Annotated in this window: 52 protein-coding genes (2 of these 52 only partly in view); 29 read left to right on the plus strand and 23 right to left on the minus strand. The window is 63.5% G+C overall.

The genetic code is table 11. The features are described 5' to 3' along the window. The 6 genes from BTM36_RS16075 to BTM36_RS16100 form a co-directional block, all read right to left on the minus strand. Positions 1–289, minus strand: the 5' portion of a protein-coding gene (locus BTM36_RS16075) for a formyltransferase (protein ID WP_077237064.1). 629 nt of this gene lie to the left of the window's left edge; 289 of the gene's 918 nt are visible here — the first part of the coding sequence; the start codon lies at positions 287–289; its stop codon lies off the left edge, out of view. After that, the gene (locus tag BTM36_RS16080) at positions 286–1,242 is read right to left on the minus strand and encodes a glycosyltransferase (protein ID WP_006462632.1); all 957 of its coding nucleotides are present in this window, start codon (positions 1,240–1,242) and stop codon (positions 286–288) included. Before BTM36_RS16080 ends, BTM36_RS16075 begins: the two co-directional genes overlap by 4 nt. A gap of 180 nt (positions 1,243–1,422) precedes the next feature. Then, the gene (locus BTM36_RS16085) at positions 1,423–2,553 is read right to left on the minus strand and encodes a DegT/DnrJ/EryC1/StrS aminotransferase family protein (protein ID WP_077237065.1); all 1,131 of its coding nucleotides are present in this window, start codon (positions 2,551–2,553) and stop codon (positions 1,423–1,425) included. A gap of 83 nt (positions 2,554–2,636) precedes the next feature. Continuing rightward, the gene (locus tag BTM36_RS16090) at positions 2,637–3,008 is read right to left on the minus strand and encodes an EamA family transporter (protein WP_006462630.1); all 372 of its coding nucleotides are present in this window, start codon (positions 3,006–3,008) and stop codon (positions 2,637–2,639) included. Then, positions 3,005–4,765, minus strand: a complete 1,761-nt coding sequence (locus BTM36_RS16095; protein ID WP_077237066.1) for a glycosyltransferase family 39 protein — start codon at positions 4,763–4,765, stop codon at positions 3,005–3,007. The genes BTM36_RS16090 and BTM36_RS16095 overlap by 4 nt, the downstream gene beginning before the upstream one ends. A gap of 55 nt (positions 4,766–4,820) precedes the next feature. Beyond that, positions 4,821–5,201 (minus strand): Mth938-like domain-containing protein, encoded by a 381-nt coding sequence (locus tag BTM36_RS16100; protein WP_077237067.1) that lies wholly within the window; start codon positions 5,199–5,201, stop codon positions 4,821–4,823. A gap of 383 nt (positions 5,202–5,584) precedes the next feature. Between BTM36_RS16100 and BTM36_RS16105 the strand changes: the two genes are divergently transcribed. Together BTM36_RS16105 and BTM36_RS16110 are read left to right on the plus strand one after the other, a co-directional pair. After that, positions 5,585–6,814, plus strand: a complete 1,230-nt coding sequence (locus BTM36_RS16105; RefSeq protein WP_006462627.1) for a pyridoxal phosphate-dependent aminotransferase — start codon at positions 5,585–5,587, stop codon at positions 6,812–6,814. Positions 6,815–6,886: 72 nt separating this feature from the next. Continuing rightward, entirely contained in the window at positions 6,887–8,197 is a 1,311-nt protein-coding gene (locus BTM36_RS16110; protein WP_006462626.1) for a homoserine dehydrogenase, read from the plus strand. A 111-nt stretch (positions 8,198–8,308) separates the two neighbouring features. Here the strand turns inward: BTM36_RS16110 and BTM36_RS16115 are convergent, their stop codons facing one another. Beyond that, a complete protein-coding gene (locus BTM36_RS16115) occupies positions 8,309–8,746 on the minus strand; it encodes a surface-adhesin E family protein (RefSeq protein WP_077237068.1) in 438 nt (145 codons plus the stop codon). A 314-nt stretch (positions 8,747–9,060) separates the two neighbouring features. Here BTM36_RS16115 and thrC point away from each other — a divergent pair, with 314 nt between their 5' ends. The 9 genes from thrC to BTM36_RS16160 all read left to right on the plus strand — a co-directional run bounded on the left by thrC (position 9,061) and on the right by BTM36_RS16160 (position 17,996). Further along, entirely contained in the window at positions 9,061–10,521 is a 1,461-nt protein-coding gene (gene thrC / locus BTM36_RS16120; protein ID WP_077237069.1) for a threonine synthase, read from the plus strand. A gap of 220 nt (positions 10,522–10,741) precedes the next feature. Further along, a complete protein-coding gene (glp, locus tag BTM36_RS16125) occupies positions 10,742–11,962 on the plus strand; it encodes a gephyrin-like molybdotransferase Glp (protein ID WP_254427023.1) in 1,221 nt (406 codons plus the stop codon). Between the two features lie 21 nt (positions 11,963–11,983). After that, the gene (gene moaD, locus BTM36_RS16130) at positions 11,984–12,241 is read left to right on the plus strand and encodes a molybdopterin converting factor subunit 1 (RefSeq protein WP_006462622.1); all 258 of its coding nucleotides are present in this window, start codon (positions 11,984–11,986) and stop codon (positions 12,239–12,241) included. 1 nt (position 12,242) lies between these two features. Next, entirely contained in the window at positions 12,243–12,887 is a 645-nt protein-coding gene (locus BTM36_RS16135; protein WP_077237071.1) for a bifunctional 2-polyprenyl-6-hydroxyphenol methylase/3-demethylubiquinol 3-O-methyltransferase UbiG, read from the plus strand. Positions 12,888–13,021: 134 nt separating this feature from the next. Beyond that, positions 13,022–14,392: a gluconate:H+ symporter gene (locus BTM36_RS16140; protein WP_077237072.1), complete on the plus strand. Its 1,371-nt coding sequence runs from the start codon at positions 13,022–13,024 to the stop codon at positions 14,390–14,392. 77 nt (positions 14,393–14,469) lie between these two features. Then, positions 14,470–14,922, plus strand: a complete 453-nt coding sequence (gene moaE, locus BTM36_RS16145; RefSeq protein ID WP_006462619.1) for a molybdopterin synthase catalytic subunit MoaE — start codon at positions 14,470–14,472, stop codon at positions 14,920–14,922. Between the two features lie 93 nt (positions 14,923–15,015). Beyond that, a complete protein-coding gene (locus BTM36_RS16150; protein WP_077237073.1) occupies positions 15,016–16,344 on the plus strand; it encodes an Nramp family divalent metal transporter in 1,329 nt (442 codons plus the stop codon). 74 nt (positions 16,345–16,418) lie between these two features. Next, on the plus strand, positions 16,419–17,708 hold the full coding sequence (locus BTM36_RS16155; protein WP_077237074.1) for a type II toxin-antitoxin system HipA family toxin: 1,290 nt from the start codon (positions 16,419–16,421) through the stop codon (positions 17,706–17,708). Next, the gene (locus BTM36_RS16160; RefSeq protein ID WP_077237075.1) at positions 17,709–17,996 is read left to right on the plus strand and encodes a helix-turn-helix transcriptional regulator; all 288 of its coding nucleotides are present in this window, start codon (positions 17,709–17,711) and stop codon (positions 17,994–17,996) included. Positions 17,997–18,050: 54 nt separating this feature from the next. Here BTM36_RS16160 and BTM36_RS16165 read toward each other — a convergent pair whose 3' ends face one another. From BTM36_RS16165 to BTM36_RS16180, 4 genes are all read right to left on the minus strand, one after another. Then, on the minus strand, positions 18,051–19,025 hold the full coding sequence (locus BTM36_RS16165; RefSeq protein ID WP_077237076.1) for an HlyD family secretion protein: 975 nt from the start codon (positions 19,023–19,025) through the stop codon (positions 18,051–18,053). A 78-nt stretch (positions 19,026–19,103) separates the two neighbouring features. Continuing rightward, a complete protein-coding gene (locus BTM36_RS16170) occupies positions 19,104–19,304 on the minus strand; it encodes a DUF1656 domain-containing protein (protein ID WP_077237077.1) in 201 nt (66 codons plus the stop codon). Then, the gene (locus BTM36_RS16175; RefSeq protein WP_077237078.1) at positions 19,294–21,504 is read right to left on the minus strand and encodes an FUSC family protein; all 2,211 of its coding nucleotides are present in this window, start codon (positions 21,502–21,504) and stop codon (positions 19,294–19,296) included. The genes BTM36_RS16170 and BTM36_RS16175 overlap by 11 nt, the downstream gene beginning before the upstream one ends. Further along, complete coding sequence (locus tag BTM36_RS16180) at positions 21,501–22,982, minus strand: efflux transporter outer membrane subunit (protein WP_077237079.1); 1,482 nt, start codon at positions 22,980–22,982, stop codon at positions 21,501–21,503. The genes BTM36_RS16175 and BTM36_RS16180 overlap by 4 nt, the downstream gene beginning before the upstream one ends. A gap of 188 nt (positions 22,983–23,170) precedes the next feature. Here BTM36_RS16180 and BTM36_RS16185 point away from each other — a divergent pair, with 188 nt between their 5' ends. The 3 genes from BTM36_RS16185 to clpB all read left to right on the plus strand — a co-directional run bounded on the left by BTM36_RS16185 (position 23,171) and on the right by clpB (position 27,246). Then, positions 23,171–24,136: a LysR family transcriptional regulator gene (locus BTM36_RS16185; protein ID WP_077237080.1), complete on the plus strand. Its 966-nt coding sequence runs from the start codon at positions 23,171–23,173 to the stop codon at positions 24,134–24,136. 45 nt (positions 24,137–24,181) lie between these two features. Next, positions 24,182–24,556: a fluoride efflux transporter CrcB gene (gene crcB, locus BTM36_RS16190; RefSeq protein WP_077237255.1), complete on the plus strand. Its 375-nt coding sequence runs from the start codon at positions 24,182–24,184 to the stop codon at positions 24,554–24,556. A gap of 104 nt (positions 24,557–24,660) precedes the next feature. After that, positions 24,661–27,246 carry an ATP-dependent chaperone ClpB gene (gene clpB / locus BTM36_RS16195; protein WP_077237081.1) on the plus strand — a complete coding sequence of 862 codons (2,586 nt, stop codon included), beginning with the start codon at positions 24,661–24,663 and terminating at the stop codon, positions 27,244–27,246. Positions 27,247–27,371: 125 nt separating this feature from the next. On the opposite strand, the gene BTM36_RS27855 is transcribed toward clpB, so the two are convergent. Further along, positions 27,372–27,632, minus strand: a complete 261-nt coding sequence (locus BTM36_RS27855) for a hypothetical protein (RefSeq protein ID WP_139347171.1) — start codon at positions 27,630–27,632, stop codon at positions 27,372–27,374. Positions 27,633–27,727: 95 nt separating this feature from the next. Here BTM36_RS27855 and BTM36_RS16200 point away from each other — a divergent pair, with 95 nt between their 5' ends. Then, positions 27,728–29,476, plus strand: a complete 1,749-nt coding sequence (locus tag BTM36_RS16200) for a sensor domain-containing diguanylate cyclase (protein WP_077237082.1) — start codon at positions 27,728–27,730, stop codon at positions 29,474–29,476. A gap of 54 nt (positions 29,477–29,530) precedes the next feature. Further along, a complete protein-coding gene (gene rraA, locus BTM36_RS16205) occupies positions 29,531–30,022 on the plus strand; it encodes a ribonuclease E activity regulator RraA (protein WP_077237083.1) in 492 nt (163 codons plus the stop codon). 112 nt (positions 30,023–30,134) lie between these two features. On the opposite strand, the gene BTM36_RS16210 is transcribed toward rraA, so the two are convergent. Next, positions 30,135–32,366, minus strand: coding sequence for an FUSC family membrane protein (locus tag BTM36_RS16210; RefSeq protein ID WP_077237084.1), 2,232 nt, complete (start codon positions 32,364–32,366; stop codon positions 30,135–30,137). A gap of 400 nt (positions 32,367–32,766) precedes the next feature. Between BTM36_RS16210 and aceA the strand changes: the two genes are divergently transcribed. After that, positions 32,767–34,071 (plus strand): isocitrate lyase, encoded by a 1,305-nt coding sequence (aceA, locus tag BTM36_RS16215; protein ID WP_077237085.1) that lies wholly within the window; start codon positions 32,767–32,769, stop codon positions 34,069–34,071. Between the two features lie 150 nt (positions 34,072–34,221). Here the strand turns inward: aceA and BTM36_RS16220 are convergent, their stop codons facing one another. The 3 genes from BTM36_RS16220 to modA are packed head-to-tail and all read right to left on the minus strand — an operon-like array spanning position 34,222 to position 36,391. Next, positions 34,222–34,890 (minus strand): sulfate/molybdate ABC transporter ATP-binding protein, encoded by a 669-nt coding sequence (locus BTM36_RS16220; protein WP_077237256.1) that lies wholly within the window; start codon positions 34,888–34,890, stop codon positions 34,222–34,224. Positions 34,891–34,929: 39 nt separating this feature from the next. Then, complete coding sequence (gene modB / locus BTM36_RS16225; protein ID WP_006462603.1) at positions 34,930–35,604, minus strand: molybdate ABC transporter permease subunit; 675 nt, start codon at positions 35,602–35,604, stop codon at positions 34,930–34,932. A 16-nt stretch (positions 35,605–35,620) separates the two neighbouring features. Next, positions 35,621–36,391, minus strand: coding sequence for a molybdate ABC transporter substrate-binding protein (gene modA / locus BTM36_RS16230; protein WP_077237086.1), 771 nt, complete (start codon positions 36,389–36,391; stop codon positions 35,621–35,623). Between the two features lie 128 nt (positions 36,392–36,519). Here modA and BTM36_RS16235 point away from each other — a divergent pair, with 128 nt between their 5' ends. The 4 genes from BTM36_RS16235 to BTM36_RS16250 all read left to right on the plus strand — a co-directional run bounded on the left by BTM36_RS16235 (position 36,520) and on the right by BTM36_RS16250 (position 41,301). Beyond that, entirely contained in the window at positions 36,520–36,927 is a 408-nt protein-coding gene (locus BTM36_RS16235; protein ID WP_077237087.1) for a winged helix-turn-helix domain-containing protein, read from the plus strand. Continuing rightward, complete coding sequence (locus tag BTM36_RS16240; RefSeq protein WP_006462600.1) at positions 36,920–38,656, plus strand: ClcB-like voltage-gated chloride channel protein; 1,737 nt, start codon at positions 36,920–36,922, stop codon at positions 38,654–38,656. Before BTM36_RS16235 ends, BTM36_RS16240 begins: the two co-directional genes overlap by 8 nt. A 245-nt stretch (positions 38,657–38,901) precedes the next feature. Next, positions 38,902–39,789, plus strand: a complete 888-nt coding sequence (locus BTM36_RS16245) for a 23S rRNA (adenine(2030)-N(6))-methyltransferase RlmJ (protein WP_006462599.1) — start codon at positions 38,902–38,904, stop codon at positions 39,787–39,789. 147 nt (positions 39,790–39,936) lie between these two features. Then, positions 39,937–41,301: an EAL and HDOD domain-containing protein gene (locus tag BTM36_RS16250; protein ID WP_006462598.1), complete on the plus strand. Its 1,365-nt coding sequence runs from the start codon at positions 39,937–39,939 to the stop codon at positions 41,299–41,301. Positions 41,302–41,407: 106 nt separating this feature from the next. Here the strand turns inward: BTM36_RS16250 and BTM36_RS16255 are convergent, their stop codons facing one another. After that, a complete protein-coding gene (locus BTM36_RS16255; RefSeq protein WP_077237088.1) occupies positions 41,408–42,037 on the minus strand; it encodes a hypothetical protein in 630 nt (209 codons plus the stop codon). Positions 42,038–42,044: 7 nt separating this feature from the next. Further along, positions 42,045–42,932: a methylglyoxal synthase gene (locus tag BTM36_RS16260; RefSeq protein WP_077237089.1), complete on the minus strand. Its 888-nt coding sequence runs from the start codon at positions 42,930–42,932 to the stop codon at positions 42,045–42,047. A gap of 221 nt (positions 42,933–43,153) precedes the next feature. On the opposite strand from BTM36_RS16260, the gene greB reads away from it, so the two are divergent. Together greB and BTM36_RS16270 are read left to right on the plus strand one after the other, a co-directional pair. Next, positions 43,154–43,717 (plus strand): transcription elongation factor GreB, encoded by a 564-nt coding sequence (greB, locus tag BTM36_RS16265; protein ID WP_006462595.1) that lies wholly within the window; start codon positions 43,154–43,156, stop codon positions 43,715–43,717. 123 nt (positions 43,718–43,840) lie between these two features. Continuing rightward, positions 43,841–45,181: a DUF3422 family protein gene (locus BTM36_RS16270; protein WP_077237090.1), complete on the plus strand. Its 1,341-nt coding sequence runs from the start codon at positions 43,841–43,843 to the stop codon at positions 45,179–45,181. Between the two features lie 90 nt (positions 45,182–45,271). On the opposite strand, the gene BTM36_RS16275 is transcribed toward BTM36_RS16270, so the two are convergent. Continuing rightward, a complete protein-coding gene (locus BTM36_RS16275; protein ID WP_077237091.1) occupies positions 45,272–45,880 on the minus strand; it encodes an FMN-dependent NADH-azoreductase in 609 nt (202 codons plus the stop codon). A 171-nt stretch (positions 45,881–46,051) separates the two neighbouring features. Here BTM36_RS16275 and BTM36_RS16280 point away from each other — a divergent pair, with 171 nt between their 5' ends. Continuing rightward, a complete protein-coding gene (locus BTM36_RS16280) occupies positions 46,052–47,023 on the plus strand; it encodes a LysR family transcriptional regulator (protein ID WP_077237092.1) in 972 nt (323 codons plus the stop codon). Positions 47,024–47,114: 91 nt separating this feature from the next. Here the strand turns inward: BTM36_RS16280 and BTM36_RS16285 are convergent, their stop codons facing one another. From BTM36_RS16285 to BTM36_RS16300, 4 genes are all read right to left on the minus strand, one after another. Further along, positions 47,115–49,379, minus strand: a complete 2,265-nt coding sequence (locus tag BTM36_RS16285; protein ID WP_006462591.1) for a bifunctional (p)ppGpp synthetase/guanosine-3',5'-bis(diphosphate) 3'-pyrophosphohydrolase — start codon at positions 49,377–49,379, stop codon at positions 47,115–47,117. A gap of 35 nt (positions 49,380–49,414) precedes the next feature. Continuing rightward, positions 49,415–49,618, minus strand: coding sequence for a DNA-directed RNA polymerase subunit omega (gene rpoZ, locus BTM36_RS16290; protein ID WP_006462590.1), 204 nt, complete (start codon positions 49,616–49,618; stop codon positions 49,415–49,417). Positions 49,619–49,677: 59 nt separating this feature from the next. After that, positions 49,678–50,316 carry a guanylate kinase gene (gmk, locus tag BTM36_RS16295; RefSeq protein WP_006462589.1) on the minus strand — a complete coding sequence of 213 codons (639 nt, stop codon included), beginning with the start codon at positions 50,314–50,316 and terminating at the stop codon, positions 49,678–49,680. An 81-nt stretch (positions 50,317–50,397) separates the two neighbouring features. After that, positions 50,398–51,312, minus strand: a complete 915-nt coding sequence (locus BTM36_RS16300) for a YicC/YloC family endoribonuclease (RefSeq protein WP_077237093.1) — start codon at positions 51,310–51,312, stop codon at positions 50,398–50,400. Positions 51,313–51,667: 355 nt separating this feature from the next. On the opposite strand from BTM36_RS16300, the gene rph reads away from it, so the two are divergent. From rph to BTM36_RS16325, 5 genes are all read left to right on the plus strand, one after another. After that, a complete protein-coding gene (gene rph, locus BTM36_RS16305) occupies positions 51,668–52,396 on the plus strand; it encodes a ribonuclease PH (protein ID WP_077237094.1) in 729 nt (242 codons plus the stop codon). Positions 52,397–52,552: 156 nt separating this feature from the next. Then, on the plus strand, positions 52,553–53,143 hold the full coding sequence (gene rdgB / locus BTM36_RS16310) for an RdgB/HAM1 family non-canonical purine NTP pyrophosphatase (RefSeq protein WP_006462586.1): 591 nt from the start codon (positions 52,553–52,555) through the stop codon (positions 53,141–53,143). Then, the gene (gene hemW / locus BTM36_RS16315; protein ID WP_077237095.1) at positions 53,140–54,384 is read left to right on the plus strand and encodes a radical SAM family heme chaperone HemW; all 1,245 of its coding nucleotides are present in this window, start codon (positions 53,140–53,142) and stop codon (positions 54,382–54,384) included. The genes rdgB and hemW overlap by 4 nt, the downstream gene beginning before the upstream one ends. 140 nt (positions 54,385–54,524) lie before the next feature. Then, positions 54,525–55,724 carry an EAL and HDOD domain-containing protein gene (locus BTM36_RS16320; RefSeq protein WP_039874801.1) on the plus strand — a complete coding sequence of 400 codons (1,200 nt, stop codon included), beginning with the start codon at positions 54,525–54,527 and terminating at the stop codon, positions 55,722–55,724. 5 nt (positions 55,725–55,729) lie between these two features. After that, positions 55,730–57,081, plus strand: the 5' portion of a protein-coding gene (locus BTM36_RS16325; RefSeq protein WP_077237096.1) for a bifunctional diguanylate cyclase/phosphodiesterase. 736 nt of this gene lie beyond the right edge of the window; 1,352 of the gene's 2,088 nt are visible here — the first part of the coding sequence; the start codon lies at positions 55,730–55,732; the stop codon falls past the right edge of the window.

Genomic DNA, 57,081 nt, shown 5'->3' on the forward strand with positions numbered 1-57,081 from the left:
GGGCGGTCGCCAGCACTTCCACAGGCAACATGTGGCGGTAGTAGAAACTGAAGATAAAGTCAGGCTGCGCCGCCTGCACCTGGGCCAGCAATTGCGGCGACTTCGGGTCGGTCGGAGTGATGCAGGTGATGCCGTGCTCACGGCAGACCCCGGCCACGGAGCCGAACCAGATGTTCTCGGCGGCATTGTCTTCGTGCGTGACCACCAGCGGAACCTGCACGCCACGGGCGAGCAAGACTTTCAGGCAGCGCACCCCCACGTCATGGTAGGCGAATACGACGGCGTTCATAGGGCTTGCTTGTCTTCCGAAGAGGATTGCTCGAGGATGGCCTGCACCACATAGCGGGGGCGCGCGCGCACCTGCATGTAGATGCGGCCGATGTATTCACCCAGCAGGCCGATCGAGAACAGGATCACGCCCATCAGGAAGAAGGTGATGGCGAACAGCGTGAAGACGCCGCCCACTTCCGCGCCGATCAGCAGGCGGCGCAGTACGATCAGGATGAACAGCGCCGCCGAGGCGAAGGACAGCCCGATACCCAGCAGCGAGAAGAACTGCAGCGGCACCAGCGAAAAACCGGTCACCAGGTCGAAATTGAGGCGGATCAGGCTGTAGAAGGAGTATTTCGACTCCCCGGCCGAGCGCTCTTCATGCTCCACCACGATCTCGGTCGGATTGCGCGAAAAGGTGTAGGCCAGGGCCGGCACGAAGGTATTTACCTCCCGGCAGCGGTTGACCAGGTCGATGACGTTGCGGCCATAGGCGCGCAGCATGTTGCCCTGGTCGGTCATCTTGATGCGGGTGATCTTCTCGCGCAGGCGGTTCATGGCCTTGGAGGCATAGGTGCGCCAGGCCGAATCCTGGCGCTTGCGGCGGATCGAGCCCACGTAGTCGTAGCCCTCGCGCATCTTGGCGACCAGGTTGCCGATTTCCTCGGGTGGATTCTGCAGGTCGGCGTCCAGCGTCACCACGACTTCGCCCCGGGTCGCCTCGAAGCCTGCCATGATGGCCATGTGCTGACCGTAGTTGCCATTGAAGAGCACCACCCGCGTGACATCCGGGCGCAGCCGATACTGTTCGGCCAGGATGCCGGCCGAGCGGTCGCGGCTGCCATCGTTGACGAAGATGACTTCATAGCTGTAGCCCAGCGCGTCCAGCGCCGGGTAGAGGCGCTCGAACAGTTTGGAGAGCCCGGATTCCTCGTTGTAAACCGGGATGACGACGGACAGTTCTGGTTTCATCAAATATCGAATGCTGGAAATACAGGTGCTGAAATAAATCAAAGGCCCGATGCGCTGCGACAGTAGCGGTCGCGGCGTTCAGGCCAGCGTGTTGCAAAGATGACGAATTGCGTTGGCTGCAAATTGCGAAAGTGCAAATAAATCGAATTATGCCGAAATTTTCGAACAATTCCGCAAAAATCAGCCAAGCACCGATTTTACCGTTTCAACCGCGCGCACAACGTCCTCTTTACGCATGACATTGAACATCGGCAGGGAAACGATGCGCTGGCCGACGCGTTCGGCCACCGGGAACATGCCTTCCTTGAAGCCGCGTTCACGGTAGAGCTTGAGCAGGTGAATGGCCGGGTAGTGGTAGCCGATGCCGACCTGCTTTTCCATCATCTTTTCCATGAAGGCAGCACGGGTAATGCGTTCCGGCAGCACCAGCTGGAACATGTGCCAGTTCGAGTTCTCGAAGTCGGCCACCGGCAGCTGGGCGCCGTAGTTGGCTTCGAAGTCGCTGCCGAAGCAGGCGAAGTAATGGCGTGCCAGTTCCTTGCGGTGGGCGGTCACTGCGTCGATATGGGCAAACTGGCCCAGGCCGATGGCGGCATTCACATCGGTCAGGTTGTACTTGCCGCCCAGCACGTCCACTTCCAGGCCGTCGAAGCCGCTGCGGGTGACGCCCTGCAGGCGGTATTTCTCGGCCAGGCGCGCTTCGTCGGCATTGTTGAGCACCAGGAAGCCACCTTCGGCGCTGGTGATGTTCTTGTTGGCCTGCAGGCTGAAGGAGACAAAGTCGCCGAACGAGCCGATGCGCTTGCCATTCCAGGTCGAACCCAGTGCCTGGGCGGCGTCTTCCACCACGCGCAGCTTGTGCTTGGCGGCGATCGCATACAGGCGGTCCATGTCCACCGGCAGGCCGGACAGATAGACCGGGATGATCGCCTTGGTGCGCGGGGTGATGGCTGCTTCCAGGCGATCCAGGTCGATATTGCGGGTGATCGGATCGATGTCGGCGAATACCGGCGTGGCACCGGTTTCCAGGATCACGTTGGCCGTCGCCACCCAGGAAATGGGAGTGGTGATGACTTCGTCACCGGGGCCGATGCCGGCGATGCGCAGCGCGATTTCCATCGTGCAGGTGCCGGAATTGAAGGTGCGCACGATGCGCCCGCCCAGGTATTCCGACAGCGCCTTTTCGAACGCCTGGACCTTGGGGCCGCTGGTGATCCAGCCCGAGCGCAGCACTTCGCCGACGGCGGCGATGGTGGCTTCATCGATGGTGGGTTTGGCGAAAGGCAGGAATGGCAGCGAAGGCAGGCTCATGGTGGAATCCGGTCAGACGATATTCAGGATGGGAGGGCCGGCGCGGCACTGGCGGGCGCCGCGCGGCGACCCGGTATTGTAAATCAGCTTCGGGTCAGCAAGACCACGCCGACAATGATCACGCCGATGGCCAGCAGGCGCTGCATGGAAATGGCCTCGCCAAGGAAATACCACGCGCCGATGGCATTGATGATGTAACCCAGGGACAGCAGCGGATAGGCGATGGTTACGTCCACCCGCGACAGGCCGATGATCCACACGCCCACCGAGATCACATAGCAGGACAGGCCGCCAATGATGGGCAGCTGGGTGGCCAGCTTGAGACCGGTGGAAAACCAGTTGTCCGCGGTCAGGTGGATCGCACCCACGGCATTGGTACCGGCCTTGAGCAGGAGTTGCGCTACTGCGTTCAGGCAGATGCCGACAAAAATGAAGCCAAATGTCGCCAGGTTCATTTGCCGGCCTTTTTCTCGCCGTTGGCATGGGCAGAGCCATGGGCGGCAGGCGCGGCAGGAGTGGACGCAGGCGGCGGATCATTGGCCACGATGACGCGGCGCGGATCCTGGCCGATCAGGCGCATCGGCAGCTTGCGTTCAACCAGTTGCTTGTAGATGGTCGGGTCGATGATGGCGATGTCCTTCTTGCCGGCCGCATTGTCGGCCACCCATTGGGCCACGAAGGCGTCCACCGTCGGCAGCCACAGCTGCGGTTCCTGTTTCAGGCCAAACTCCATTTCGTCGGCGTGCTGCACCAGGGTCATGGTGCGACGCAGGTAGAAGGGCAGGGCCTGTTCGTAGCGGCCGACCAGGTAGATCGGGGTTTCCGGCTTGAGCTCTGCCTGCAGCGCCGGGACATAGTCGACGCCGGCCGAATAGCGGCCTTGCGGGTCATGCCCCAGCAGCAGCAACTGTCCGGCCACGAAGGCGGTCGCCGCCAGCGAGGTGACGGCCCAGTCCTTGTGCTGGCGGGCCAGGCGAATGGCGGCAATGCCGCCGACGAAGAAGATCAGCGCCGCGGCGTAGAGGTAGGGCACGTGGGCTTCCACCAGCGGCAGCGAGTAGGCATCCTTGGCCATTGACGGCACACGCGGGATGAAGGCCAGCGCCACCGCGGCGGGCAAGGCCACCAGCGAACCGGCCCAGGCCAGGGCCTTGTAATCGGCTTCTTCCAGGTAGCAGGCGATCAGCAGGGCCAGCGCCGGGAAGATCGGCAGCACGTAGGAAGGCAGCTTGGAGTCCGAAATGCTGAAGAACACGAAGATGAACACCGCCCACACCAGCAACAGCCGCTTGGGCTGGAAGCGACCGCCGTTGAGGCTGTTGTAGCCCGCCGTATCGCGTTGTTCGCGGGTGCCTTTCCACAGACTCTGGAAGAACACGCCCAGCCACGGGATGATGCCCAGCACCAGGATGGGGATGAAGTAATACCACGGGCCGGTGCGGCTATGGATCTTGCTGGTGAAGCGCTGGAAGTGCTCGTGGATGAAGAAGAACTGCGGGAATTCCGGGTTGCGCAGCGACACCGCCACGAACCAGGGCGTGCAGATGGCAAAGAACAGGATCAGGCCCTTGACCAGATGCAAGCGCTTCCAGATCGCCCAGTCGCGGGCGAAGAAGGTATAGAGCACCAGCACCGCGCCCGGCAGCACGATGCCGATCAGCCCCTTGGACAGCACCGCCAGGGCCATGCCGGCCCAGCACAGCAGCATCCAGTTGCGCTGGCCCTCGCGGGAGGCACCGTCGCGCTGGGCCATCAGCAGCGCACACAGGGCGATGGTCATCATGCCCGACAGGCCCATGTCCAGCGTATTGATGTGGCCCATGCCGGCCCAGAAGAAGCTCGATGCCAGCACCAGCGCGGCATAGAAGCCCACGCGGCCGTTGAAGACGCGGCTGCCGGTGTAGCCGGCCAGACCGATGCCGAGCAGGCCGCACAGGCCCGTCCACAGGCGTGCCTGCCATTCACCCAGGCCGAACAGCTCGAAGGTGATGGCATTCATCCAGGTCTGCAGCGGCGGCTTTTCGAAATACTTGATGCCGTTCAGGCGGGTGGTGATCCAGTCTTGCGTGGCCACCATTTCGCGTGCCATCTCGGCATAGCGGCCTTCATCGGTGGGCACCAGGACGCGAGCGCCCAGCATCCAGAACCAGACCAGCAGGAAGAGAATAAGCAGCGTCCAGACGAACGCCTTGGATTTGTACAGTTCGCGCATTGACAGCGGTTCCTTGTTGCGTGTTCTTGGGTTTCTTGTCGCGGCAAGTGCCGGTTCAGGCCTGCGGCGCGATGATCAGCGCCAGTGCCACCTTGCGCCCCTCGGCCATGAGGATGTTGTAGGTGCGGCAGGCGGCCTGGTTGTCCATGCATTCCACACCGATACGGCGCGCCGTGAGCACGGTGGTTAGCTTGGGGTGGACGAAGCGCTGGCGCTCGCCGGTACCCAGGATGACCACGTCGGGCGCGGTGGCGTCGATCTGGTCGAAATGCTGCGGGGTGAGCGCCTCGAAGCTGTCCACCGGCCAGGGCACCGGCTCGGTTTCGGGCAGCACCAGCAAGCTGTTGGTGAAACGGATGGCATTGAGCTCGACACCGTCCTCATCGTAGGCGGTGACGGTCTGGTATTGCTTGGTCTCGGTCGTGTGGAGCTTCATCGCAGGATGGGCAGGATGGGTTGCAGGCGCCCGGTCCGGGCAGACGGCCGGGCCGGGATGTCATGGCGACATGCATCGCGGCAACGTGGTCGTAAAGTGCGCCATTGTAGCCGTTTCCGACCCCGGCGCACGCCTATTTGATTGATAAAATGCTTAGCTTTGGGCAAAATGGCCGGTTCCCGGCGGGCCCTTGGGGCGCCGTCACCGGCCTCTTTGCAGGTGCTTTACATTGCACTGCAGCGGGCAGGAACATGCAGGAAAATGACGGCAAGCGTGGTAATGGAGAGGACTGCGAGGCAAAGGTTCCGGTCCCGCCATGTCCGCCGATGAGATCCGATGGGGCCAGGCTGGCCGAACCCTGCGAAACGATTAGAGGAAGAGCTGTGCGACCGATTCAGAAATCCAAGAAGCTGGCAGATGTGTGTTACGACATTCGGGGTCCCGTGCTGGAAAAGGCGCGTCAGATGGAGGAAGAGGGCCACAAGATCATCAAGCTCAACATCGGCAACCTGGCCGCCTTCGGCTTCGATGCCCCCGACGAGATCGTGCAGGACATGATCCGCAACATGGGCAATGCCTCCGGCTATACCGACTCCAAGGGCCTGTTCGCCCCGCGCAAGTCGGTCATGCACTACACCCAGCAAAAGAAGATCGAAGGCGTCACCATCGATGACATCTACCTCGGCAATGGCGCCTCCGAGCTGATCGTCATGAGCGTGAACGCGCTGCTCAACACCGGCGACGAAGTGCTGGTGCCGTCGCCCGACTATCCGCTGTGGACCGCGGCCGTGAGCCTGTCCGGCGGCACCCCCGTGCATTACGTCTGCGACGAGCAGCAAGGCTGGCAGCCCGATATCGCCGACATCAAGAAGAAGATCACCCCCAACACCAAGGCCATCGTCGTCATCAACCCCAACAACCCGACCGGCGCGCTCTATTCGGTCGAGGTGCTCAAGGAAATCATCGAACTGGCACGTCAGCACCAGCTGATCATCCTGGCCGACGAGATCTACGACAAGGTGCTCTACGACGGCAACACCCATACCTCGCTGGCGTCGCTGGCCGATGATGTGCTGTTCATCACCTTCAATGGCCTGTCCAAGAACTATCGTTCCTGCGGCTATCGTGCCGGCTGGATGGTGGTCTCGGGCGAGAAGAAGCACGCCCGCGACTATATCGAAGGCCTCAACATGCTGGCCTCGATGCGCCTGTGCGCCAATGCGCCGGGCCAGTTCGCGATCCAGACCGCGCTGGGCGGCTACCAGAGCATCAATGACCTGGTCGGCCCCAACGGCCGCCTGACCAAGCAGCGCGACCTGGCGCACAAGCTCCTGACCGACATCCCGGGCGTGACCTGCGTGAAGCCCAAGTCGGCGCTGTACATGTTCCCGCGCCTGGACCCGGAGATCTACCCGATCAAGGATGACCAGGAGTTCGCCTACGAACTGCTGGCCGAGGAAAAGGTGTTGATCGTGCAAGGCACCGGCTTCAACTGTCCCACGCCGGACCACTTCCGCGTGGTGTTCCTGCCCAATACCGACGACCTGACCGAATCCATGGGCCGCATCGCCCATTTCCTGGAGGGCTATCGTCGCCGCCACGGCACCGCCTGACCGTTTCTGCAGTAACCCGTCCTGCCCGCTGATGCGGACCAGGCGGTCTTTTTCATCAACCACGAAGACAATATGAAATCCATCAAAGTAGGTTTGCTCGGCATCGGCACCGTGGGTTCCGGTACTTTCAATGTTCTCAAGCGCAACCAGGAAGAGATTGCGCGCCGTGCAGGCCGGGGCATTGAAATTACCATGGTCGCCGCTCGCAACACTGCCCGCGCGACCGAACTGACCCGTGGCGAAGTCAAGGTCGTCAACGACGGCAACCTGGTGGTGAACGATCCCGAGATCGATATCGTCGTCGAACTGATCGGCGGCTACGACACCGCCCGCGATCTGGTGCTCAAGGCGATCGCCAACGGCAAGCACGTGGTCACGGCCAACAAGGCCCTGATCGCCACCCATGGCAACGAGATCTTCAAGGCCGCGCAGGAAAAGGGCGTCATGGTAGCCTTCGAGGCGGCCGTGGCCGGTGGCATCCCCATCATCAAGGCACTGCGTGAAGGCCTCACCGCCAATCGCATCCAGTGGGTGGCCGGCATCATCAACGGCACCACCAACTTCATCCTCTCCGAGATGCGCGACAAGGGGCTGGACTTCGACGTGGTCCTGAAGGAAGCGCAGCGCCTGGGCTATGCCGAGGCCGATCCGACCTTCGACATCGAAGGCGTGGACGCAGCCCACAAGCTGACCATCATGGCCTCGATCGCCTTCGGCATCCCGGTGCAGTTCGACAAGGCCCACGTGGAAGGCATCACCAAGCTGCAGGCCAGCGACATCACCTATGCCGAAAAGCTGGGCTACCGCATCAAGCTGCTGGGCATCACGCGCCAGACCGAGAAGGGCATCGAACTGCGCGTGCACCCGACGCTGATCCCGGCCTCGCGCCTGATCGCCAATGTCGAGGGGGCCATGAACGCCGTGGTGGTGCGGGGCGACGCCGTCGGCGAAGCCCTGTACTACGGCAAGGGTGCCGGTTCCGAGCCGACCGCCTCGGCCGTGATCGCCGACCTGGTCGACATCACCCGGCTGGCCACGGCCGATCCAGAACACCATGTGCCTTCGCTGGCCTTCCAGCTCAATGCCATGGCCGATACCCCGGTGCTGCCCATGAGCGAAGTGGTGACCAGCTACTACCTGCGTATCCGTGTGGCCGACCAGGCTGGCGTGCTGGCCGATGTCACCCGCATCCTGGCCGACTCGACCATCTCCATTGACGCCATGCTGCAGAAGGAGCCGGGCGAAGGTGAACAGCAGACCGACATCATCATGCTGACCCACCAGACCCAGGAAAAGAACATCGAGGCCGCCATCGCCAAGATCGAAGCCCTGTCCACCGTCGTGGGCAAGGTCACCAAGATCCGCCTGGAAGAGCTGAGCTGATCTCTCGCCGGTCAAGTCTGGCCGCCAACGAAAATCGGAGCCCGCGGGCTCCGATTTTTTTATTCCGGCAGGGCGGACCGCCGTGCCGGGCAATGGCGGTCCTGCTGCGTCCTACTTCTTCAGTTCGAAGCTGCACACCGCCTGCAGCATGGCGTCACCCACCGACATCGGCTTGGGCTTGACGAAGTCCATGCCCTTGAGTGCGTCGGAATGGTCGCGCTTGTCGCCCTTGCCATCGTTCTCGGCAAAGATGATCTCGCGCACCAGCTTCATGGTGCCGGCCTTGCAGTTGTACTGGTGCAGGTCCTTGTAGGACTTCAGCGATGGAAAGCTCTTGTCGCCATTGTTGGGGCGCGCTTCCTTGAAGTTCCACAGCGACCAGGCCTCGCGCACGCCGCCGGACTCGACGATGGAGTCGGTATCGACCAGCAGTTCGGACTGGTCGGTGCCGCCCAGCGATTGCCAGTTCTCGGCGTGGGCCGGCAGACTCGCCAGGAGGGCCGCGAACAGGCCGGTCGTTGCGAGCAGGGTCTTGGTCTTGTGATTCATGCCGTTTTCCATCCTTGTTGAGTTTGAATAGGTCTTTGACGTCGCCAGCGTGCAAACATTCCGCCAATCCGGCGCTGCACACGAAGTGGCGCAGCATAGCCCGGCCATGGCCGGCTTTCAAGGGTGGTAACGTTTTATTTCAGGTCAGTGATGTTCCGGGGCAATAGTCCTTCCCGTGATCACCTTGCCCCGGATGCCACAAGGATTTCATGGCCGGCCCCTTGCTGCGCTTTTGTCGTAGCCCGTCTGGCCTTATAATCCAAGGCTTTCCTGCCAATTCACCCTCCAGCCGCCTGCCGGCGCTTCCTATCGACATGCAATACGTCTCCACTCGCGGTCACGCTGCAACTCCTTCTTTCTCCGAAATCCTGCTGGGCGGCCTGGCCCCGGACGGTGGCCTGTACCTCCCGGCGCAGTATCCGCAGGTGAGCGGCGCCGAGCTCGACCAGTGGCGCAAGCTGTCCTACGCCGACCTGGCCTTCGAGGTGCTGCGCAAGTTCGCCACCGATATCCCCGAAGCCGATCTCAAGGCGCTGGCGCACAAGACCTATACCGCCGACGTCTATCGCAACACCCGCGCCGGCGAGGACGCCGCCCAGATCACCCCGCTGCGCACGCTGGAAGAGCGCGACGGCAACAAGCTGGTACTGCAAAGCCTGTCCAACGGTCCTACCCTGGCCTTCAAGGACATGGCCATGCAACTGCTGGGTAACCTGTTCGAGTATGCCCTGGCCAAGCAGGGGGCCGAACTCAATATCGTCGGCGCCACCTCCGGTGACACCGGCAGCGCCGCCGAATACGCCATGCGTGGCAAGAAGGGCATCCGCGTCTTCATGCTGTCCCCGCACAAGAAGATGAGCGCCTTCCAGACCGCACAGATGTTCAGCCTGCAAGACCCCAACATCTTCAACCTGGCCGTCGAAGGCGTCTTCGACGACTGCCAGGACATCGTCAAGGCCATCTCCAATGATCTGGAATACAAGGCCGCCAAGAAGATCGGCACCGTCAATTCGATCAACTGGGCGCGCGTGGTGGCACAGGTGGTGTACTACTTCCGTGGCTACTTGGCCGCGACCACCAGCAACGAACAGAAGGTCTCCTTCACCGTCCCCTCGGGCAACTTCGGCAATATCTGCGCCGGCCACATCGCCCGCATGATGGGCTTGCCCATCGACAAGCTGGTGGTGGCCACCAACGAGAACGACGTGCTCGACGAGTTCTTCCGCACCGGCGTGTACCGCGTGCGCAAGTCGGCCGAGACCTATCACACCAGCAGCCCCAGCATGGACATCAGCAAGGCCTCCAACTTCGAGCGCTTCGTCTATGACCTGCTGGGGCGCGACAGCGCCCGCGTGAAGGCCCTGTTCCACAAGGTCGAGACCGCCGGCGGCTTCGACCTGACCGGCAAGCCCGGCAGCGACGGCGATGAATTCGCCGGCGTGATCAAGTACGGTTTCGCCTCCGGCAAGTCGTCCCACGCCGACCGCCTGGACACCATCCGCTTTGTCGAAAAGACCTACGGCATCACGGTCGATACCCACACTGCCGACGGCATCAAGGTGGCGCGCGAAAACCTCACCCCGGGCGTGACCATGATCGTGCTGGAGACCGCCTTGCCGGCCAAGTTCAACGAGACCATCCGCGAAGCCCTGGGTCGCGACGCCGACCGTCCGGCCGGTTTCGAGAACATCGAGGCGCTGGCGCAGCGCTTCGAGGTCATGCCGGCCGATGCCGCCCGTGTGAAGGCCTTCGTGGCCGAGCACACCGGCCTGTAGCATCGTCGGTTCTGCCTGATCACGCCGTCCGCGCCATCGGCCCGGGCGGCGTTTTTCATGGGCCGCATAGGGGCAGTGATTGCATTAGAATGTCGGGTCGCTGTGTTGACCGGAATTGACCAGAAAACAACGCACTTCCCGCATTCCATCCCTCAGGCCCGCCATGCAATCCACGCCCGCTCCCATTCCAGACTCCCCGGCCAAGCCCGCCCGCGCGCCCATGCAAAGCGTCGCCCAGGCACTCGACACCCTGCTCGATGCGGCCGTGCCGGTCACCGGCAGCCAGACCATCGCCACCCTGGACGCCTGCGACCGCGTGCTGGCCACTCCCGTGCAGGCCCACATCAACGTGCCAGGCATGGACAATTCACAGATGGACGGCTATGCCGTGCGCGCCGCCGATTGCGCCTCCGGCCAGGCGCGCCTGCGAGTGTCGCAGCGTATTCCCGCCGGTCACGTCGGCCAGCCGCTGGAAGCCGGCACGGCCGCCCGCATCTTCACCGGCGCCATGCTGCCCGAGGGCGCAGACGCCGTCGTCATGCAGGAAGCCTGCGAGGTGGACGGTGACCACGTCGTGATCCGCCATGTGCCGACCAGCGGCGAATGGGTGCGCTATATCGGCGAAGACATCCGCCAGGGCAGCACCATCCTCGACGCCGGCACCCGTCTGCGCCCGCAGGAACTGGGGCTGGCGGCTTCAGTCGGCCAGGCCGAGCTGGAGGTACTGCGCCGGGTACGGGTGGCGGTGTTCTTCACCGGCGACGAACTGACCATGCCCGGCGAGCCCCTCAAGCCCGGTGCCATCTACAACTCCAACCGCTTCCTCCTGCGTGGCCTGCTGCAAAAACTGGGTTGCGCCGTCAGCGACTACGGCATCGTTCCCGACAACCTGGCCGCCACCCGCCAGACCCTGCGCGAAGCCGCCCGCGAGCATGACCTCATCATCACCAGCGGTGGCGTTTCCGTGGGCGAGGAAGACCACGTCAAGCCGGCCGTGGAAGCGGAAGGGCGCATCAACATGTGGCAGATCGCCATGAAACCCGGCAAGCCCCTGGCCTTCGGTCAGGTGCGGCGCGGAGAAGAGGGCGCGGGTGAAGCTTTCTTCATGGGCTTGCCCGGTAATCCTGTCTCTTCCTTCGTCACCTTCCTGCTGTTCGTACGACCTTTCCTGCTGCGTCTGCAGGGGCTGCCACGCGCTGCCGTGCTGCCGCAGCCAGTGAGCATGCGTGCTGACTTCGACTGGCCCCGCGCCGACCGCCGCCAGGAATTCCTGCGCGTGCGTCGCAATGCCCAGGGCGGCCTGGATCTCTTCCCCAGTCAGGGCTCGGCCGTGCTGACCTCGACCGCCTGGGCCGACGGCCTGATCGACAACCCGCCCGGACAGACCATCGCCGCCGGCGACATGGTGCAGTTCCTGGCCTTCGATCATCTGCTCAACTGAACCACCAAGGAATTTCCCTTCATGAAAATCGAACTCCGTTTCTTCGCCAGCGTGCGCGAAGCCCTGCAGACCTCGCAGGAAATCATCGAGCTGCCGGACAGCGTCAAGACCGTCGGCGACGTGCGCGCCTTCCTGATGGGGCGGGGCGGCATCTGGGCCGAGGTGCTGGGGCCGGAAAAGAATCTGCGCATGGCCTATGACCATGACATGACCGAGGCCGATACCGAGATTGCCGAGGGCGGCGAAGTGGCCTTCTTCCCGCCGGTCACCGGTGGCTGACATGGGCACCCGTCGGGATCCCTCGGTCGGCACGATTGCGCACTACAGCAGCAATGCTCAGAGCTTTCGCGAAGGCACCTGGGATCATGATGTCAGCCAGAACATGGCGGCCTTGCTGGATGCCTTGCACGCCAGAGCCGGCCAGGCCGGACAAGGGCCCTTCACGATTCTGGACTTCGGCTGTGGCCCGGGACGCGACCTGATCGAATTCACCCGGCGTGGCCATGTCGCCGTCGGGCTGGACGGCACGGCCGAGTTCGTCGAGATGGCGCGTGCGGCCAGTGGCTGCGAGGTCTGGCACCAGGACTTCCTGCAGCTGGCCCTGCCGCCGCAACGCTTCGACGGCATCTTCGCCAATGCCTCGCTGTTCCATGTGCCTTCGGCTGCACTGCCGAGCGTGCTCTCCCGGTTACACGCCAGCCTCAAGCCGGGCGGCATCCTCTTCAGTTCCAATCCCCGCGGGGAAGACCTGGAAGGCTGGAGCGGTCCGCGCTATGGCGTCTGGCACAGCCTGGAGGGCTGGCGTCGCTACCTGCTGCCAGCAGGATTCGTTGAATTGCGGCATTATTACCGCCCTGACGGTTTGCCGCGTGAGCAGCAGCCGTGGTTGGCCAGCGTCTGGCAAAAAACAGAAGACCGGAGCTAAGCAAACCACCAGGACATTCGACATCCGGATTCTTTAGGAGGAGACCAAGCCTGCGCCAAACAGGTTTGCGGAGGGGGTGCACAAAAGACATCGTCCATCGATGCGCATTCATCCACACCTAAGAAGGAACCATCTTGATTTCGACCCAACTGGCCGCCTGGGCGGCCCAGGACACGCAGTTGCTGCTGGTCACGCTGGCGGCATTGATCGCCATCGTGGTGCTGATCAGCTTCCTGTCCATCGCACCCTTCCTGTCCATCCTCATCGGCACCTTCATCGCCGGTATCGGCGCCGGCCTGCCGCTGGAAGACATCGCCAAGGCCTTCAGCAAGGGCGCCGGCAGCCTGTTGGGCGAGGCCGGCATCATCATCGCCCTGGGCGCCATGCTGGGCGCGCTCATGGCCGAGTCCGGCGCGGCCGACCGCATCGTCAATACCCTGCTGCGCTATGCGCGTGGCAGCATCATTCCCTGGATGATGGCCCTGGTGGCCCTGGTGGTCGGCCTGCCGCTGTTCTTCGAGGTCGGGCTGGTGATGATGGCGCCGATCATCTTCGTCATGGCACGCCGTTCGCAGTTGCCCATCATGCGCGTGGCCATTCCCGCGCTGGCCGGCATGACCACGCTGCATGCGCTCTTGCCGCCGCACCCCGGTCCCTTGATTGCCGTGTCGGCCCTGCATGCCGATCTCGGTACTACCATGCTGCTGGGCTTCATCGTCGCCATCCCGGCAGTCATCATTGCTGGCCCGCTGTATGGCAACTTCCTGGCACCGCGCCTGAACCTGGCCGAACCGGACCAGATCGGCAAGCTCTTCAGTGCCCGTGAAGGGCAGTCGCAGCCGGGCTTCGTCGCCTCGCTGGTGACCATCCTGCTGCCGGTGGCGTTGATGCTGGGCCGTACCGTGGCGCGCATCTGGGTCACGCCCAAGACCGAGCTGTTCGAGATGCTCAACTTCTTCGGCGAACCCATCATCGCCCTGACCGTCACGGTGCTCTTCGCCGTGGTGGTGCTGGGCTGGGGCCAGGGCAGCAGCCGCTTCGAGGTGGGTGCCACGCTGCGCCGCGCCTTGCCGCCCATCGCCGGCCTGCTGCTGACCATCGGCGCCGGCGGCGGCCTCAAGCAGACCCTGCTGGCCGCCGGCATCAGCGACACCATCACCAAGATCGCCACCGGCACCCACATGCCGCTGATCCTCCTGGCCTGGATCATCGCCGTGGCACTGCGCCAGGCCACCGGTTCGGCCACCGTCGCCACGACCGCCACCGCCGGTATCGTCGCGCCGCTGGTGGCGGGTCTGTCGGCGACCCACAATTCGCTGATGGCCCTGGCCATCGGTGCCGGCTCGGTGTTCTTCTGCCACGTCAATGACGCCGGCTTCTGGATGGTCAAGGAATACTTTGGCCTGAACCTCAAGCAGACCCTGGCGACCTGGTCGGTAATCCAGACCCTGGTCTCGGTGATCGGCCTGGGCATGACGCTGCTGCTGTGGGGGCTGATCGTCTGATCGTCTGATCCACGTGTGCTCGCGGGCAGGGCTGCGCTGGTAGAATCGCAGCCCTGCCTTTCACTTTCCGTCCAGCCATGCCTGTCCGCGTCCAGACCGCCGATTTCGATCTCTCCACCGAAGTGGCGCAACTGCGCCTGTCCAATCCCCGCGTAGGGGCGGTGGTGAGTTTCGTGGGCACGGTGCGCGATCTCAACGAGGGCGCGGCCGTCTCGGCCATGGAGCTGGAACACTATCCGGTCATGACCGAGCGCGCCCTGGAGCAGATCGTGGAACAGGCCAAGGCGCGTTGGCCCATCTTCGATGCGCTGGTGATCCATCGCATCGGGCCCATGCAGCCGCTGGAGCAGATCGTGCTGGTGGCAGTCACCTCGCCCCATCGCGGCGAAGCCTTCGCGGCCTGCGAATTCATCATGGATTACCTCAAGACCCAGGCGCCGTTCTGGAAGAAGGAACAGACGCCGGACGGCGCCCGCTGGGTCGATGCCCGCGAGAGTGACGACACGGCACTGAGCAAGTGGAAACAATAAGGCGTCCTGCCTCGGGAGCTTGATCCCGGCGCCGGCCGCCAAGGGCGATCACAGGGGGAAACCGTCTTGCCACTGAAGTTTCAAATTCCACGCATGCCGCGCATTCCCGGTCTGCCGACCACGGCCACCGCGCCATTCTGCCCGTCCGAAGTGGCGGGCTCGGTCGCTGTGCCGGCCGGTGCCTCGGTCTGGCAAAAGCTGCGCATCTACGTCGGCCCCGGCCTGCTGGTGTCGATCGGCTACATGGACCCGGGCAACTGGGCCACGTCCATCCAGGCCGGTTCGCAGTTCGGCTACCAGCTGCTATTCGTGGTGATGCTCTCCAGCCTGGCCGCCATCGTGCTGCAATGCCTGTGCGCACGCCTGGGCATCGCCACCGGCAAGGATCTGGCGGTGCATTCACGCGAACATTACCCGCCCGCCGTGGGCAAAGGCATGTGGGTGCTGGCCGAACTCTCCATCATCGCCTGCGACCTGGCCGAAGTGCTGGGCTGCGCACTGGCCTTCAACCTGCTGCTGGGCGTATCGCTGCCGGTGGGCGTGCTGCTGACCGCGCTCGATACCCTGATCGTGCTGGGACTGAAGGGCAGGGGCTTCCGCCAGGTGGAGGCCATCATCCTCGGACTGGTCATCACGATCGCCGCCTGCCTGCTGGCACAACTGGCCTTCGTCAAGGCCGACTGGCATGAGGTGATGCAAGGCTTCGTTCCCTCGCTGCAGGCCATCTCCAGCCGCGAGCCGCTGTATCTGGCCATCGGCATCATCGGCGCCACCGTGATGCCGCACAATCTCTACCTGCATTCTTCCATCGTGCAGACCCGCAGCGTGCGGCGCGATCCGGCCTCCCTGCTGGAGGCGGTGCGCTACACCCGGGTCGATACCACGATTTCGCTGCTGATCGCCATGGTCATCAACGCCACCATCCTGATCCTGGCCGCCACCGCCTTCCACAAGAGCGGCAATACCCAGGTCGCCGAGCTGGATGAGGCCTACCATCTGCTGGACCCCATCACCGGCTCGGCCATGGCGGCCATCCTGTTCGGCGTGGGCCTGTTCGCGTCCGGCCAGAGCTCGACCTTCACCGGCACCATCGCCGGCCAGGTCATCATGGAAGGCTTCCTGAAGCTGAAGATTCCCTGTTGGCAGCGCCGCGTCATCACCCGCGCCCTGGCGCTGGTGCCGGCGCTGATCGGCGTGCTTACCCTGGGGCCGCATTCGGTGGGCAAGCTGCTGGTGGCCAGCCAGGTGGTGCTGTCGCTGCAATTGCCCTTTGCCATGTATCCGCTGATCCGCCTGACCAGCCGAGCCGACCTGATGGGCGAGCTGGTCAACCGCTGGTGGGTCAGTGCCACGGCGTGGCTGCTGTTCGTGGCGATCTCGGCGGCCAACGTGTGGTTGGTGTGGCAGGTGTTTGCCACCTGAATACGGCTTTTTGCACATCAAACTATCATGTTTGTCTTGGATTTTATGGGTATTGATGATAGTATGATGTGTATATGAAGACTTCCTGCACCCTGCAACTACATATCGACGGCACCTGGCGCGACGCGGCCGCCCTGTCGCTGACTGGCCCGCTCGAGCAGGGTATGGGTGCGCCGTCTTTCCTGGTCTATGAAGCCGCGCACGTGGTGGACTACCAGGATAGGCGCGATGCGGCTGCGGTGTCGGTCAATGTGCCGGTGAGCTTCGACGCTTTGCAAGAAAGCCGGTGGCCGGCTTTTCTGATCGATCTGTTGCCGCAGGGCTATGGCCGTGGCGAATTGCTACGCCAGCTTGGCCTGGACGAGCGCGCCGAGGCCAGTGCCGACTGGCCGCTGCTCTGCGCCGGGGCTGGCAATCCCATCGGGAACATGCGCGTGCTCGAAGCCTGGCAATGGGCCCAGCAACGCAGCGGGCCGCTGTTGCGCGGATTCGGCATCGATGAAATCGCCGCGCGTTCGGAAGACTTCAGCGAATACCTGGCCCAACACGGATTGTTCCTGGCCGGTTCCTCAGGGGTGCAGGGGGAATGGCCGAAGATTCTGTTGACGCGCGCGCGCGACGGCCTGTTCTACCTTGACCACGCCTTGCCCGATGAACTGGCCGAACGCCACTACATCGTCAAGTTCGGGCGTGGCCCCGATCCTGATCTGGCCAACATCCTGCGACTGGAAGCCCCTTACATGCAGTTGGCCGCCAGCCTCGGCCTGAAGGTCCACGATGCGCTGGAACTGCATGGCAAGGCCTTGTTCATCCCGCGTTTCGACCGGGAGCTGCGCCACGGCCGGGTGGTGCGTCATGCGCAGGAAAGCATCGCCTCGCTATGCGGGGTCACCGGCTTTGCCGCGACCCCGTCGCACAATGCCGCCTGTGCCCGGCTGGGCCAGGTCGCCACCGATCCAATGGGGGAGGTCATCGAATACCTCAAGCGCGACATCGCCAACATCGTCTTGCGCAACCGCGACAACCATGCCCGCAACACTGCCATCCGGCGCGACGCGCAGGGGCAGATCGGGCTCACGCCGCTGTTCGACTTCGCGCCCATGTGGTTGCATCCCGACGGCATCGCCCGGCGCATGCGCTGGGAGCACGATGACGGCGGTTCGCCGCAGTGGGCCAGCGCGATCGCGCAGGCCTGCGACGCGGCCCGACTGGAGGAAGCACCGGTGCGGGCGGCTGTGCGCGAGATGGCACAGCCGCTGGCAGGACTGCTGGAGCGCGCCCGCGATCTGCGCATCGACGCACAATTCCTCGACCCGTTGGCCGTCACGCTGGCCCAGGTCCGTACCCAGCTGGAGGCGCTTTGAATGGACAAGCGCTTCAAGCCGCTCACTGCCATCGAGCAATTGGAAGAACGGCGTGCGCTGTTCGATGAACTGGCCGCCGATCCGACCCTGCCCATTCCCGCCGTGATCCGCAAGATCCGCACCACCCTGCGCCTGACCATTGCCGAATACGCCAAGCTGTGCGGCGTATCTGCCCGCACCTTGCAGGATATCGAACGCGGTGAGTCCAGCCCCACGCTGGCCACCGCCGACAAGCTGCTCAAGCCGGTCGGCATGAGCGTGGGTGCGGTGGCGCGCAAGCGCACATGAAAAAGGCGGCCCTGATGCTGCATCAGGGCCGCCTTTCCACTACCTCAGGCTGGTTCAGTTGCGCGCTGCCGGCTGCGACTTGCCGCTCCCCGGCTCCAAGACCACCGTGCAGGTCAGCCCCGAGGCCAGCAGGACATGTTCCGGCACCTTGTCGAGCTGGATGCGCACCGGGATGCGCTGGGCCAGCCGCACCCAGTTGAAGGTCGGGTTCACATCGGCGGTCAGTTCGCGGCTTTGCGGATTGTCACGGTCATAGATGCCGCGGGCGATGCTGTCGACGTGGCCTTCCAGGGTGGCGCCGTTGATCAGCTGGATCTTGGCGCGGTCACCGATGGACAGCAGCGGCAGCTTGGTTTCCTCGAAATAGGCATAGACCCAGAAGGAGTGGCTGTCGATCAGCGCGATCTTGGCCGCGCCGGCAGCCGCATAGTCGCCGCGACGCACGGCCAGGTTGGTCACATAGCCATCCACCGGGGAGAACACCTTGGTGCGCTCCAGGTTCAGCCTGGCCGTATCGCGCTGCGACAGGGCCGCCTGGTATTGCGCCTGGGCGCCTTGCAGCTGGGCCTGGGCGGCTTCCAACTGGGCTTGCGAGGCGGTAACCTGGCTGCCGGCATCTTCGCGGGCTTCCCGCGACACCACCAGCGCATCCACGTCGGCCCGGCGGCGGGCCTGGGCACGGCGCATGGCCAGGTCGGCGCGGCGTGCCTCGACCTCGGCACGGCGCACATCCAGATCTGCCTTGCGCGCGGTGACGGCGGCCTCGGCCTGTTGCAGCGCCAGCGTATAGCGGGCCGGGTCGATTTCCATCAGCAGGTCGCCCTTCTTGACCAGCTGGTTGTCACGTACCGGCAGCGCCACTACCTGGCCGGAGACATCCGGCGCGACGTTGACCACTTCGGCGCGCACCCGGCCGTCGCGGGTCCAGGGGGAATGCATGTAGTGCTGCCACAGGCTCCAGGCGAGCAGGATGGCCAAGAGGAAAATGGCCGAGGTGATGAGGACGCGGAAAATCGATTTGACCGACATGGTGAACTACTCCTGATTGTTTCTTTATCTTTTCTGAAGTGATGGGTTTGGCGCAGAAGGCGGTAGAGCCGATGTCCGCTAGCGATACACGAACAGCCCCAGCAAGGCCGCCAGGCAGACGAACAGGCTCACGCGGAACAGCGCCGGGTGCCAGGTCAGTTCGTAGAAGCCCAGCCGCACCAGGACGCGGTCCGCGGCCATGGCCAGGACGGCGGCCAGCACGGCCAGCAGCAGTACCGTTGGAATGTAGGCGTCGAAGAAGGAAATCTCACGTGGCATGGCGCTCTCCGGAAGCGGGGTTGGCACCGGCGCGCATGGTATGCAGCGGCGATTGCTGATCGAGCAGGGCGGTGCGGATGAAGTGCAGGTAACTCAGGGTGCGTTGCAGGCGATGACGTTCGTTGCGTTCGCGGTAATGCGGACCGATGGCGGTCTGGACTTCGACGATGGTGGCGTCATTGGCGTCCAGCGCCGCCTGCAGGGTTGCCGCCGACGGCCGGGCGAACAAGGCCGGGACGGCTTCACGCAGGCGGTTCAGTGCGGCGTAGGCGGAGGGCGGCAGCAGGTCCGGGGTTTCGGTGCGGATGCCGTGCAGTTCGGTACGCAGTTCGATGATGGCGTGACCCACTTCCAGCGTGGCGAACATCCAGCCCAGCGCCTTTTGGCGCAGGACCGGGCGACTGCTGGTGAGGATCGTGATCTGGTGCATCAGGTCGCGGGTGCCGCTTTCGAACTTCAGCGCCAGGCGGCCCAGCTTGCCGAAACAGGCATCCACCACCTGCTTGCGCAATTGCTTTTCCAGCACGCGCACGGTCCAGTCGGTGGTCGGCGGCAGCAGCAGCATGAAGGCCACGGCCGTCACCAGCAAGGACACCACCAGCGCCACCGATTCGTTCAGGTAGCCGGCCGCGTTGAAGTGGGCGAAGTTGTCCGGTACCGCCAGGAAGGGAAAGAAGATGCAGATCCCCAGGCCGTAACCTGCCCATTTGGGTTTGGTGGTCAGCCAGACGGCCAGCATCAGCACCGGCATGAGCGCGCTGGCCAGCATCCAGTAGCCATCCAGGCGCGGCAGGATATGGAAGGTGTAGACATAGCCGGCCACAGCGGCGAAGAGCACGCCGATGGCGACCGTGCGCGTGGCCTTGGCCGGGTCGGGGGCGGCCGAGGTGATGGCGCAGAAAGCCGCCGCGTTGAGCACGGCCACGTCGCCGCTGGGCCAGCCACTGGCAATCCAGAACCCGGCCAGGCACAGCATCACGATGGCGGCGCGGGCACCGGCGATCAACGCCGTGGTCATGCTGGTCTTGGGGGCGTAGGAGTGCTCCCATTGTTCGCGCTCGTGGTGGCGCTGGTTCAGCGAGGCATAGGTCAGGGTGTAGGCATGCAGTTCTTCGACCACGCGGTACAGAAGTTCAGATGCCGTATCGAAATCCAGCATGGCGCTGTCGCTGTCGCACTGTTCGGCCAGCGTGCCACGGGTGGCGCGCACGCGGCGCGGCAGCTCGCGCTTGAAGGCATCCAGCTTGAGGGCGGCGTCGGCGGCATCCACTGCACTCATCACCGGTTCGCCGCTGGCGCGGGTCAGCAAGGGCTGCACCTCGCGGAAATACGGCGAAATGGCGGCGATGACCACTTGCGCGCCGGGCGCGGGATTGGCGTGCAGCCGGTTCATCAGCTGGTGCAGCGCGTGGACGCGGGTGGACAGCGCCATGAATTCACTGTTCATGCGGCTCAGGCGGCCGCTGCGCAGGCGCACTTCCGGGTCTTCGAAGATGGCCGAGCTGCGCATGGCTTCCAGGCCGATGATGTCGCCCACGAAGCGGGCATTGGTGGCTTCCAGTTGCTTGCGGTCGTTGCTGCCGCCCAGGGTAGCGCTGATCAGGTCAACGAAGGCGGTAAAGCGGCCACGGATGATGCGCACCAGGCCCGGTGCGCTGGCCTGCGGAAACACCAGCGCACTGACCAGGCCCACGCAGACGATGCCGACCATGATCTCGGACACCCGTGTCATCACAGAATCGAAGGTAATGGCCGGATGCAGCGCGGCCGGCAGCCCGATCAGCGCCACCGTATAGCCGGACAGCACGAAGCCATACGAGCGGAAGTTGCGATTGTGCGCCGAGCCCACCGTGCACAGGCCGATCCACAGGGCCGAGGCCAGCAGGAACAGTTCCGGCGTCTGCGCGAACAGGCCCACGAAGACCACCACGGCGGCGGAGCCGACCAGGGTACCGATGACCCGGTAGAAGCTCTTGGCCAGGATCATCCCGCTTTGCGGCTGCATGACGATGAAGACCGTGATCAGCGCCGAGCGCGGCGACTCCAGGTCCAGGCCGTAGCCGATGCCCAGCGCCAGCAGGCCAGCGAAGACCATCTTGAACACATAGACCCAGGTCGGTGCGTCACTGCGCCACCAGTCGCGGGCAGCCTCGTGCAGTTGCGCCTTGAGCGACAGGGCGGGTGTGGCGGGAGCATTCATCGCGTGGCCACCTGCTCTTCAGGCGCGGTGCCATTGTCCATGCCACCGCCCAGGGCGGTCTGCAGTGCGGCATAGGCCGCCAGGCGCTGGGCCTGCAATTGCTGCACGATCTGCTGCTGGCGCAGCCATTGGGTCTGGGCGTGCAGGATGTTGAGGTAATCGGTCAGGCCGCGCTGGTAGGCACGGGTGGCGATATCCACGTTCTTTTGCGCGGCTTGCACCGATTGCTGTGCCTGCTCCTGCTGGCGGGCGACCGATTGCAACGTCACCACCTGGTCGGAAATACCCTTCAGGGCTAGCGAGAGCAGGGCGTTGTAGTGCTCCACCTCGATGTCATAGCCGGCGCTGGCCGCACCCAGTTGGCCACGCAGGCGGCCACCCTCGAAGATGGGCAGGGAGATGGCCGGGCCGTAGGTGGTCTGGATGTTGGGCGCAGACAGGAAGGAGAATAGCCCGCCACCGGCGGCGGCCGGGCCGATGCCGGCCAGCAGGTTGATGTTGGGGTAGAAGGCGGCCTTGGCCACGGCGATGCCCTTGCCGGCGGCCTCCACGCGCCAGCGGGCGGCGCTGATGTCCGGGCGGCGGCCCACCAGGTCGGCCGGCAGTGCGCTGGGCAGGCCGATGGCGGCCTGCAGCTGCAGGGTGGGGCGGGTGATGCCGTCGGCGGCACCGGGGCCGGCGCCCAGCAGCGCGGCCAGCTGGTTGCGGATCAGGGCGATGCTCTCTTGCAGGGCTTCGATCTGGCGCCGGGTTTCCGGCAGCGGGGCTTGGGCCTGGGTGATCTCAAGCTGCGTGCCGAGGCCACCCTTGAAACGACGATGGGCCAGGTCGAGGATCTTCTGTTCTTCCTTCAACATGGCTTCGGTGTTGTCCAGCAGGCCGTATTGCAGCGCCAACTGCACATAGGTGCGCACCACATTGCCTTCCAGGTCGAGCTGGGCGGCGCGGGCGTCGGCCGCTACGGCGTGCATCTCGTCCTCGGCACGCAGGGTGGCGTTCTTGTTGCGATCCCAGAGGTCGACGTTGTAGGACAGGCCCAGGGTGGCGGTGTTGTTCCAGGTCAGCTTGTCGCGGAAGGAGGCACCGTAGTAGACGTTATCGGACCAGTCCTTGCGGCCGACCGCCACATCCAGCTGGGCGCTGGGCAGCTCGCCGGCATGGGTGGCCACGGCCAGCGAGCGCGCCTGGCGCACGCGGGCGGCGGCCACCGCCATGCTGGGGTTGCCGGCCACGGCGCGGCTGACCAGTTGGTCCAGCTGCGCATCGTCATAGACCTGCCACCAGGCGCGTTGCGGCCAGCCGGCCTCGCTGCCGGCCTGGCGGATGGCCTGGCCGGCGTCCAGCACGGCGACGTCGCGCAGGTGTGCTTGCGGCTGGATGCCGCCCTGATCGGCGCAACCGGCCAGGGCCGCTGCGATTGTCAGCGCCAGCGCAACGACCTTCAGGTCTGGCAGCTTGGGGATGGCGATATGTGTCATGGGATTGCCCGAAATTATGCAAATATCAGAAGTTATGTATTCTATTTTGTAATTATTTCCAAAAAAATCCGCTATTCAGCAATTCTTTATCTCGTATTTGGCAATAATAATTGCTCCGTTTTGGGTAACAATGCTGTCATCCGGTGTTGCGCCTGCTGGCGCCTCACCTGCTTATCGATAGGAACAAGATGGATACCCTGCAAAACATGCGCGTCTTCGCGCGCGTGGTCGAGGCCGGCAGCTTTACGCAGGCGGCCCATCAGATGGCCCTGACCACCGCCCATGTCTCCCGCGCCGTGGCCGATCTGGAGCGCCATCTGCGTACCCGCCTGTTGAACCGCACCACGCGCCGCATTGCCCTGACCGAGGCGGGCGAGCGCTACCTGCTGCGTTGTCAGCAGATCATGGCATACGTTGACGAAGCTGAGGCAGAAGCCGGCGCGGCCTATGTCCGCCCCTCGGGCCGGCTGCGCATCCACGCCATGACCAGTTTCGGCCAGCGCTACGTGATTCCCTCCATCTCCGGTTACCAGAAGCGCTATCCGGACGTGGCGGTGGAGCTGACGCTGGCCCAACGTATTCCGGACATGCTGGAAGAGGGTTATGACGTCTCCCTGGTGCTGGCGCGGGAGTTGCCAGATTCCGGTCTGATCTACCGACAGCTGGGGACCACCTTCAGCATGCTGTGTGCCTCGCCGGCCTACATCGACAAGTACGGCGCGCCCCAGCAGCCGGCGGACCTGCTCAATCACGTCTGCCTGCAACTGGTGAGCCCGATCTCGCCGCTGGACGAATGGGTCCTGGAAGGACCGGACGGCGGCGCCGTCATTGCGATCAAGAGCAATTTCCAGGTCAATGTGGCCGAAGCCATGCTTACCGCGATTCGCGAAGGCATGGGCATCGGCGTGCTGCCCATCTATTCGGCCGTGGATGCCTTGCGTACCGGCAGCATCGTGCGCGTGCTGCCGCAGCATCGCTTGCAGAACATGGGCGTGTATGCGTTGTATCCTTCGCGCCAGTACCTGGATGCCAAGATCAGCACCTGGGTAGACTGGATGCATGTGACCGTGGACAAGACCCTGGAAGAAGACCATCAGGCGCTGGAGCGCCTGGGCAGCCTGCGGGAAGAAATGCAGGGGCTGGGGACGCGCTGACACCGGAAACGACAAGGCCCGATGGGGCAGGCAAGGGGGATGATGATGGGATGGCTGGCAGTGGGACTCGGAGCGACGCTGGGCGCCTGGCTGCGCTGGCGCATCTCGGTGGTGTGGAATATCTCCGGCCACTTCGTGCCGCTGGGCACGCTGGCGGCCAACTGGATCGGCGCCTACGTGATCGGTTTCCTGGTGGCCTATTTCGAGCAGCATCCCGGCTTGTCGCCCGAATGGCGCCTGTTCGCGGTGACCGGCTTCCTGGGTGGCCTGACCACTTTTTCCACGTTTTCCGCCGAGGCCATGATCCTCTTGCAGCGGGGCGATTACCTGTGGGCCATCGGCCATTCGGCACTGCACCTGCTGGGCTCCATCGTGCTGTGTGTTGCCGGCTTTGCAAGCTATCGTGCATTGGCGGGATGACGTTTATCAGCGAACTGATGCAGATCAAAACAGGCGGCATGATCATTGCTTGAAAATCAAAGCGCAGGCCCAACTTTCATCTCATTGAAAAATTGGAGCGAACCATGCGTCTCGACAAACTCACCACAAAATTGCAGGAAGCGCTGGCCGATGCGCAATCCCAGGCAGTCGGCCACGACAATCAATACATTGAACCCGTTCACCTGATCCTGGCCTTGCTGAGCCAGGATGACGGCGGCGCACGCTCGCTGCTGCAGCGTGCCGGCGTGAACGTGAACGGCCTGAATACCGCCTTGCAGGCGGCCCTCAAGCGCCTGCCGCAAGTCTCCGGCAACGGCGGCGAAGTGCAGGTCGGGCGCGAACTGGTGGCCCTGCTGAACCTGGCCGACAAGGAAGCGCAAAAGCATGGCGACCAGTTCGTCGCCAGCGAAATGGTGCTGCTGGGCCTGGCCGACGACAAGTCCGATGCCGGCCGTGCTGCCCGTGACAACGGCCTCACCCGCAAGTCGCTGGAAGCGGCCATCCAGGCCGTGCGCGGCGGCGCTTCGGTGTCCTCGCAGCAGGACGAAGGCCAGCGTGAAGCCCTCAAGAAATACACCCTGGACCTGACCGAGCGTGCCCGTGCCGGCAAGCTTGATCCGGTGATCGGCCGCGACGACGAAATCCGCCGCGCCATCCAGGTGCTGCAACGGCGCAGCAAGAACAACCCCGTGCTCATCGGCGAACCGGGCGTGGGCAAGACCGCCATCGTCGAAGGCCTGGCCCAGCGCATCGTCAACGGCGAAGTGCCGGACAGCCTGAAGTCCAAGCGCGTACTGTCGCTGGACATGGCGGCCCTGCTGGCTGGTGCCAAGTATCGCGGTGAATTCGAGGAGCGCCTGAAGGCGGTCTTGAAGGAAATCGCCCAGGATGAAGGCCAGACCATCGTCTTCATCGATGAGCTGCACACCATGGTGGGCGCCGGCAAGGCCGAGGGCGCCATGGATGCCGGCAACATGTTGAAGCCGGCCCTGGCGCGTGGCGAGCTGCATTGCGTGGGTGCCACCACGCTGGATGAGTACCGCCAGTACATCGAGAAGGACGCCGCCCTGGAGCGCCGCTTCCAGAAGATCCTGGTGGATGAGCCCAGCGTGGAAGCCACCATCGCCATCCTGCGCGGGTTGCAGGAGAAGTACGAGGTGCACCATGGCGTCGATATCACCGACCCGGCCATCGTGGCTGCGGCCGAGCTGTCGCACCGCTATATCACCGACCGCTTCCTGCCGGACAAGGCCATCGACCTGATCGACGAGGCCGCCTCGAAGATCAAGATCGAAATCGATTCCAAGCCGGAAGTGATGGACAAGCTCGACCGTCGCCTGATCCAGCTGAAGATCGAGCGTGAAGCCGTCAAGCGTGAAAAGGACGAGGCTTCGCAGAAGCGCCTGCAGCTGATCGAGGAAGAAATCGAAAAATTGGAGCGCGAGTACGCCGACCTGGAAGAAATCTGGAAGGCCGAGAAGTCGACCGCCCAGGGCGGCCAGCAGTTGAAGGAAGAAATCGAGAAGGTACGCCTGCAGATGGAAGAGGCCACCCGCAAGAGCGACTGGCAGAAGGTTTCCGAGCTCAAGTACGGCAAGCTGGCCGAGCTGGAAGCCGCGCTGGAAGTGCAGAACAAGAAGGACGCGGCCGGTGCCACCACCGAGAAGCCCAAGCTGGTGCGGACCCAGGTGGGTGCCGAGGAAATTGCCGAGATCGTGGCCCGCGCCACCGGTATCCCGGTGTCGCGCATGATGCAGGGCGAACGTGAAAAACTGCTGCACATGGAAGACGTGCTGCATGAACGCGTGGTGGGCCAGGAAGAAGCCATCGTGGCCGTCTCCGACGCCATCCGTCGTTCGCGTGCCGGCCTGGGCGACCCCAGCAAGCCTTACGGTTCCTTCATGTTCCTGGGCCCTACCGGCGTGGGCAAGACCGAGCTGTGCAAGGCGCTGGCGTCCTACCTGTTCGATACCGAGGAGGCGATGATCCGCATCGACATGAGCGAGTTCATGGAGAAGCATTCCGTGGCCCGTCTGATCGGCGCGCCGCCGGGTTATGTCGGCTATGAAGAAGGCGGCTACCTGACCGAAGCGGTGCGGCGCAAGCCCTACAGCGTGATCCTGCTCGACGAAATCGAGAAAGCGCACCCGGATGTCTTCAACGTGCTGCTGCAGGTGCTGGACGACGGTCGCATGACCGATGGCCAGGGCCGTACCGTGGACTTCAAGAACACCGTGATCGTGATGACCTCCAACCTGGGTTCGCACCGTATCCAGAGCATGGAAGACAGCGATCCGGCGCTGGTGAAGCTGGCCGTGATGGCCGAGGTGCGTACGCACTTCCGTCCGGAGTTCATCAACCGGGTAGACGAGATCGTGGTCTTCCACGCGCTGGACGCCAAGAACATCGGCGCGATTGCCAAGATCCAGCTGCGCATCCTGGAGCAGCGTCTGGCCAAGCTGGAAATCGGACTGCAGATCAGCGAAGCCGGCCTGCAAAAGATCGCCGAAGCCGGTTTCGATCCGGTCTATGGTGCTCGGCCGCTCAAGCGTGCCATCCAGCAGGAGATCGAGAATCCGCTGTCCAAGGAAATCCTGGCCGGCAGGTTCGGTCCCAAGGACGTGGTGCATGTGGATGTGGAGAACGGCCAACTGGCGTTCAGCAAGTAACTGCCCGGGAGCAAGGGCGGCAGGAGGCAGGCTGTAGGGCGCCGATCTGCCGTCGTGTTGACCGGAGCAGGAAGGGCAGGAAGTCTAGTAGCGGCGGGAACATGTCTTCATGTCCCGCCGCTTTTTTATGCATCCGGGCGGGCGATTTGATTCACTTCATCGGCACGCTGCTGCACATCCGTTCCTGAAAGTTGTAATACATTTAATTTAGTTGGTGCTTTTGCTACACTCCACGTCCAGCGCGCTTCCTGGGCGGATCGGTCACTGCTTTTTCTTTCGCCGCATTGCAAAAAACGCTCACCAAGAGGGCGCAAAATGTGATATTTACCTTCATCAAGGGGAGTGCGCCACACGACAAAAACAGGTGCGCCATCGATCGAGGCCACGGCCTCATCTGCAATCGCCGGGAAGGGTTTTGCTTGCCCGGCAGCAAGGAATTCATGGTCATATCGGGAACACGCGGTCAAGGCAGCAAGAGCACATGGGGGCGATTCTGAAGCAATCGTCTCTGCAGCGGCTATTCATCCTGCCGTTCATTTTCCTCATGGTCTGCCTGGTGCTGACCATCGGCTGGTTCCTGTATCGCGCCGGCGACGATGCCACCGAGGTGCTGGCACGCAATGCCTTGACCGAAGTGATGGGTCGGGTCTCCCAGGGCATCGACCGCCAGACCATGGGCGCACGCGAAAGCCTGAACGTGGTGGCGCCCGCGCCGGTGCCGCCGGCGGAGGCGGGCCAGCAGGCGGCGACGCTGCCGTTTCCCAAGACCCGCAAAGAGCTCGAAGAGCGACTCTGGCTGGCCAATTCGCTGTTCGACGAACCCAGCTACGTCTATTTCGGTGGTGTTGACGGCAGCTTCCTGGGCATCAAGCAGGAGCAGATCAACGTCTTCATGTACAGCGTGCGCGAGCCGGGCGAGAAGAACTACGTCTATTACCTGCGCGGCCCCGGCACCGAGATGAAGCTCACCGCCGTGCAGGACTACGAACCGCGCAAGCGACCCTGGTATGTGCAGGCGGTCCAGCAGGGGCGCGAGACCTGGTCGCCGGTGTACGCCGATTACCGCCAGCCCAATGTGGTGGGTATCAACCTGTCCAAGCCCATCTTCGATACCGACGGCACGCTGCTGGGCGTGGCCAACAGCAGCATTGGCCTGCAGCAGCTCTCCACCCTGTTGCGCAACCTTCCCCTGAGCCCGCATGGCGCGGCCTTCGTGACCGAGCTCAAGGGCGACATGGTGGCCACTTCGCTGGATGAGTCGATCTACCAGTCCAACGACCAGGGCTCGGACCTGTTGCGTCTGAATGCCGGACACAGCAAGTCGCCGCTGGTGCAGCAGGCCTTCGAGGAAGTGCAGCGCTACCTGAGCATCCACAACCCCGCGCCGGGCCGGCTGGTGCTGCTGGGCTCGCGCAGCGAGGGCAGCAAGATCGAAGTGGCCTTCCGCCTGCACCATGACCAGGCCGGGCTGGACTGGCTGGCCATCAGCGCTGCGCCGCGCTCGGACTTCCTGGGTTCGGTCACCAGCGGCGTCTACCAGACCCTGCTGCTGGGTCTGCTGGCGGTGTGCCTGACCTTCGTGATCGGTTTCCTGCTGCTGCGCTGGGTGCTGCGCGACATCCGCAAGCTCACGCTGGCGGCCAAGAGCATCGGCAATGGCAGCCCGTTCCCCGCGCTCAACATCGATCGCAACGACGAGATCGGCCAGCTGGCGCTGAGTTTCGTGGAAATGGAGCGCAACCTGCGCACCGACCGCCTCACCAATGTGCTGAACCGTGATTCCCTGATCGCGCAGATCGACTTCCGTCGCCGCAACAGCTCCGAAGCCAATCCGCTGCATTTCGCCTTGCTTTTCATCGACCTGGACCGCTTCAAGGCCGTCAACGACGAGTATGGCCACGACGAAGGCGACAAGGTCTTGATCGCCATTGCCGAACGACTGCAGCACAGCTTGCGGCATGATGATTCGGTGGCGCGTTTCGGCGGCGATGAATTCGTGGTCTACCTGCATGGCGTGACCGACATCGAAGTGGCCCGCAGCATCGCCGACAAGATCCGCCACGCCGTCAACAAGCCCATCGAGGGGCGTGATGGCCAGCAGTACACGGTGGATGCGTCGGTGGGCGTGTCACTCTATCCGGTCGATGGCCTGGATGTGGAAACCTTGCTGCGGGTGGCCGATTCTCGTATGTTCGATCAGAAGCGCCTGCACCGCATCCTGTCGGTATAGGCCCGTCCCCGAGGCCATTTCGGCCCCGCCCATTCAGACCATGAGGAGACCTTGATGTCCTTTGCCACCTGCGACCTGTGCGATGCCAATGAAGACAAGCTGGCCAGCGGCACCCTGCATGTACTGCCTCCCATCTTTGCCTCCTTCGGGCGCAGGCAGGCCTTCAGCGGTCCGGCCCGGACCCTGAAGGTGTTCGAGGACAACGTGCTGGTCCGCGCCACACTGGAGACGCCGGGCAATGGCCAGGTGCTGGTGGTCGATGGCGGTGGCAGCCTGCGCTGCGCACTGGTGGGTGGCAACCTGGCGCAACTGGCGCAGGACAATGGCTGGGCTGGCATCCTGGTCAATGGTTGTGTGCGCGACGCAGCTGAACTCAATGCCTGCGACGTCGGCATCCGCGCCCTGGCCACCCACCCCCAACGCAGCTTCCGCAAGGGAGTAGGGGATGCCGACATCAAGGTTGGCATCGCCGGCGTAGCGGTCTATCCGGGCGACTGGATCTATGCCGATGCGGACGGCGTGCTGGTGGCGCGTACGGCGCTCTGAGCGGGCTCATCCAGACGCTGCATCCTCCCGACGTACTCGTAGACACCACCTGGACAAAAGCCCGCAGATGCGGGCTTTTGTCTTGTGCGGGACCTGGATGACGTTCAGGGCGTCAGTCCGGTACCTTGCGCAATTCCTTGTCGATGGCCGCCGTCTGCGCCACGATTTCCTTGAGGTCCTGATTGAGCTGGTGACTGCGGCGACGCAGGTTGGCCCAGCCCGACCAGGCGCTGGCCTCGGCCGGAATGGGTGCCGGCGTGACCGGTCCGATCAGCTCGATCTTGCCCGACAGGGCCTTGTCTTCCGGTGCTTCCGGCGAGACCACTACGGCGCCGCCGCGCTTTTTCGGCTTGGGCGCCAGCAGGCGCTGCGCTTCGGCCAGGTGTTCGCTGGCTTCCAGGTAGGTGTCTTCGATGAGCTTGCTGATGGCGGCCTGCGGCAGGTTTTCCTGCTGGCGCCGTAGCATCAGGCGCAGCGCTGCGATATGCGCCGCCACCAGGTAGTTCTGCACGATGAAGCGGTTCAGTTCGCGTACCGCCCGTTGCTTGGTGGCCGGCTCGTCCATCATGCGCACCAGCGCCGAGATCAGCGCCGCCAGGCTGTCCATGAAGCCCTTGCGACAGACCCGATAGAAGAAATCGTCCTGCACCTTCCCTTCGAGCATGTCGCGGCTGGCGGTCAGGTAGCGCTGGCTGGCCTTGAGCACGTTGCGCAGCAGCTTGGGCAGGTCGCGGTATTCCCAGGCCGGCAGCACATAGGAGAACACGGTGGCGATGAGCACGCCGATGATGGTGTCGATCAGGCGTTCGCCGATCACGCCCTGGTGGCCGGCCGGCACCAGCAGATTCAGCAGCATCAGGATCTGTACCGAGGCGGCGATGGCGGTATAGCGATACTTGATGTAGGTGAAGGCCGGTGCCGCCACGCTGGCCGCGAACAGCACCGCCAGCTGGCCCAGCGGATTGTGCACGAAGCGCAGGATCAGCATGGTGATCAGGCAGCCGATGACGGTGCCGATCAGGCGGTCTGCCATGCGCTGCTTGGTGGCACTGAAGTTGGGTTTGAGGATGATGACGATGGTTAGCACGATCCAGTAGCCGTGCGCCATGTAGGGCAGGTGGCTGGCGATCCAAAGGCCCGTGGTCACGGCCAGTGCGACCCGGATGGCGAAGCGGAAGATCGGTGACTGCCAGCGCAGGTTCACCAGCAGCATGTTGAACTTGAACTTCTGCTGGGTCAGGAAGGGGGTCATGTCCGAGCCCGGCAGGATGGGCAGCGGGTCCACCGGATTGCGGGTGGCCTGGTGCACCTGGCTGATCAGTTCGATGATGTCGCGGATCTTGTTGTAGGTCACGCGCAGGATGGTCAGGGCTTCTTCGGAGGCCTGCCGGGGGCCGGGCAGGGCCAGCTCCTGCATCTCGAACTGCACCGCACGCAGTTCGGCCTTGTAGTTCACGCTCGGCTCGGAGGCCTTCTTGCGGGTGACCGCGTAGGCGATCGATTCGATGTCCTGGGCGGCCTTGGTGGCCAGATCGCGCAGGAAGACCATGACATCGCTGTCGCCGAAGTGCTGGCGCAGGAAGGCGTAGTCGGCGTGGGTGGAGAGCACCTGCTCGTAGAGCTCCAGCATGGACAGGTGTACCTGCACCAGCAGGCCATCCTGCTTGGTGTACAGGTCGCGCAGGATCAGGTCACGCGAAGCCTGCTGCTTGTCGGCCACCACGATCTGCTGGCGCACCAGCTTGTTGAACTGGCCCGCCAGGTCATGCTTGACGTCGTAGAAGTCGGCCTTGATGCGCAGGTAGCGTGCCAGTTCGAACAGCGCCTCGGCCAGCACCTGCTGCTTGATGCGGCGGCGCAGGAACCATGACACCGTCATCGAATAGGCCAGGTAGCCCAGCCCGCCACCCAGGAACAGCACGGCATGCAGGAAGGCGTCCGAGATCGGCACCTGGTTTTCCATCGACAGGGTCATCACCATGAGCGCGGCGAACTGCAGCGGCATGGTCTTCTTGCCATAGACCACCATCATGCTGGCGAAGAAGCTGACCACCACCATCATTGCGCTGACCAGCCAGGGCACCGGGGCGCACAGGCTGATGACCAGCATCACCACCGTACAGAGCAGCACGCCGGCCAGCATTTCGTTGAACTTGTGGCGCAGCGGGCTGGGCAGGTCCATCAGGCTGGTACACAGCGCACCCAGGAAGACCGTCATGGTGGTGGGCATGTCGGCCACGTTGAACACCAGCAGGGTCAGGCCGACCACCCCGATCGCGATCCGCACACCTGTATAGAAATAATGACTGAAGAGGAAGGTGCGAATGTCCAGGGCGTAGTGCATGTAGACAGGGCGGCGTGATATCGCCGTTTCATGAGTTAGGTGCTTATTCTCTGCCTTCTTGTTTGTTTAAACAACCAGAGAGGACAGGTGCGGGTGATGTGGATATGAACGATGAGGACGCAAGAGGTTTCACATTGCCCCGTTTTTACGATACGAAATCTTCATTTCGCAATATGAAAAGTGCGGGTGCGCTGCATCAAATGGCCTTTTCATTGGCCGGATTTTCGTTCCGCATCGCAAAATCGTGATCGTAAGCCATTGAATTTATTGGTATAAAAATTTTACAGATATCTTATATAAGACATTGTTGCTCTGCTCCCGCAGGCCTACTATGAAGTCATGGAATTCGCGATTTCATCCAGTTTCTAGCCACTTCATCATTGACCAAAAGGAGATCCACATGAGCACACGTGAACAGCAAATCCAGGCCCTGGAACGCGACTGGGCAGAGAACCCGCGCTGGAAGGGCATCAAGCGCAACTACAGTGCCGCCGATGTGGTCCGCCTGCGTGGTTCGCTGCAGATCGAGCACACCCTGGCCAAGCGCGGTGCCGAGAAGCTGTGGAACCTGGTGCACAACGAGCCCTTCGTCAACGCCCTGGGCGCACTGACCGGCAACCAGGCCATGCAGCAGGTCAAGGCCGGCCTGAAGGCGATCTACCTGTCCGGCTGGCAGGTGGCCGGCGACGCCAACCTGGCCGGTGAAATGTATCCCGACCAGTCGCTGTATCCGGCCAACTCGGTGCCGATGGTGGTCAAGCGCATCAACAATACCTTCGCCCGCGCCGACCAGATCCAGTGGTCCGAAGGCCGTGACGACATCGACTTCTTCGCGCCCATCGTGGCCGATGCGGAAGCCGGTTTCGGCGGCGTGTTGAATGCCTTCGAACTGATGAAGTCGATGATCGAGGCCGGTGCGGCCGGCGTGCACTTCGAAGACCAGCTGGCTTCGGTGAAGAAGTGTGGTCACATGGGCGGCAAGGTGCTGGTGCCGACCCGCGAAGCCTGCGAAAAGCTCAATGCAGCACGCCTGGCGGCTGACGTGATGGGCACCAAGACCCTGGTGATCGCCCGTACCGATGCCGAAGCGGCCGACCTCTTGACCTCCGACGTGGATGCCAACGACAAGGCCTTCCTCTCCGGCGAGCGCACTGTCGAAGGCTTCTTCAAGACCCACCCGGGCATCGATCAGGCGATCTCGCGTGGCCTGGCCTATGCGGAATATGCCGACATGGTCTGGTGCGAAACCGGCAAGCCCGACCTGGCCTTCGCCAAGACCTTCGCCGAAGCCATTCACGCCAAGTTCCCGGGCAAGCTGCTGGCCTACAACTGCTCGCCGTCCTTCAACTGGAAGAAGAACCTGGACGACGCCACCATCGCCAAGTTCCAGCGCGAGCTGGGCGCCATGGGCTACAAGTTCCAGTTCATCACGCTGGCTGGTTTCCATGCGCTGAACTACTCGATGTTCAACCTGGCCCACGGCTATGCCCGCAACCAGATGTCGGCCTTCGTGGAGCTGCAGGAAGCCGAATTCGCCGCCGCCTCCAAGGGCTTCACTGCGGTCAAGCACCAGCGCGAAGTCGGCACCGGTTACTTTGACGCGGTGACCCAGGCGATCCAGCAAGGCCAGTCGTCCACCACTGCGCTGCATGGTTCGACCGAAGATGAACAATTCTTCGATGACAAGGCCAAGAAGGCGGCCTGAGCCGGGTGTGCAATGGTTTGAGTGTGAATGTGTGATGTAGCGCCGGCCCGCATCCTTGCGCGGGCTGGCGGGGTGATCCCCGAACTTGCGACCGTACCTCAAAAGGGTGCGGTTTTTTTTCGTCTGTAGTCTGGGCTGTTCCGGGAGGCGTCAAGCCGCCCGCAAGCGGCCGTCGCGTAGCTCGAAGACCGTCTGGCCCAGGGCCTCGACATCGGCCGGGTCGTGGGTGATCAGCAGCATCGGCACCTGCAGGCGGGTCTGCAGGTCGGCCAGTTCCTGGCGCATGCGCTGGCGCAGGGACAGGTCCAGGGCCGAGAAGGGCTCGTCCAGCAACAGCATGTCGGGCTCGGCCACCAGGGCGCGCGCCAGGGCCACCCGCTGGCGCTGGCCGCCGGAGATCTGCGCCGGATGGCTGTGGGCGATGGCTTCCAGCTCGAAGGCCTGCAACCACTTCATCACGGCCGGGTGCTGGGCCGGGCGGCGTGTGTTGAAGCTGCCCCGGGTCAGGCCGAAGGCGATGTTCTGCGCCACCGTCAGGTGCGGGAAGAGGGCGTAGTCCTGGAACAGGTAGGCCACGTTGCGCTCCTGCACGCGCAGGTCGATACCTTGCGCGGCGTCGAACAGCACCCGGCCATGCACGCGGATATGGCCGCTGTCGGGACGCATTAGGCCGGCGATGGCCTTGAGGGTGAGGCTCTTGCCCGAGCCGGAGGGACCGTAGAGCACGATGCGCTGGCTGTCGGAAGCCAGGGCGATATCGAGCTCGAAGACACGATCAGCGGCACGTAGTTGTTTCTGGATCTGGAGGTCGATGCTCACGGCTGGCAGGGGCAAGTAAAAGGGATCAACCGCGACAGTCTAGCGAATCTGCAGCTGCGAGCGGTCCGGTACCAGTCGTCCGGCCAGCATCAGCAGCACCACGCAAGTGATCGAGGTAATCACCACCAGCAAGGTGGCCGCGCCGTCGTCGCCGGCCTGTACCGCCTCATAGATGGCCACCGACAGGGTCTGCGTGCGGCCCGGCAGGTTGCCCGCCACCATCAGGGTGGCGCCGAATTCACCGAGGGCGCGGGCAAATGCCAGCAGCACGCCAGCGGTGATGCCGCGCGTAGCCAGCGGCAGGCTGACGCGAAAGAACACGCCGGCCTCGGAGACGCCCAGCACGCGGGCCGCGTTTTCCAGTTGATGGTCCACGCTCTCGAAGGCGGCCCGGGCTGCTTTCAATACCAGCGGGAAGGCCACCACGGTGGAGGCCAGTACCGCGCCTTGCCAGGTGAAGACCAGTTGGATGCCCAGGCTCTCCAGCCAGGCGCCGAAGGTGCCACGGCGGCCGAACAAGACCAGCAGGTAATAGCCCAATACGGTAGGCGGCAGCACCAGGGGCAGGGTCAGGACCGAATCGATGAAGTCACGCAGCGGCGAGCGCCAGCGCGACAGCCCATAGGCGGCGGCCACGCCCAGGACCAGATTGAGCAGGGTTGCCAGTCCCGCGACCTTTAGCGATAGCAGCAACGGTGTCCAGACCGGATGCATCAGGCGACCTTGGGGTTCAGGGCTTCAGGAAGCCGTAGCGCGCCAGGACGGCCTGCCCGTTCGGCGAGAGCACGTAGGCCACGAACTGCGCGGCCAGTTCCTGTTGCCGGCTGCCGGAGGTGATGGCGATGGGATAGGTGGCCGGCGTGTTTGAGGGAATGCGGATGGCGACCTTGACCTTGTCCGGCATCACCGCGGCATCGGTGGCGAAGACGAAGCCGGCATCGACTTCGCCACGGGCCACGTAATCCAGGCTGGTACGCACGTTCTCGGCCATCACCCCCTTGGCCTGCACCTGCGACCACAGGCCGGCCTGTTCCAGCGCACCCTTGGTGTAGCGGCCGAAGGGCACCGATGCCGGGTTGCCGAGGGCGATGCGCTGATAGTCCGGACGGGTCAGGTCGGCCAGCGTGGCCGGCTGGTGCCGGGCGTCCTGCGGCACGATGACCACGATCTGGTTGGCGGCGAAGTTCTTGCGGGTGGCCGGGTTGACGGCCTTTTCCGCCACCGCCTTGTCCATGGCGGTCTGGTCGGCGGAGGCAAATACGTCAGCCGGAGCGCCGCGCACAATCTGTTGCATCAGCACGTCCGAGGCACCGAAGTTGCTGATGACCTTCACACCAGGATGCTGTTGTTCGAAGGACTGAGCCAGCTCCTTGAAGGCATTGGTCAGGCTGGCGGCTGCGGACACCACGAGATCGGTGGCCTGGGCGGCGCCGGCGGAGAACACCAGCGTGGCGGCGAAGGCGGCACCGATGGCGGCCTTGAGACGGGTTTTCTTCAGCATCGGCAATCCTGGAAACGAGAACAAGGGAGCAGGGCGGGTGAGTGGCGAAATATACGTAAGGATATAACGAACGTCAACCGCCCGCTCTGCATTGGCCGCACGTACAAGGCCCTTGTACAATCACGCGCATGAATGATGCCAAGACCTTGAGAGTGCGCGTGATGCAGGGCCAGACCATTGCCTTCGGGCCGGGCAAGGCCGATCTGCTGCAGGCGATCGCACAGACCGGATCGATCTCCGGCGCGGCCCGGGAGATGGACATGTCCTATCGGCGTGCCTGGCTGCTGGTGGAGGAAATGAATCGCTGCTTCGCCAGCCCGCTGGTGGCCACTGCGACCGGCGGCGCCCGTGGTGGCGGTGCGGCGGTGACCGAGCTGGGGCAGGAGGTGCTGGCACGCTACCGTCGCATGCAGAAGAAGGCGGCGGCCAGCATTGCGGGCGAATTGCGCCAATTGCAGGCGTTGATGCGGCCGGCCGACGAGCAGGCGGCGCAAGGGCAGGAGCAAGAGCGGGGACAGGACAGCGACCATGCATGAACTCTGGATCAAGTACCGGCTGCGGGTACTGAATGCCTGTCGTGTGTCCGAAAGTCATTCCATGCTGTTGTGGGGCGCGCTGGCCGGTTTTGTCGGCGCCCTGGCCACCATCGCCTTTCGCGAATGCATCGCGCTGCTGCAGATCTGGCTGACCGGACATGACGGGAGCTTCGTCGACATCGCCAAGGGCTTGCCCTGGCATGTGCGCATCCTGCTGCCGACCTGTGGCGGCGTGATTGCCGGCCTGTTCCTGGTCTGGGCCAAGCGCACCCCGGCTGGCAATGGCGGCGACTACATGGAGGCGGTGGCCATCGGTGATGGCGCCATTCCGGTGCGCAATACGCTCTTGCGCAGCATCTCCTCGCTGGCGTCGATTGCTTCCGGCGGCTCCATCGGCCGCGAAGGTCCGATGGTGCAGTTGTCGGCGCTGTGCGCGTCGCTGGTGGGCAAGTTCTCGCACTTTCCTTCTTCCCGCTTGCGCCTGCTGGTGGCCTGCGGGGCGGCGGCCGGCATCACCTCGGCCTACAACGCACCCATCGCCGGGGCCTTCTTCATCACCGAGATCGTGCTCGGTTCGCTGGTCATGGAGAGCTTCGGCCCGGTGGTAGTGGCCTCCGTGGTGGCCAACATCACCATGCGCGAATTGCCGGGTTACCGGGCGGCCTACGAAATGCCGTACTTCCCCGAGATCGGCGGCTGGGAAGTGCTGCTGTTCCTGGTGCTGGGCGTACTGGCCGGCATCCTGGCACCGCAGTTCCTGCGCGTGCTGGAGCTGGGTAAGCAGGGCTTCGGCAAGTTCCGCCTGCCGCTGCCGGTGCGGCTGGGCGTGGGCGGACTCTTGGTCGGACTGATCTCCATCGAGGTGCCCGAGGTCTGGGGCAATGGCTACAGCCTGGTCAATTCGTTGCTGCATACGACCTGGCTGTGGCAGGCGGTGTTGACGGTGCTGGTGATCAAGGTCCTGGCCACGGCCATTACAGTCGGCTCGGGGGCGGTCGGGGGGATCTTCACGCCCACGCTCTTCGTGGGGGCGGCGGTCGGCTACCTGTTCGGCGATACGGCCCAGGCTTTGCTGCCGTTCCACATGTCGCAACCGTTCGCCTATGCCATGGTGGGCATGGGCGCTTTCCTGGCGGCGGCGTCCTATGCGCCGTTGATGGCGATCCTGATGATCTTCGAGATGACCTTGAGCTACCAGGTGGTGCTGCCGCTGATGCTGTCCTGCGTGGTTGCCTATGTGGTGGCGCGCAGCACCGACGGGCGCTCGATGTACGAGATCACCCTGAAACGCCATCGCGACAACGAAGAACGCCTGCGTCTGCGCGGCACTCACATGCGTGCCCTGATCCGGCCGGCCGAGACCGTGCTGCAGGAACAGGCCAGCCTGGAAGAGATCAGCGCCCTGTTCCTGAAATACCCGGTGAAGTATGTCTACATCGTGGACGACCAGCAGCGTTACCTTGGGGTGGTGGCGTTGCAGGACATCACTTCCTGGCTGCTGGACAAGAAGGAAGCTGCAGGCCGGGTAGCTCGCGATTTCTTGCGGCCGCATTTTCTGCACGAGGTGACGCCCGACATGTCCCTGGGCGAGGCCTTGCAACTGTTCCTTGACCATCAGGGTGAGCGCCTGCCGGTGATCGCCAGCGCCGAAGACCCGCGCCTGCTGGGGGTGGTGTTCAAGACCTCCTTGCTGGATGCGTATTTCCGGCTGGACCGGGCCGGTAACTAGAGGCGTCGCGCGCACTGCCGGGTGCCGGACTCGCATCCCGGGCCGGCGCCGCGGCCAGCGGCCGGGCCGCATCACCCGGCGCTGCGGGCATGTCTTCTTTGTAACAATGCCGGATTAGTCCGACAACTGCTCACGTATCCTTGATAAAATGCATGAGTTTTTCCTCTTTTCGGTGGCCCACCCAGTGACCCACGTCGGTCCGTGCCGCCACCCGCTATCAACCCCATCCAAGAAGTGAATTTTCCATGCTGAGTTATCGCCACGCTTTTCACGCCGGCAACCACGCCGATGTCCTGAAGCACATGGTGATCATCCAGTTGATGCGCTATCTCGGGCAGAAAGAAACTGCCTACATGGTCATCGACACCCATGCCGGCGCGGGCGTCTACGCGCTGGATGGAGATTACGCCAGCAAGAACGCCGAATATGAAACCGGCATCGCCAAGCTGTGGGACCGCAAGGACCTGCCAGCGGCGGTGCAGGAATACGTCGATGTGGTCAAGTCGCTCAATCCGAGCGGCAAGATGCGCTATTACCCCGGTTCTCCCTATTGCGCCGAGAAGATCATGCGCGAGCAGGACCGCTTGCGTCTGTTCGAATTGCATCCCAGCGAAGTGAAGGTGCTGACGGATAATTTCCGCAAGCTGGAGGCGCATGCCGCCGCCCAGGGCCAGCGTCCGGCAGCGCGCGGCAAGCGCGTGATGGTGCATCGGGGCGATGGCTTCGACGCCCTGAAGGCGCTGTTGCCGCCGCCCTCGCGTCGTGCCCTGGTGTTGATCGACCCGCCCTACGAAGACAAGCGTGACTACAGCCACGTGGCCCAGGTGCTCACGGATGCGCTCACGCGTTTTCCGGGGGGCACCTATGCCGTGTGGTATCCGGTCCTGCATCGTAATGAATCGCGTCAGTTGCCCGAGCGCTTGAAGCGCCTGGGTGCCAAGAGCTGGCTCAATGTCACGCTGGCCATCCACGGCCCGGCACCGGATGGCTTTGGCCTGCATAACAGCGGCATGTTCATCCTCAATCCGCCGTGGACGCTGGAAGCCACGCTGAAGGAAGTCATGCCCTACCTGATCGAGGTGCTGGGCGTGGATGACAGCGCGGAATATGTCCTGGAGTCGGGAGAACTCTGATGACGGGGGCTCCTGGCGTTGTGAATATTTGTGATTTTGTCGTCGTGGGTGGTCTCGCTGTCGCCGATATCGTGAGAAATCGGCTTACAATAGTGAGATTGCCACACGTCAAGAATTGCAACGCGAGGGATTAGTAAAAGAACAACCATGTCAGACCAGTCCGCCGACCCATCCGCCTTGCCCCCGCACGCGCAACACCCTCATCACGCCCTGGATTTCTTCCTGGCCCGCCAGCCCATCCTGAGCCGCGAGCAGGACCTGATCGGCTACGAACTGCTGTTTCGCAGTGCGGCCTTTGGTCCGGCCAACGTCAAGGATGACGTGACGGCGACGGCGGCGGTGATTGCCCACGCTTCCGAGCTGGGCTTGTCCAATGTGATCGGTAACCTGCATGGCTTCATCAATGTCGATGCGGCCGTGCTGATGAGCGACTTCATCTATTTCCTGCCCTCCGACAAGGTGGTACTGGAAATCCTGGAGACGGTACGTGTGACACCGGAACTGGTGGCGCGCGTGCGCGAGCTGACCAAGGCCGGTTATGTGTTCGCGCTGGATGACGTGGTGGCCGAGTCGGAAGAGATCGAAGAACTGCTGCCGCTGGTGAAGATCATCAAGATCGACGTGATGGAAGTCGATCCCAGCAAGCTGCTCAAGCTGTCGGTGCACTTCAAGCGCGCCCAGAAGGAGCTGCTGGCCGAGAAGGTCGAGACCCTGCAGCAGTTCAATGACTGCATGACCTTTGGCTTCGATTACTTCCAGGGCTATTACTTCGCCAAGCCGATGATCCTCCAGGGCAAGAAGCTGGAGGCCTCGAAGATGATCATCATGCACCTGCTCACGCTGCTGGTGCGCAATGTCGACAATGCCGAGATCGTGCGCTTCATCAAGCGTGACGTGGCCCTGAGCCTGACCCTGCTGAGGCTGGTCAATACCCCGGTGTACGGCTTCCAGAAGTTCATCGATTCGCTGGGCCAGGCCCTGATCGTGCTGGGGCGCCGGCAGTTGAAGCGCTGGCTGCAGATCCTGCTCTTCGCCAATACCGAGAAGGACCGCGCCCACGCCATGTCGCCGCTGATGATCCTGGCGGCCACGCGCGGCAAGATGCTGGAGCTCATTACGGTGAAGATTCGCCCGGGGCGCCGCAAGATGTCGGAGATGGCGTTCACGGTGGGCATCATGTCGCTGGTCGATGCACTGTTCGGGATGAGCATGGAAACGGTGCTGCGCCAGATCACCGTCAGTACCGAGATCCGGGAGGCGCTGCTGCGTCGCAGCGGCTTCTACGGCCTGGCCTTGCGTCTGGTGGAGTGCACCGAGCAACGGGCGCCGGACCAGGCCGAGATGCAGCATCTGCTGGATGAACTGCAGCTGTCGGCCGATGATTTCTTCGCCGCTGAAAAGCATGCCTTCGAGTGGGGCAACAGTATTTCCAACAACAACATTGGCCAGCATGCCACGATGCAGATGTCGCCGCCGCCAGACGGCTACATCGATGACGATGATGACGACTGATGCTGCCCGGCCCGGGTGGCGATGAATCTGCAAACAAGGCTGCTATGGCGGCCTTGTTTCATTTGCGCTCGACTTTTTGCAGCGTTCTCTGCAAGGATTTTCAACACTAGCGGCTGCGCATGCGGGCCACCAGCTTGCGCAGCAGGCGCATCAGGCGCGCCAGCGGGGAGCGTGGCGAGCGGGCCATGCGCGCCCGCACAAACGACTTCACATCTGCCACACGTTGCCTGCACAACTGTACAAGGCGCTTTGCCTGTTGCCAGCCTGCAGTGGCCTGCAGTTGCGCGGTCAGCCTGGCCTTCACCGCGAGCAACTGATCGTGGTAGCGCTGGAACCAGGCCAGTGACAGCAGGCTGCGGCGCGTCAGGGCGTAGATGCGCGCGACCAGCGCGGTCCCCAATACCTTGGCCGCGAGCACGATGGCCAGGCCCAGCGTCGGATGCCCGTGCGTGATCGAGAGCAGCGCCAGCAGCTTGACCGGCAGCAGCAGCAGGGTAGGTGCCAGGAAGATCAGCAGCGCCACATAGGGCGGGCGCCGTTCCACCCAGTGCTGCAGCCGCACCAGCCAGGGCCAGTCGGGAATGCGCGCCAGCAGCGCCTGGGTGGCGTCCCATAGCCATTCTTCCAGCATCAGCAGCAGGGCCGCGGTATAGATCAGCGGCGCCAGCAGCCGGCGGCGCCAGCGCCCCGGGCGCTGCGGAGGCACGGAGTGGGGCGGCGGTGGGGATGCGGTCATGCGGACTTCAAAGTGCGCGCGCCTTGATCAGGGACAGCCAGCGGTCGCCCCATTTGACATCGCTCATGCAAGAGGCATAGCCGGTCACGGTGCGGGCGGCCCGTTCCAGCAACTGGATGTCGGCTTCGTGCTGGCGCGCCACATGCGGATCTTCCAGGAACAGCACGCGACGGCACTGACGCTCCAGGATCAGTTCGGCAATCTGCGCGTCGCCGCCCAGCGGGCCGGACAGGAAGGGGCGCACCCAGTTGCGGCCGGCGTCTCCCTTGATCTTCATGGCCAGCTGGTTGAGCAGGCCGCCGGTGGTGCCGGTGGCGCAGCGGAAGGCGAAGCGGTCCAGCACCTCGAAATGCTTCTCGGCCAGTTCCAGCATGCGCGACTTCATGGCGTCGTGGGCGATCAGGGCGATGCCTTCCTGCTCCAGGTGGAAGCGGTCATCCAGGAAGCTGTCCGGCGCGGCGCCATTGGCGATGGCTTCCAGTTCGAACCATTCCTGGGCGCCAGCCAGCGTCGACAGGAAGGGCTTGCCATGGATGACGCACTGGCGTTTCAGGGCCACCGCCTCAGGGAAGGTGGAGGAGGGATCGACCGGATCGACCAGATAGATCACGGCGTCCAGCGTGCGCTCGGGGTCGGGATCGACCGTGCGCGAGACCAGCTTCATCAGGCCACCTTGCCGACCGTAGGGGAAGCGCACCAGATGCGGGTAGCCGGGCAGCAGGTTCATCTGGGCGATGGCGTCGAGCGTGCGGCCGACCACGATCAGTTCGGGTTGCAGGCTTTCGATGCGATGGCCTGAACCGGTGAGCAACTGCACCAGGGCAGAATCGGCAGCGTCCTGATGGGCGCGGTTGGCGATGAGACCGATACGATAGCGAGGGGCGATGGAGGACATGAGGTCGCGGGAGCAGTGGAGTGGTAAGCCTGTGACCAGGCGGGAAGGCAGATTATCGCCGAGTGCGGGCCAAAGGGCGAGCCTTGCCGTTGCCGGGCAGGGTCTTGCGCCGGGCACACGGCCCGCACACTGATGCAAGGATTAATCGCCCCAACTGTACCGTTGCGAGCGCACGCATGCGGCTACAATAAGGACGAACCTGCATACCCATCCATTCGCACATGAACAAGGCATTTGTAAAAGAATCCGACGGCGCCGACGACGATGACGAGATCGCCTTGCCGGCCATCCCCGCTGGGGCCAAGAACTACATGACACCCCAGGGCCATCAGCGCATCAAGGATGAGCTGCTGCACCTGATCGACGAAGAGCGGCCGGAGGTGGTGCGTGTAGTCTCCTGGGCCGCCTCCAATGGCGACCGCTCCGAGAACGGCGACTATCTCTACGGCAAGAAGCGCCTGCGCGAGATCGACCGGCGTATCCGCTTCCTCACCAAGCGGCTGGACAATGCCGAGGTGGTCGATCCCTCGGTCCATCACGGCAGCGACCAGATCTTCTTCGGGGCCACGGTGCATTACGAAAACCAGCGCGGCGAAGAACATACGGTGACCATCGTCGGCATCGACGAGCTCGATCCGCTCAAGGGGCGCATCAGCTGGATTTCGCCCGTGGCGCGGGCGCTGACCAAGGCGCGCGAAGGGGATGAGGTGGTGCTGCAGACCCCTTCGGGCGTGGAGCAGCTGACCATCCTCGACGTCACGTATCCGCCGCCGCAGCCGCAGTAGGCGCGCAGGCTCACCACCCGTTTTCGCCGCGGCCGGGCCTGACTTGCAGGCCGGCCGGCAGTTAGTCGGTCGCCATCAGGCGCGACCGGCGCACAGCATTGCAATCATCCACGAGAAAGTCCCATGTCCATCGTTTTTGCCAGCCTGAACCACCCGCAGCGCGTCGTCCTGGCTGCCGAGGTGCATTCGCGCCCCTTCCTGCAGCTGACGCGTTCGGAAACGCTCACCCACCTGGCCGTCTATGTGCGCGAAGAAGGCAATGGCGGTCGCCATGCCAGTGCCCAGCATGCGCTGCTGGACGACCTGTGCGCCCATTTCGGCGTGGTCGCTCCGGGTGGCGAGGCCAAGCACTTCTATCACGACTTCGGCCGCTTCCGGCTGAAGTGGGAGTGCCACACCGAGTTCGCCACCTATACCTTCGCCCAGGCCCATGAGGAGCCGCTCTCCACCGACCAGGCCTTTGCCCGCGCGCCGCTGGCGCACATCCCCCAGCAGTGGCAGCTCTCGCTCAAGGGCAAGCTGATGGTGGCTGCGCATGTGGTGGTGGAGCCCGGCGACGATGACCCGGCTGCGACCGCACGCCAGATGCAGCGCATCTTCGAGGGCAAGCTGATGAGTTCCAGCAAGGTCTTGCAGGGCGGGGAAATCTGGACCGATTTCCAGATCCAGTCGGATGGATTTTCGCGTTTCGTGGTGCGCGACATTGGCCTGCGCGAGCTGCAAGGCGGGCGCCTGGCCCAGCGCATCCTGGAAATCGAGACCTATCGCATGATGGCCTTGCTGGGCTTGCCGCACGCCCAGCAATCCGGCCCGCTGCTCAACCAGATCGAGGGCGACCTGGCGGCGCTGACCGCCGCCATGGTGCAATCCGAGCAGTCCACCGCCGGCACGCCGGAGGAACAGGCCGAAGATGAGCGCGTGCTGCGCAAGATCACCGGTCTGGCGGCACGCATCGAAAAGCTCTCGCTGGAGAACAGCTACCGCTTCTCGGCCTCGCAGGCCTATTTCCGGCTGGTACAGGCGCGCATCGAGGAATTGCGCGAGCAGCGCATCGAAGGCGTGCCGACCATCGGTGAATTCATGGAGCGCCGGCTGGCGCCGGCCATGGATACCTGCCAGGCCATCGCTCGTCGCCAGGAAGCCCTGGCCGAACGTATCGCCCATACCAACGACCTGTTGCGCACCCGGATCGGCATCGTGCAGGAGCGTCAGAACCGCCAGATCCTGGAATCCATGAATGCCCGCGCCGCCCAGCAACTGAAGCTGCAGCAGGCGGTGGAAGGCCTGTCGGTGGCGGCCATCTCGTATTACGTGATCGGTCTGCTGGGGTATGCCGGCAAGGCGGCCAAGGCGGCGGGCCTGCCCATCAATCCGGATCTGGCCACCGGCCTGGTGGTGCCGGTGGTGGCGGCCTGCGTCTGGCTGGGCTTGCGGCGCATGCACAAGGGGTTGGGCAGCCACTGAGCTGTATAAAGGCAAACGGGGCGCACCGCTGTTGGCGGTGCGCCCCGTTTACATGGGCAGCGCGAGAGCGGGGCAAGCCCGCTGGCGCGATCAGACGGTGGCGTTGATCTTCGCTTCGGCGCCGGCAACGGCTTGCTTGGCGGCCTCTTCACCCATGGAGACGCCTTCGGCGATCACCAGTTCGACATCGGTGATGCCGATGAAGCCCAGGGCGCTCTTGAGGTACTTGCCCTGGAAGTCCAGCGCTTCCATCGGACCTTCGGAATACTTGCCGCCACGGGACAGGATGATGACGGCCTTCTTGCCGGTGACCAGGCCGACCGGGCCGGTTTCGGTGTACTTGAAGGTGCGGCCGGCACGGAAGACGTGGTCGATCCAGGCCTTCAGGGTCGAGGGCGGCGCGAAGTTGTACATCGGCACGCCGATGACGATGGTGTCGGCGGCCAGCAGCTCATCGACCAGGGCGTCGGATTGCTTGATCACGTCGGCTTGCTCGGCGCTGCGGGCATCGGCCGGGGTGAAATAGGCACCCATCATGGATTCGCTCAGGTGCGGCAGGGTGTTGGCGGCCAGGTCGCGATGAACGACCTGGCCGCCGGGATTCTTGGCCTGCCATTGCTGGGCGAAGGAGGCGGTCAGCTGGCGCGAGATGGAACCGCCGGTACGGGCGCTGGAGTCGATATGCAGCAGGGTGCTCATGGTCATTCCTTTACATTGTTCGGTTGGCATCGCCTCGACAGGAAGGCGTTTGCATTGGGATGAACAATACCCAGTTTTCATTTCTTCCAATAGATGCGAGAATCGCATTTCACTGATCCAGTTTTGGAAGTAATGGGATTGAGACGGACATAGAGGAAAAAGGCCATCGCCATGCTAGACCTGAACGACATCTGGCTGTTCGTGCATGTGGTGCGTGCCGGCAGCTTTGCCGCCGCCGGCCGCAAGCTGTCCATGCCACCCAATACCATCAGCCGGCGCCTGCAGACCCTGGAGGCCAACATGGGCGTGCGGCTGCTGCAACGCTCCACGCGCCAGCTCAACATGACTGCGGCGGGTCGGGAATTCTTCGAACGCTGCGCGCCCGGCCTGGAAGACATCGAACACGCCAGCGCCAGCCTGACCGAGAGCCAGGGCGAGCCGACGGGTAGCCTGCGGGTGGCGGCGCCGGTGGATTTCTTCGACAATTTTTCGATCGAGTGGATGCATGAGTTCATGCATCTCTATCCCAAGGTGCAGCTGGAGTTCGTGCTCAACGATGGGCGCGCCGACCTGATTGCCGAGGGTATCGACCTGGCCTTCCGCGGCGGGGTATTGCCTGATTCCAGCCTGGTGGCCAGAAAACTGGTGCAAAGCCATCTGGCGCTCATTGCCAGTCCACGTTACCTGGAGCGGCAGGGTACGCCGCAGGCCCTGTCGGACCTGGTCGCCCACGCCTGTCTGGCGACCTCGCAGGCACCCCAGCACACGGTCTGGAAGCTGGAGGGGCCACATGGTCCCGAGAGTGTGCGGGTGGTGCCGCGCCTGTGCGTCAATACCGCCCAGGGCCAGCTGCGGGCTGCGCGGGCCGGCCTGGGGATTGCCTTGCTGCCGACCATGCTGGCGTCCGAAGACCTGCGCAATGGCACACTGGTGAACATCCTGCCGGATTACCAGCGCGACACCATGGGCTTCTATGCGGTCTATGTGCACCGCCGCCAGTTGCCCAGTGCAGTCAGTGCCCTGATCGAGTTCTTTGCCGACAAGCTGGAACGCGGCATCGCCGACAAGGGTGCGCAGGCCTGCCAACGTCATCTGGAAGCAGAGGTGCAGGTCGGCCTGGCGCAGGAGAAGGCGGCCGCCTGACTGGCCCTTGATGTTCACCCTGATGCCCCAAATGAAGAACGCCCGCGATTGCGGGCGTTCTTCATGGCGTCATCTCATGGCATGACCGGCATCAGCCCCGGTCGCGCAGGATACGTGCGACGCTGTCGATCTTGCGGATGCCGCGCATGATGCGCGCCAGGTGGACCCGGTCTTCGACCTGGATGGTGAAGCGCAGGTATTTCATCGAGGCATTGCCACCTTCATCATCCATGGCCACCGAGACGATATTGGCGTCCGATTCGCCGATCTCGGCCGCGATGCGCGCCAGCGTGCCGCGCTCGTTGTGGATCAGGATGGTGATGCGGCAATCGAAGCGGCGGTTCAGATCGTGGCCCCAGACCAGCTCGATCCAGCGTTCCGGTTCCTTCTCGTGCAGGCGCTTGGCGGTCTCGCATTCCTGGGTATGCACGATCAGGGTCTGGTCCGGTCGCAGGTAGCCGGTCAGGCGGTCGCCCGGGATCGGCATGCAACAGGAGGACAACTGCGCCGAGGCGCCTTCGCTGCCGGTGATGACCACCGGGTCGGGCTTGTTGGGCAGCATGTGGCCTTCCGGATCCAACTGCGGCACGCTCACCCCGGTATCCATCATGGTCATGATGTGGCGTGCCACCAGCGGCGCCATGCGGGTGCCGATGCCGATCTCGGCATACAGGTCGTCCATGGTCTTGGCGCTGGATTCGTTGAGCAGGCGCTCGACGATGTGGGATGGCAGCTCCGGGTCAATACCCAGGGTGTGCAGGGCATTACCCAGCAGGCGGCGACCGACCGCTTGCGACTCGACCTTGTTGGCCGTGCGCAGGCGATGGCGGATCGCCGAGCGGGCCTTGCCGGTGCGTACATAGCCCAGCCAGTTAGGGCTGGGGCGCGAGGTCGGCGAGGTGATGATCTCGACGATGTCGCCGTTGTGCAGCTCGGAACGCAGCGGCGCCGGTTCGTGATTGATGATGGCCGAGGTAGTCTGGTCGCCGATATCGGTGTGGATGCTGTAGGCAAAGTCCAGCGCCGTGGCGCCACGGGGCAGGGCGATGATCTTGGACTTGGGCGTGAAGACGTAGACCGAATCGGGGAACAGGTCGACCTTGACGTGCTCCAGGAACTCGGCCGAGTCGCCGGTCTGCTTCTGGATGTCCAGCAGCGATTGCAGCCAGGCATGGGTGCGCTGCTGCAGGTCGGTCAGGCTGCCTTCGTCATCCTTGTACAGCCAGTGCGCGGCCACGCCGGACTCGGCCACGCGGTGCATTTCGGTGGTGCGGATCTGGAACTCGACCGGCGTGCCGTAGGGGCCGATCAGGGTGGTATGCAGCGACTGGTAGCCATTGAGCTTGGGGATGGCGATGTAATCCTTGAACTTGCCCGGCATGGGCTTGAACAGCGAGTGCAGGGTGCCCAACGCCACATAGCAGTTGGCGAAGCTGTCGACCACCACCCGGAAGCCATAGACGTCCAGCACCTGGGAGAACGTCAGGTGCTTGTTGCGCATCTTGCGGTAGATGCCGTAGAGGGTCTTTTCCCGGCCGTCGACCTGGGCCGGGATGCCGGCGGCGATCAGGGTCGAGGTGACCGATTCCATGATCTTGGTGACGACTTCGCGGCGGTTGCCGCGCGCAGCCTTGACGGCCTTGGAGAGCGTGCGGTGGCGCAGCGGGTAGAGGTGCGAGAAGGACAGTTCCTGCAGCTCGCGGTAGATGTTGTTCAGGCCCAGGCGGTGCGCGATGGGCACATAGACTTCCATGGTCTCGCGCGAGATGCGGCGCTTCTTCTCGGGCGGCATGGAGCCCAGCGTGCGCATGTTGTGCAGGCGGTCGGCCAGCTTGACCAGAATCACCCGCACGTCGCGGGCCATCGCCAGCAGCATCTTGCGGAAGTTCTCGGCCTGCGCCTCGACCTGGCTCTGGAATTCGATCTTGTCCAGCTTGGACAAGCCATCCACCAGGGAGGCCACGGAGGCGCCGAAGCGTTCGATCAGCTCTTCCTTCTTGACGCCCTGGTCTTCCATCACATCGTGCAGGAAGGCCGCCATCATGGCCTGGGCGTCCAGTTTCCATTCGGCACAGATCTCGGCCACCGCCAGCGGGTGCGAGATGTAGGGCTCGCCCGACTTGCGCATCTGGCCCAGGTGCATCTCATCGGCGAAGCGATAGGCTTCCTTGACCTTCTTCAGTTCGGAAGGGGTCAGGTACTCTTCGAGCTTGGGAATCAGATGCGCAAAAGTCGCCACGCCGCTGTGGGCAGCGGCGGGGGCGACTTCGTTGGGAGGTGCGGTGCGACCGGAACCGGTGGCACGTTTGGGGCTAGGAGCGGCTGATAAGGTGGAGTCGGTAGTGGTGAGGCTCATACTTGTCCGTTATCAGCTTCATGGACGGACCAGGATCAGGCCGGAACCTTCTTCAGCATTTCCACGCCGACCTTGCCCGCTGCGATTTCACGCAGGGCGGTCACGGTCGGCTTGTCCTTGGCTTCCACCTTGGGGGTGTGGCCTTGCAGCAGCTGGCGGGCGCGGTAGGTGGCCGACAGGGTCAACTGGAAACGGTTGGGGATCTGCTTGAGGCAATCTTCGATGGTGATGCGGGCCATGTAAAACTCCTGAATGACGGTCTTGCGTGTGGATGGATCGGTCCGGCGCCCTGACAGGCTCAGCTCGCGTGGATGCCCAGCTGTGTGAACAGGTAGGCGTTGCGGGCGGCTTGTTGCGGGAATCGGCAGCGGGCTGCCTGGACAATGGCCGTCAACTCGGATAAAGCGACGGCAAACTCTTGATTGATAATAACATATTCGAACTCCGGGGAGTGCGCGATTTCGCCGCCTGCGGCCAGAATGCGGCGGGTGATGACGTGCGGTTCGTCCTGTCCGCGCTTCTTCAGGCGCTCTTCCAGCGCCGCGATCGACGGTGGCAGGATGAAGATGCCGATGGCATTGGAAAACTGCTTCTTGACCTGCTGCGCGCCTTGCCAGTCGATTTCCAGCAGCACATCGGTGCCGTTGGCGATCTGGTCGGCGATCATCAGGCGCGAGGTGCCGTAGTAGTTGCCGTGGACTTCGGCCCATTCGAGGAATTCGCCCTCGGCCTGGCGCTTCAGGAAATCCTCCGCATCCGTGAAATAGTATTCACGGCCATGTTCTTCGCCCGGGCGCGGGGCGCGGGTGGTGTAGGAGATGGACAGCTTGATGGCCGGCTCCTGCTTCAACAGGGCGTTGACCAGGGTCGATTTGCCGGCGCCGGAGGGCGCAACCACCATGAAGAGGCTGCCGGAAGTGGGTTTTTGGACGGGCATGGGGTCCTCGCTGAAAATGTCGTGAATATCTTGATATCGTGAATCTCTGCCCGACAGGTCGGGCAATGCTGGCGCCTGGGCTTACTCCAGATTCTGCACCTGCTCGCGCATCTGGTCGATCAGCAGCTTGAGCTCCATGGAGGCGTCGGCCAGTTCCTTGACGGCAGCCTTGGAGCCCACGGTGTTGGCCTCGCGGTTGAGTTCCTGCATCATGAAATCCAGACGCTTGCCGACCTGCCCACCCTTCTTCAGGATGTGGCGGGTTTCGCCCAGGTGGGCCGACAGGCGCGCCAGTTCTTCGGCGATGTCGATGCGGATGCCGTAGAGCGTCACTTCCTGGCGGATGCGTTCCAGCGATTCCTCACGGGTGGCCACCGGCGCGGCGCCGTTCTGCGTCTGCAGGGCCAGGCCCAGGGCTTCGGTCATGCGTTCGGTGGCCTTTTGCTGGAATTGCTCGACCAGTTGCGGCACCAGCGGGGTGATGCGGGCCACGATGGCTTCCATCGCATCGACCCGCGCCAGGATCACCGCCTGCAGCGCCGCGCCTTCACGGGCCCGGCTGTCGACGAAGGCGTCCAGGGTCTGCTGCAGGGTCGCCAGGATGTCGGCCTGCAGGGTTTCTTGGCTGATCTCGGCTTCTTCCATGACGCCCGGCCAGCGCAGCAGTTCGTTGACCGACAGCGGCGCTGCATCCGGGAATTGCGCACGCAGCTGGTCTTGCAGGTTGGCCAGTTGCGCCACCACAGTGGTGTTGAGCGCCTGGCTGTTGCCGCTGGCCACCTTGCGGCCGAAGGACAGGCGGCATTCCACCTTGCCGCGCACCAGGCGGCCCATGATGGCCTCGCGCAGCATGGGTTCGACCGCGCGCAGGTCGTCGTTGATGCGGAATTGCAGGTCCAGGAAGCGCGAATTCACGCTCTTCATTTCCAGGGTGACCGTGCCGGCGGTGGTTTCACGGGTGGTGACGGCGTAGCCGGTCATGCTGTAGATGGTCAAGGTCGGGGCTCCATAAGCGGGCGCGGCGCCGGGTAGGGCGCGCTGACAGGTCGGGTTGCGGGCGGTGCGGGCAGTGACGGGGCAAACTCGGCTGCTGCCGCGACGGCAGTCTTGCTGATCCATTACAATGCCGGACTTGAACGTTCCGGCAGCGCCTGTGCGGTCTGCCCGGGATGTCGCCCGGTCGGAGCCCGCATTTTAATGAAGATTGGCGGCGCCGCGCTATCAAAAACATCAAAATGAGCGGTTTTGACGGTCATCGACCGGCCCGGTACCCGGTTGCCGCCGCCGATTTCCCTCAACCTTCACCGCTACCAGCTTAGCCAAGACCCTACAAACATAGACAAGGATCACCATGACAGCTTCCCATCGCCCCAGCGGCCGTAGCGTTTCGCAGTTGCGCGAGGTTCGCCTGACCCGCCAGTACACCAAGCATGCCGAAGGATCGGTGCTGATCGAGTTCGGTGACACCCGCGTGCTGTGCACCGCCTCGATCGAAGAAAGGGTGCCGGGTTTCCTCAAGGGCAAGGGCCAGGGCTGGCTCACCGCCGAATACGGCATGCTGCCCCGTTCCACCCACACCCGTATGGACCGCGAGGCTGCCAAGGGCAAGCAGTCCGGCCGCACCCAGGAAATCCAGCGCCTGATCGGACGCGCCCTGCGCGCTGCCTTCGATCTGGAGGCCTTCGGCGAGCGCACCCTGCAACTGGACTGCGACGTCCTGCAAGCCGATGGCGGTACCCGTACCGCGGCCATCACCGGCGCCATGGTGGCGGCCTACGATGCGTTCTCGGTGCTGCAGGGGCGTGGCCTGATCGAGACCATTCCGGTCAAGCAGTTCGTGGCAGCGATCTCGGTCGGCGTCTATCGCGGCGTGCCGGTGCTGGACCTGGATTACCTGGAGGATTCGGACTGCGATACCGACATGAACGTGGTCATGACCGATGCCGGCCACTTCGTCGAGGTGCAGGGCACGGCTGAAGGTGCGGCGTTCGACCGGGCCACCCTGAACAGCCTGCTGGACCTGGCCCAGCAAGGCATTGCCACCCTCAACGGTCTGCAGAAGAAGGCCCTGGGCCTGTAAGTCGATCAGCCCACCGGTCAGCGCCGCACCATCGGGCGGCCCGGGGCAAATCGCATTACAATGCGGCCTACACAAGACACAGGGGAAAACGCCATGTTGCAGCCAGGACATGGCGTTTTTCATTGTCGCGACTCCTGCCACCCATTCGGACCAAGCATGCACACCAAGCAAAAGATCGTCATGGCGTCGAACAACGCCGGCAAACTGAAGGAATTCGCCAGCCTGCTGGGCGACATTGGCCTGGACGTGCGCCCACAGGGCGAGTTCGACGTCCCCGAAGCGGAAGAGCCTTTCGGCACCTTCGTCGAAAACGCCCTGACCAAGGCCCGCCATGCGGCGCGCCTGACCGGGCTGCCGGCACTGGCCGACGACTCCGGCGTCTGCGTCAATGCCCTGGGCGGTGCGCCCGGCGTCTATTCGGCGCGCTATGCCGGCGAACCCAAGTCCGACGCCAACAACAACGCCAAACTCATCGCTGACCTGGCGGCTCATGCCGACAAGTCAGCTTATTACTATTGCGTGCTGGTCTATGTGCGCCATGCCGACGATCCGCAACCGGTCATCGCCGACGGCGTCTGGAAGGGCGAAATCATCGCCCAGGCGCGCGGGGAGGGCGGTTTTGGCTACGATCCGTATTTCCTCTTGCCTGAACTGGGCAAGACTGCAGCCGAGCTGAGCCACGCCGAGAAGAACGCCGTCTCCCATCGCGGCCAGGCCCTGCGCGCATTGATCGAGAAGCTGAAATGATCCCCATCAAACCGGTTCCGGCTGACATTCCCGCCGGCCAGGCCAGCGCCGGCCCGGCGCAGGCGGCGCTGGCTTTCCTCAAGCCCGGCAGCCTGCAACTGACGGCCTTGCCGCCGCTATCCCTGTATGTGCATTTTCCCTGGTGCGTGCGCAAGTGCCCGTATTGCGACTTCAATTCGCACGAGGTCAAGGGCAGCTTCCCCGAAGAGGATTATCTGGACGCGCTGCGCCTGGACCTGGAGCAGGCCCTGCCGTTGATCTGGGGCCGCAAGATCAATACCATCTTCATCGGGGGCGGCACACCCAGCCTGCTGTCAGCCGCCGGTCTGGACCGCCTGTTGTCGGACCTGCGCACCTTGCTGCCTTTCGACGCCGACATCGAGATCACGATGGAGGCCAATCCCGGTACCTTCGAAGCCGACAAATTCCGTTCTTACCGGGAAAGTGGCATCAACCGGCTCTCTATCGGCATCCAGAGCTTCAATGCGCAGCACCTGGAAGCGCTGGGGCGTATCCATGACGGTGACCAGGCGCGCAAGGCGGTGGAGATCGCCCATGCCAATTTCGACAATTTCAATCTCGACCTGATGTATGCCTTGCCGCGCCAGACACTGGCCGAGGCGCAGGCCGACATCAGTACGGCACTCGCGTTTGCGCCGCCGCATCTGTCGCTCTACCACCTGACGCTGGAGCCCAACACGCTCTTTGCGCGTTTCCCGCCGGCAGTACCCGATGAGGATGCCAGTGCGGACATGCAGGACATGATCGCAACTCTGACAAGTGCTGACGGCTACGCCAATTACGAGGTCTCGGCCTATGCCCAACCGGGCAGACGCGCCCGGCACAATCTTAACTATTGGCAATTTGGCGATTACCTGGGCATCGGCGCCGGCGCGCATTCCAAGCTGTCCTTCCCGCATCGCATCGTACGCCAGATGCGCTACAAGCATCCGCAGGCCTATCTGGATCAGACCCGCGCCGGCCGGCCGATCCAGGAAGAGGCCGAAATCGGCCGCGACGCGCTGGGCTTCGAGTTCATGCTCAATGCCCTGCGCCTGACCGAGGGTTTTTCGCCCAACCTGTTCGCCGAACGTACCGGGATGAGCCTGAACCAGATCGGCAAGCAACTCGACCTGGCCGAGCAAAAGGGAATGTTGTATCGCGACCACGCTGTGATCCGGCCCACTGATCTGGGGCGCCGTTTTCTGAATGACCTGCAGGAAATCTTCCTGTCAGGATAAAGCTGGTTGCAAGCTTGCTTTTATCGGGTATATTTAGAAAAAATTTAATTTTAATTAAGTATTCTGCTGGGAAACTTATTTAGAGTTTTTCGACACCCAAGAGCGTTTCGGCAGGCTACGGAGCGCGCCACGATAAAAATATGGCTGTTCAGGATAAAAGCGTTTCGTTTCCACTCGTGTTTTTGCAGCCCGTCGCCGACGTTCATCACGTCTGGACGGCGCTGTCGCTGCATATTTCGCCGGCGGTCGAAGACGGCAGCGCCTTGCTGTCGAGATTGTTCAACGAGTTCGACCTGCATGACGCCCTGGGTGGCCTGACCTGCATCATCCCGGTGCGTGACCCGGCGATCTTTGCGCCGGAGTTCAAGCACGAGATTCCCCAGGGCCAACTGGCACTGCGCGTGCCGGTCGAGCATTGCGTGGACCCCGGCAAGATCGATGCGCTGGACTGGCTCTACAGCCGCGGCTTTGCCATCATCGCCGACGGTTTGCCGGCACAAGGTGCCAGCGTGTTCCCGTTCGTGGAATCGGTGGCGCTGGATGCCAGCATCGGCAACCTGCCCGAAACCACCCAGTGGCTGCACCGCCTGCGCGGACCCCACCTGGCCGAGAACGTGGCCGATGCCCTGCAGTTCGATGGTTGCCGGGTGGAGGGTTTCCGCTGGTTCTCGGGCGAATATGCCTTGCATCCCGACAGCCGCCTGTCGCAAAAGAATTCGATTTCCCGCGCCCGCCTGCTGAAGTTACTGGAACTGGTGGCGCGCGACGCCGATGCCAATGAGCTGGAATCCCTGCTCAAGCAGGACCCGGCGCTGTCCTACCAGCTCTTCAAGCTGGTGAGTTCGGCCGCTTTCGGCTTCTCGGCCCATATCACCAATTTCACCCAGGCCATCAATCTGCTGGGGCGCCGTCAGTTGCAGCGCTGGTTGCAGCTGTTGCTGTATGCGCGCTTCCCCGGCGACGAATCGGCCAATCCGCTGCTGCCGCGTGCGGCAGCCCGTGCGGCCATGATGGAGGCGATGGCGCAGCGGGTGGAGTGCACGCCCGAGGAACTGGACCGGGCTTTCATCACCGGCATGTTCTCGCTGCTGGATATCCTCCTGGGCATGCCGCTCAACGACATCATCGAGCCCTTGAAGCTGCCGGTGGATATCTGCAATGCGCTGGTCTATCGCAGCGGCCGGCTGGGCAAGCTGCTGGACGTGGTGGAACGCTCCGAAGATGGCCGCATCCCCTTGCGTCATGTGGACCTGGACGCCGCCGGTCTCGACGCTGAGGTGTATTGCCGCTGTCTAATCCAGGCCTTCAGCTGGGCCACACGCGTCAGTACCGAGGCGTGATTACGATGATCTCCTCCGTGGGCAGTGACGATCTGGCATGCTGTTCGGCATTGCTGGACGCCATGCAAAACCTGCACGGCATGGCATTGCATGCCGCGCTGGGAGGAATCGCATCGGGTTTCCTCAAGCGCCCCGGCGGACGCTACGTGATCGGCATGCCGGGAGAAACCGGTAACGGCCTATGCCAGCCGGTGGCGCATGAAGACGCGCAGTTCGGCTATTTCGTTTTTCCTTCCCTGACGCGGCCCTATACCGAGCTCGAGCGCAACCGGCTGGCGATGCTGGGCGCCTTCCTTGGCCGCCTGATGCAACGCCGCGCCGAAACGGAGAAGCGCGCCCGCTCCCTGGACCAGATCGAAGCCAAGCTGGAAGAGCAGGCGCAGATCCTGCACCAGATGCACGAATCAGTGATCACGATGGATCCGGCCGGTTTCATCACCAGCTGGAACCGTGGCGCTGAGCAATTGTTCGGCTATACCGCCCTGGAAGCCATCGGCCGCAACGTGCTATTCCTCTACGAGAACGAGGAAGAAGAGGATTCGCTGCACGACGTATTCCTGGAGCAGGGCGGCCGCGAGATGGAGGTGCGGCGCCGCAAGAAGTCCGGAGAGGTATTCTGGGCCAGCCTTTCCTTGTCGGTGATGCGCGACCAGAGCGGGCATCCGATCGGCCTGATCGGCTATCTGAGCGACATCACGGAACGCAAGAACGCTGAAAAGCTGATTCATCACCTGGCCTACTACGACGCCCTGACCGGTTTGCCCAACCGCACGTTGCTCACCCGCACGGTGGACCAGGCGCTGATGGAAGCCAAGCATGAAAACATGCATGGTTGCGTCATGTTCATCGACCTGAACCGCTTCAAGCCCATCAACGACACCCTGGGTCACGTGGCCGGGGACATGTTGCTGGTGGAAGTGGCCATCCGTCTGCGCCGCGCCTTGCGCGAGCAGGACGTGGTGGCGCGCCTGGGCGCCGACGAGTTTGCGGTGGCCCTGTTCGATATCGACAAGGATTACCACCCCGGTTTTGTCGCCCAGAAGCTGCTGGCGGTGTTCGACGATCCCTTCTTCATCGATGGTCATGAGCTGCGCGTGGGCGCCAGCATCGGCGTGAGCATGTATCCGGAAGACGCCAGCGACACCGAGACCCTGCTGCGCCTGGCCGACATCGCCATGTACCGCGCCAAGCAGGGCGGGGACAACAATGAAGGCGGCTACGTCTACTACAGCGAAGAGATGAATCGCAACACGCTGGATCTGTTGCGCATCGAGACCGGTCTGCTGCACGCCTTCGAATACAACGAGCTGCTGTTGTACTACCAGCCCAAGGTGGACATGAACACCCTCGCCATCAC

Source organism: Herbaspirillum sp. VT-16-41 (assembly GCF_001994935.1).
GTDB lineage: Bacteria > Pseudomonadota > Gammaproteobacteria > Burkholderiales > Burkholderiaceae_D > Herbaspirillum > Herbaspirillum frisingense.

Excerpts from the sequence above, each read along its gene's own strand:
- rraA (WP_077237083.1), top strand. The coding sequence starts at position 29,531 with ATGTCCTTTGCCACCTGCGACCTGTGCGATGCCAATGAAGACAAGCTG.
- moaD (WP_006462622.1), top strand. The coding sequence starts at position 11,984 with ATGAAAATCGAACTCCGTTTCTTCGCCAGCGTGCGCGAAGCCCTGCAG.
- BTM36_RS16100 (WP_077237067.1), bottom strand. The coding sequence starts at position 5,201 with ATGAAGCTCCACACGACCGAGACCAAGCAATACCAGACCGTCACCGCC.
- BTM36_RS16270 (WP_077237090.1), top strand. The coding sequence starts at position 43,841 with ATGTCCATCGTTTTTGCCAGCCTGAACCACCCGCAGCGCGTCGTCCTG.
- thrC (WP_077237069.1), top strand. The coding sequence starts at position 9,061 with ATGCAATACGTCTCCACTCGCGGTCACGCTGCAACTCCTTCTTTCTCC.
- BTM36_RS16240 (WP_006462600.1), top strand. The coding sequence starts at position 36,920 with ATGCATGAACTCTGGATCAAGTACCGGCTGCGGGTACTGAATGCCTGT.
- BTM36_RS16175 (WP_077237078.1), bottom strand. The coding sequence starts at position 21,504 with ATGAATGCTCCCGCCACACCCGCCCTGTCGCTCAAGGCGCAACTGCAC.
- moaE (WP_006462619.1), top strand. The coding sequence starts at position 14,470 with ATGCCTGTCCGCGTCCAGACCGCCGATTTCGATCTCTCCACCGAAGTG.
- BTM36_RS16180 (WP_077237079.1), bottom strand. The coding sequence starts at position 22,982 with ATGACACATATCGCCATCCCCAAGCTGCCAGACCTGAAGGTCGTTGCG.
- greB (WP_006462595.1), top strand. The coding sequence starts at position 43,154 with ATGAACAAGGCATTTGTAAAAGAATCCGACGGCGCCGACGACGATGAC.
- crcB (WP_077237255.1), top strand. The coding sequence starts at position 24,182 with ATGGGATGGCTGGCAGTGGGACTCGGAGCGACGCTGGGCGCCTGGCTG.
- glp (WP_254427023.1), top strand. The coding sequence starts at position 10,742 with ATGCAAAGCGTCGCCCAGGCACTCGACACCCTGCTCGATGCGGCCGTG.
- BTM36_RS16245 (WP_006462599.1), top strand. The coding sequence starts at position 38,902 with ATGCTGAGTTATCGCCACGCTTTTCACGCCGGCAACCACGCCGATGTC.
- hemW (WP_077237095.1), top strand. The coding sequence starts at position 53,140 with ATGATCCCCATCAAACCGGTTCCGGCTGACATTCCCGCCGGCCAGGCC.
- BTM36_RS16185 (WP_077237080.1), top strand. The coding sequence starts at position 23,171 with ATGGATACCCTGCAAAACATGCGCGTCTTCGCGCGCGTGGTCGAGGCC.
- BTM36_RS16155 (WP_077237074.1), top strand. The coding sequence starts at position 16,419 with ATGAAGACTTCCTGCACCCTGCAACTACATATCGACGGCACCTGGCGC.
- BTM36_RS16260 (WP_077237089.1), bottom strand. The coding sequence starts at position 42,932 with ATGTCCTCCATCGCCCCTCGCTATCGTATCGGTCTCATCGCCAACCGC.
- BTM36_RS16090 (WP_006462630.1), bottom strand. The coding sequence starts at position 3,008 with ATGAACCTGGCGACATTTGGCTTCATTTTTGTCGGCATCTGCCTGAAC.
- BTM36_RS16250 (WP_006462598.1), top strand. The coding sequence starts at position 39,937 with ATGTCAGACCAGTCCGCCGACCCATCCGCCTTGCCCCCGCACGCGCAA.
- rph (WP_077237094.1), top strand. The coding sequence starts at position 51,668 with ATGACAGCTTCCCATCGCCCCAGCGGCCGTAGCGTTTCGCAGTTGCGC.
- modB (WP_006462603.1), bottom strand. The coding sequence starts at position 35,604 with ATGCATCCGGTCTGGACACCGTTGCTGCTATCGCTAAAGGTCGCGGGA.
- BTM36_RS16085 (WP_077237065.1), bottom strand. The coding sequence starts at position 2,553 with ATGAGCCTGCCTTCGCTGCCATTCCTGCCTTTCGCCAAACCCACCATC.
- BTM36_RS16135 (WP_077237071.1), top strand. The coding sequence starts at position 12,243 with ATGGGCACCCGTCGGGATCCCTCGGTCGGCACGATTGCGCACTACAGC.
- BTM36_RS16210 (WP_077237084.1), bottom strand. The coding sequence starts at position 32,366 with ATGCACTACGCCCTGGACATTCGCACCTTCCTCTTCAGTCATTATTTC.
- BTM36_RS16170 (WP_077237077.1), bottom strand. The coding sequence starts at position 19,304 with ATGCCACGTGAGATTTCCTTCTTCGACGCCTACATTCCAACGGTACTG.
- rpoZ (WP_006462590.1), bottom strand. The coding sequence starts at position 49,618 with ATGGCCCGCATCACCATCGAAGATTGCCTCAAGCAGATCCCCAACCGT.
- BTM36_RS16280 (WP_077237092.1), top strand. The coding sequence starts at position 46,052 with ATGCTAGACCTGAACGACATCTGGCTGTTCGTGCATGTGGTGCGTGCC.
- BTM36_RS16095 (WP_077237066.1), bottom strand. The coding sequence starts at position 4,765 with ATGCGCGAACTGTACAAATCCAAGGCGTTCGTCTGGACGCTGCTTATT.
- gmk (WP_006462589.1), bottom strand. The coding sequence starts at position 50,316 with ATGCCCGTCCAAAAACCCACTTCCGGCAGCCTCTTCATGGTGGTTGCG.
- BTM36_RS16165 (WP_077237076.1), bottom strand. The coding sequence starts at position 19,025 with ATGTCGGTCAAATCGATTTTCCGCGTCCTCATCACCTCGGCCATTTTC.
- BTM36_RS16150 (WP_077237073.1), top strand. The coding sequence starts at position 15,016 with ATGCCGCGCATTCCCGGTCTGCCGACCACGGCCACCGCGCCATTCTGC.
- modA (WP_077237086.1), bottom strand. The coding sequence starts at position 36,391 with ATGCTGAAGAAAACCCGTCTCAAGGCCGCCATCGGTGCCGCCTTCGCC.
- rdgB (WP_006462586.1), top strand. The coding sequence starts at position 52,553 with ATGCACACCAAGCAAAAGATCGTCATGGCGTCGAACAACGCCGGCAAA.
- BTM36_RS16235 (WP_077237087.1), top strand. The coding sequence starts at position 36,520 with ATGAATGATGCCAAGACCTTGAGAGTGCGCGTGATGCAGGGCCAGACC.
- BTM36_RS16080 (WP_006462632.1), bottom strand. The coding sequence starts at position 1,242 with ATGAAACCAGAACTGTCCGTCGTCATCCCGGTTTACAACGAGGAATCC.
- BTM36_RS16255 (WP_077237088.1), bottom strand. The coding sequence starts at position 42,037 with ATGACCGCATCCCCACCGCCGCCCCACTCCGTGCCTCCGCAGCGCCCG.
- aceA (WP_077237085.1), top strand. The coding sequence starts at position 32,767 with ATGAGCACACGTGAACAGCAAATCCAGGCCCTGGAACGCGACTGGGCA.
- BTM36_RS16110 (WP_006462626.1), top strand. The coding sequence starts at position 6,887 with ATGAAATCCATCAAAGTAGGTTTGCTCGGCATCGGCACCGTGGGTTCC.
- BTM36_RS16160 (WP_077237075.1), top strand. The coding sequence starts at position 17,709 with ATGGACAAGCGCTTCAAGCCGCTCACTGCCATCGAGCAATTGGAAGAA.
- BTM36_RS16285 (WP_006462591.1), bottom strand. The coding sequence starts at position 49,379 with ATGAGCCTCACCACTACCGACTCCACCTTATCAGCCGCTCCTAGCCCC.
- BTM36_RS16200 (WP_077237082.1), top strand. The coding sequence starts at position 27,728 with ATGGGGGCGATTCTGAAGCAATCGTCTCTGCAGCGGCTATTCATCCTG.
- clpB (WP_077237081.1), top strand. The coding sequence starts at position 24,661 with ATGCGTCTCGACAAACTCACCACAAAATTGCAGGAAGCGCTGGCCGAT.
- BTM36_RS16115 (WP_077237068.1), bottom strand. The coding sequence starts at position 8,746 with ATGAATCACAAGACCAAGACCCTGCTCGCAACGACCGGCCTGTTCGCG.
- BTM36_RS16320 (WP_039874801.1), top strand. The coding sequence starts at position 54,525 with ATGGCTGTTCAGGATAAAAGCGTTTCGTTTCCACTCGTGTTTTTGCAG.
- BTM36_RS16275 (WP_077237091.1), bottom strand. The coding sequence starts at position 45,880 with ATGAGCACCCTGCTGCATATCGACTCCAGCGCCCGTACCGGCGGTTCC.